This is a genomic window from Porphyrobacter sp. AAP60 (genome assembly GCF_001296025.1).
Classification (GTDB): Bacteria; Pseudomonadota; Alphaproteobacteria; order Sphingomonadales; family Sphingomonadaceae; genus Erythrobacter.
Window position 1 is genome coordinate 57,129 of record NZ_LJHV01000010.1, and the last position, 57,671, is coordinate 114,799.

Genomic DNA, 57,671 nt, shown 5'->3' on the forward strand with positions numbered 1-57,671 from the left:
TCTCGACGCAGTCGAACGCGCCAGCCGCGCTGCGTCAATGAACCGCCCCGTGCTGGTGATCGGCGAACGCGGCACCGGCAAAGAATTGATCGCCGAACGCCTGCACCGCCTGTCGTCGCGCTGGGACGAACCGCTGGTCACCATGAACTGCGCAGCGCTACCCGAAACGCTGATCGAAGCAGAACTGTTCGGCCACGAGGCCGGTGCATTTACTGGAGCAACCAAGGCACGTACGGGCCGGTTCGAGGAGGCAGACAGGGGCACCCTGTTCCTCGATGAACTTGGCACGCTGTCGATGGGCGCACAGGAACGGCTGCTGCGCGCGGTCGAATATGGCGAGATCACCCGTATCGGTGCTTCACGCCCGATCAGGGTCGATGTGCGGATTGTGGCGGCGACCAATGATGATCTTCCCGCTCTGGCCGCATCGGGTGAGTTTCGTGCCGATCTGCTCGACCGACTCAGCTTCGAGGTGATCACCTTGCCGCCACTCCGCGTGCGTGAGGGCGATATCGGGGTGCTGGCCGAATATTTCGGTAGGCGCATGGCAGCCGAGCTGGATTGGGATCGCTGGCCGGGCTTCGCGGGCCATGTGATGGATGCGCTGGAAGATCATGCCTGGCCCGGCAATGTCCGGGAATTGCGCAATGTGGTCGAACGCGCGGTCTATCGCTGGGGCGATTTCGAAACACCAATCGCTCACGTTCAGTTCGATCCGTTCGACAGCCCTTGGCGCCCGCGCCCCCCCGAACATCGCCGCAGCACGTCAGCTGCTCTATCGCCCAAACCGGCGCCCGGCGCGCCGGACGCCGCCCTTGTGCCTGCGCCGAATTTTGACGCGGTCGATGATTTGCGGATCGCAGTCGATACCCATGAGCGGGCAATTCTCCAGCATGCTCTTGGCAAGCACCGTTGGAACCAGCGCCAGACAGCCCGTGCGCTGGGCCTGACCTATGACCAGCTGCGCCACTGCATCCGCAAGCATGGCCTGATGCAGGAGCAGGACGAGAGCGCCTGAACGTTCGGCAGTCCGATACGGGCTGACTAGGTAGTTCGACCAGTGGCCCGCTTGTCTCGGGTTTCACCAAGTTGTGCGAGCTTTGGCTATTATGCCGCAGCTTGCCGCCACGACCTCGCCAGACGATCCCGCCGACAATTTCGGGCGGCGGGCCGCTGCGCGGTTACGCCTGTCGATCCCTGCGCGGATCGTGACGGTCTATGAAACCCAGACCTGCATCCTGCTTGACCTGTCGCAGACCGGCGCGCGGATCGGCATCGCCGATCCGATGGCCTTGGGGGATGGCGGGTTCCTGATGGTCGGGCCGATCGAAGCCTTTGGCGAAGCGGTGCGGCTGACGCTTGGCCATGGCGGCGGCGTCAACGGGATCGCGTTCGAAGAGCCACTGTCGCACGATGAGGTGTTGGCGGTGCGCCACCATGCCGAAACCTTCCGGCAGATCGAGCGCGAAACGCTGCGTGATCAGGTGCGGCGCTGGGTGACCGGAAGGTAACCGAGGCGAACCAGGCGCTGCACAAGCTCTAGGGTTCAGGTTCGCTCTTGCCAAATACGGTGCCACAGACTAGGTGGCAGCCCAATCCCGGCATTGTCGTGACAAGGTTTGGATGCTGGCGCCTCCGGGGGCCGGCCCCACACCGCGTTTGCGCAAGGCCGATTCGACCGCAATTCCGTCCGGAGCATGAATGGCCGATATCGCCCGCCTGACCCAGTTGATCGAACCCGAAGCGACGGCGCTCGGGTTTGAACTGGTGCGCGTGGCGATGCTGGCATCCGAAGCTGGCGATGGCGGCATGGCCTTGCAGATCATGGCAGAAGACCCGTCCACCGGGCAGTTGGTGATCGATCAATGCGCCGCCCTGTCGCGGCGGGTGTCCGATGTGATCGATGCCGCCGAAGAAGCCGGCGAGGAGCTGATTGAGGGGGCTTACCACCTCGAAGTGTCGTCTCCGGGTATCGACCGTCCGCTCACGCGCGACAAGGATTTCGCCAACTGGGCGGGGTACGAGGTGCGGGTTGTGATGGACAAGAGTTTTGAAGGCCAGCGCGTCAACAAGGGCGTGCTAGGCGGGCTCGAGGATGGTATGATCCTCGTCGCTGAAGTTAAGGCGGGCGATGTGCGTCTGCCGCTGGAACAGGTTCATACGGCCAAGCTCGTCCTCACCGACGCGCTGATTGCCGCCACCCGCCCGCTGGATACCAGCGGTGCTGACGAACTCATCGAAGACACAGAGAAGGCAGACGACTGATGAGTGCCATTTCCGCCAACAAGGCCGAACTCCTTGCGATCGCCAACGCGGTCGCCTCGGAAAAGATGATCGACAAATCGATCGTGATCGAGGCGATGGAAGAAGCGATCCAGAAATCCGCGCGTAACCGTTACGGCGCGGAAAACGACATCCGGGCCAAGCTCGATCCGCTGACCGGCGATCTGACGCTGTGGCGTGTGGTCGAGGTGGTCGAAGAGGTTGAAGATTACTTCAAGCAGGTCGATCTCAAGCAGGGCGAGAAACTTCAGCCAGGCGCCAAGGTCGGCGATTTCATCGTCGATCCGCTGCCGCCGGTCGATCTCGGCCGCATCGACGCGCAGTCGGCAAAGCAGGTGATCTTCCAGAAGGTCCGCGATGCCGAGCGTGAACGCCAGTTCGAAGAATTCAAGGATCGTCAGGGCGAAGTCATCACCGGCGTGATCAAGTCGGTCGAATTCGGCCACGTGATCGTCAACCTCGGGCGCGCCGAAGGTGTGATCCGTCGCGACCAGCAGATCCCGCGCGAAGCCGCCCGTACCGGTGAGCGCGTGCGCGCGCTGATCACCAAGGTGGAACGCAACAACCGCGGCCCGCAGATTTTCCTCAGCCGCGCGCACCCCGATTTCATGAAGAAGCTGTTCGCGCAGGAAGTGCCCGAAATCTACGACGGCATCATCGAAATCAAGGCTGCCGCCCGCGATCCCGGCAGCCGCGCCAAGATCGGCGTGATCAGCCGCGATTCCAGCATCGACCCCGTCGGCGCCTGCGTCGGCATGAAGGGCAGCCGCGTGCAGGCCGTCGTGCAGGAATTGCAGGGCGAAAAGATCGATATCATTCCGTGGTCGGAAGACACTGCGACTTTCGTGGTCAATGCGCTTCAGCCCGCCACCGTCAGCCGCGTGGTGCTTGACGAGGATGACGGCCGCATCGAAGTGGTGGTGCCTGACGATCAGCTTTCGCTGGCGATCGGTCGCCGCGGCCAGAACGTGCGTCTGGCGAGCCAGCTGACCGGTCACCAGATCGACATCATGACCGAGGAAGAAGCCTCGGAAAAGCGGTCGAAGGAATTTGCCGAACGTTCCAAGATGTTCGAGGAAGAACTCGACGTCGACGAAACCCTGTCGCAGCTGCTGGTGGCAGAAGGCTTCGCCGAACTGGTCGAAGTCGCCTATGTCGATCTGGCCGAACTCGCCACGATTGAAGGCTTCGACGAAGAACTGGCCGAAGAATTGCAGAGTCGCGCTCTGGAAGCGCTCGAACGTCAGGAAGCTGCGCACCGCGAAGTGCGCCGCGGTCTGGGCGTAGAAGATGCACTGTCCGAAATTCCGCACCTTTCCGAAGCGATGCTGGTCACGCTCGGTAAGGCAGGGATCAAGACGCTTGACGATCTGGCCGATCTTGCCACCGATGAACTGATCGCCAAGAAGCGCGAGGCGCCGCGTCGCCGCGGGCCTGCTGAAGGCCCTCCGCAGCGGCGTCCGCAGCGCGAGACCGACAAGGGCGGCGTGCTGGGCGAGTATGGTCTCTCGGAAGAGCAGGGCAACGAAATCATCATGGCCGCGCGTGCGCACTGGTTCGAAGACGAAGTCTCCGAACCGACCGAGGAGGCCGCCCATGCGGACTCCACCCAATGAGCGCCTGACGTCCGACATCGCTGAGCCGGCGCTCCCTGCAACTGCGGGGAGCGAGCGGCGCTGCATCCTGTCCGGGGAAACCACGGAGCGGGAAGGACTGGTGCGTCTGGCGATTTCGCCCGATGGCCTGGTGCTACCCGATGTCGCCGCCAAGGCACCCGGACGGGGCGCGTGGATCGGGGTTGACCGACCAGCGCTTGAAAGCGCGCTTGGCGATGGCCATCTCAGAAAGGCAATGATGCGGGCCTTCAAGGGCGCGCCGCTGACAATTCCCGAAGATCTGCCAGAACGGGTCGAGGCTGCACTGGCCCGACATTTGTGCGACCGGCTGGGGCTTGAGCTGCGATCGGGCAACATCGTGATGGGTTCGGCCCGGATTGAGGAACAAGCGCGCAGCGGGCGCATAGCTGTGCTGCTCCATGCCTCTGATAGTAGCGAGGATGGCCGCCGCAAACTCGATCAGGCTTGGCGCGTCGGAAACGATGCCGAGGGTTCGGGGATGCGCGGCGAGGTCTTGCCACTAGACCGCACTGCGCTGTCTGTGGCATTGGGCCGCGACAATGTTGTCCATCTGGGCGTCGCCGGTCATCCTGGCGACCTGCGCGCGGCCAAACGCGTGCTCCAGGCGGTTTCCCGGCTCACGCACTATGCCGAGAGCGATCGGGCGAGAACAATGAATGCAACGGGCCGGGATACTTCCGGCCACGCCGACCAGCCGCAGGGCGGGCCGACGACTATTGATGAATACGTGAAGGACTGACGAGCGATAATGAGCGACGACAACGACAACCAGCGCACCCGCAAGCCACTGGGCCTCAAACGCTCGGTTGACGCGGGCGAGGTCAAGCAGACCTTCAGCCACGGCCGCACCAACAAGGTGGTGGTCGAGGTGAAGCGTCGCCGCGTTCTCGGCAAGCCCGGCAGCGAAGCGGCAGCAACGCCGCCGCCGCCAGCCCCCGTCGAGGCCGCTCCGACACCTGCGCCCGCACCTGTACCGACGCCCACGCCCGCTCCGGCCCCGCGCCCCGCGCGACCCGCACCTGCTGGCGAAACGCCGCAAGAGCGCGTGAAGCGGCTCCAGCTCGAAGCCGAGGAAGAGCGGCTGCGGATGGCGGAAGAAGCGCGCAAGCGCGAAACCGAAGAAGCCCGCGCCCGCGAGGAAGAAGAGCGTCGCCGCGTCGAGGAAAACCGCCGCGCCGAGGAAGAGGCTGAAAAGCAGCGCACAGCTGTCGCAAGCGCCCCCCCGGTTGCCGACGAAGCACCTGCTGTAGAGGCCCCCGAGCCTGCTGCTGAAGCGCCAACCGAAGAGCCCGCCGCAAAGGCCGAAGCAGCCCCCGCCGCACGGCGTTTCACGCCTGTGGAGCGCCCCGAGGTCAAGCGGCCCGAGGTCAAGAAGAAGAAAGAAGACAAGCGCGCCGCGCCAAGCGACGAAGGCAAGGATACCCGCCGTTCAGGCAAGCTGACCGTTACCCGCGCGCTGAACGAGGATGAAGGCCGCCGTGCCCGGAGTCTTGCTGCGCTCAAGCGTGCGCGTGAAAAGGAACGCCGCGGTCAGGGCGGCCCGTCCAAGCCGCGTGAAAAGCAGGTGCGCGACGTGGTCGTGCCCGAAGCGATTACCGTTAGCGAACTCGCCAACCGCATGGCCGAAAAGGGCGCGGATCTGGTGAAGGCCTTGTTCAACCTCGGTATGATGGTCACCGTCAACCAGACCATCGATCAGGACACGGCAGAGCTGCTGGTCGAGGAGTTCGGCCACAATATCACCCGCGTCTCCGCGAGCGATGTCGACATCGTTTCGAACGAGGATTCCGATCCCGAAGAAACACTGGTGTCACGTCCGCCAGTGGTCACGATCATGGGTCACGTCGACCACGGCAAGACCAGCCTGCTCGATGCCCTGCGCGGCACGGATGTGGTGAAGGGCGAGGCCGGGGGTATCACCCAGCATATCGGCGCTTACCAGATCACCACAAAGGCGAAGGACAAGATCACCTTCCTCGACACGCCAGGCCACGCGGCCTTCACCGAAATGCGGATGCGCGGCGCGAATGTGACCGACATCGTCATTCTGGTGGTTGCAGGCGATGACGGGCTGATGCCGCAGACGATCGAGGCGATCAACCACACCAAGGCCGCTGGCGTGCCGATGATCGTGGCGATCACCAAATCGGACAAGTCCGAATTCAACCCGCAGAAGATCCGCGAACGTCTGCTCGAACACGAAATCGTGGTCGAGGCGATGTCAGGCGACGTGCAGGATGTCGAGGTTTCGGCCAAGACCGGCGCAGGGCTCGACAAGCTGATCGAAGCTATTGGCTTGCAGGCCGAACTGCTTGAACTCAAGGCGCGGCCTGATCGCGATGCCGAAGCAACGGTTATCGAAGCGCAGCTCGACAAGGGCCGCGGCCCTGTGGCGACTGTGCTGGTAACACGCGGCACGCTGAAGCGTGGCGATACCTTCGTGGTCGGCACGCAGAGCGGCAAGGTGCGGGCAATTGTCGATGACAAGGGCAAGCAGCTGAAGGAAGCTGGCCCGTCAATGCCGGTCGAAGTGCTCGGCCTTGGCGGCGTGCCTTCAGCCGGTGACAATCTCACCGTGGTCGAGAACGAACAGCGCGCCCGCGAAGTTGCCAAGTATCGTCAGGAAATGGCGACGGAAAAGCGCACCGCGCTGGCTCCGACCAATTTCGACACGATGTTCAGCACCCTGTCCTCCAACGTCATCGAATTCCCGGTGGTGGTAAAGGCCGACGTGCAAGGCAGCGTCGAGGCGATCGTCACTGCACTGCACAACCTGTCGAACGACGACATCAAGGTGCGCGTGCTCAATGGCGGTGTCGGTGCAATCACCGAAAGCGACGTGGTGCTGGCAGGCGGGTCCAAGGCGCCGATTATCGGGTTCAATGTGCGTCCGAACGCCAAGGCGCGCGAGCTGCTGAAACGCGATAATGTGCGGATGATGTATTACGATGTCATCTATCACCTGACCGATGCGATCGCCAAGGAGATGATTGGCGAGCTTGGCCCAGAACGGGTTGAACATGTGGTCGGCCGCGCGCTGGTCAAAGAAGTGTTCAAGTCGGGCAAGCGCGACAAGGCGGCTGGTCTGCTGGTGGAAGAAGGGGTCATCCGCAAGGGACTGTTCGCCCGTCTCACCCGCGCCGATGTCATCGTTTCGGCGACCAAGATCGCGTCCCTGCGGCGCTTCAAGGACGATGTCGACGAAGTGCGCACCGGCCTGGAATGCGGCGTGGTGCTGGAAGATACCAACGACATCAAGCCGGGCGACCAGCTTGAAGTCTTCTCGGTCGAGGAGCGTGAGCGGACACTGTGAGCCTGAACGACACGCACTACCCAGACGATGCCGGGCAGTCGCCACATACGGCGCTGCTCGGCTCGGAATTTGTCAGTTGGGATGCGGACACGCAGACCGCGACCATGCGTTTCACCGTGAAGCGCGAAATGACCACCTGGCGCGGCGGCGTGCAAGGGGGACTGGTTGCGGGCTATCTCGATGATGTGATGGGTTACGCCTATGTTGCGGCGACAGACGGCGAGATGGCACCGCTTAATCTCGATATTTCCATGAGCCTTATCCGTCTGATTCCGGACGGCGCGACGGTCATTGGCAAGGGGCGGGTGGTCAAGGGTGGCCGGCGGGTGGTGTTCCTCGAAGGGGAACTCTACGCGGAAGACGGCACGCTCTACGCCCGCTCCACGTCAACCGCCTTGCCGACTCCGCGTCCGACGCCCAGCAGCACGGGGATGGGCTGATGGCCAAGGCGCCCTTCACCACCGAACAGCAATCGGTTCGCGTCCTCAAGGTGGGGGAGCGGGTGCGGCATATCCTGTCCGAACTGCTCGCGCGGGGCGATGTGCATGACGATGTGGTGCGTGCGGCGCATATCTCGGTAACCGAAGTGCGCATGACCCCCGATCTGCGTCACGCCACGGCCTATGTGAAGCCGCTGATGGGGGCGGGTGAGGACGAGGTCGTGCATGCGCTGCGGCAGAATACTGCTTTCCTCCAGCGCGAAGTCGCACAGCGGCTCGGCCTCAAGTTCGCGCCGAAGCTGCGCTTCCGCAAGGATGAAAGCTTTGCCGAGGCTGACCGGATCGAAGCGCTGCTGCGTGATCCCAAGGTGGCACGGGACCTTGAGGACGGCGAGGAAGAATAACCTCGTCTCACATGGTTGCCTGCAACCGCGTGAAAGCCCGCGCGGCGCTTGTGCGTTGCCTTTGCGTTGGCGTAAGCCGTAACGCACAACGCCTTACCGTGGCACCATCCGCGCTTTCAACGTGATATCGACCTTGTTGCCAACCACCAGCTGGTAGGATTTCATCCCGTACTTGCGCCGATCAATGGTGGTGGTGCCGGTAAAGCTAACCGGCTTGCCAGCTTGTGCGAGCGGATCGGCGTCGAAAGTCACAGCCAGCGTCTGCGGCTGGGTTATGCCGCGCGCGGTCAGCTCGCCGCTTACAGTGCCGCGTGTCGGGCTGGTAAGTTTCAACGAGCGGCCCACGAACCGCACGCTAGGATATTTTTCGACCCAGAAGAACTTGTCACCCCGCAGCCGGGCTAGGGTGACATCATCGGGCGCCTCGATTGCGGTGGCATCGAAGGTTACGTCGATGACGGCACGTTCGGGCGCGCCGGGCACGATGGTTACAGCGCCCTGCATCTTGGGAAAGCGCGCGGTTTTGCTGGATAGGCCGAAGAACGGAACTTTGGCGGACACATTGCTCGCCGAAGCATCGAGCGTGTAGCGTTGAGGCGTGCCAACCGTGTTGGCCGCACCCGCTCCTGCAAGCGCGAAAACCGCCGCTAGTGGCAGCAGCACGAACCTTGCGAGGATACTACGGGTGTTTGTCATGCTGTAGATACGCTCCAACGGGGCAAAAGGTTCAACCCCGGCCTCGCCCAGTGGACAGCAAGGCGTTAGGCAGGCGCGATGGCCAAGCTCTATTTCTACTATGCCAGCATGAACGCAGGCAAAAGCTCGCACCTGTTGCAGGCCGATTTCAACTACCGCGAACGCGGCATGGCAACGATGCTGTGGACGGCGGCACTCGATATCCGGTCAGGCGGGCTGGTCAAAAGCCGGATCGGGCTGGAGAGTGACGCGCACAAGTTCCATCCCGATACCGATCTGTGGGCAGCGGTCAGCGCAAGCCACAAGGTGCAGCCGCTCGATTGCGTGCTGGTTGACGAGGCACAGTTCCTGACATCCGCGCAGGTGTGGCAGCTTGCCCGGCTTGCGGATGAAGCGGGCATTCCTGTGCTTTGCTACGGTTTGCGGACGGACTTTCAGGGTGAGCTGTTCCCTGGATCGGCAGTGCTGCTTGGCATTGCCGATGCCTTGGTGGAGCTGAAGGCGGTTTGCCACTGCGGGCGCAAGGCGACGATGAACCTGCGTGTCGATGCCAGCGGCGCTGCGGTGCGGCAGGGGCAGCAGACCGAGATCGGCGGCAATGATCGCTATGTCGCGCTGTGCCGCAAGCATTTCTCCGAGGCGATGGGGCGATGACTGCGGACCGAAACGTTCCCTTGTCAGGTTGGCTGATCCTCGACAAACCAAAGGGTATGGGCAGCACCCAGGGCGTCAGCGCGGTCAAGCGCGTGCTGCGCCAGAACGGTTATGCCAAGACCAAGGTCGGCCACGGCGGAACGCTCGATCCGCTCGCGGAAGGTGTGCTGCCGATTGCGCTGGGAGAGGCAACCAAGCTGGCCGGGCGAATGCTGGATGCGTCCAAGATCTACGAGTTCACGGTGCAATTCGGCGAGGAGACATCGACGCTCGATACGGAGGGCGATGTGGTGGCGACCAGCGATGTGCGCCCGACGCATGCGCAAGTCGAGGAGGTGCTGCCGCGGTTCACCGGTCCGATCAAGCAGGTGCCGCCAGCCTATTCGGCGCTGAAGGTTGGTGGCCAGCGCGCCTATGATCTGGCGCGGGCAGGCGAGGTGGTGGAACTGAAGTCGCGCAGCGTCACGATCCATTCGCTCGTGATGTTGCCCGGAGCGCAGGAGGGGGATTACGTCACCCTTGTCGCCCACGTTTCCAAGGGCACTTATATCCGCTCCCTTGCAAGGGACATCGCATACGCGCTGGGAACCTGCGGCCACGTCACCTATCTGCGCCGCACCAAGGCCGGGCCATTCACGCAAGAGCAGGCGATTTCGCTGGACAATCTGGAGGAAGCCGCTAAGCGCGCGAACCTTGAACACCTTCTCCTGCCGCTGGAGGCGGGGCTGGACGACATCCCGGCCCTTCACCTCGATCAGACAAGCGCGCAGGCGGTCCGACAGGGCCGGGTGCTGTCTGACATGCCCCAATCATCCGGGCTCTATCTGGCGAAACTGGGCGCTGTCCCGGTCGCGCTTATGGAAATTCTGGATGGCACGGCCACGGTCGTGCGGGGCTTCAACCTTCCCGATGTCGCTGAGTGAAAGAGAAATACCATGACGGTGACCGCCGAAAAGAAGCAGGAAATTATTGCCGACAACGCCCGCGATCAGGGCGATACCGGCAGCCCCGAAGTGCAGGTTGCGATCCTCACGCAGCGCATCCGCAACCTCACCGAGCACTTCAAGGATCACCACAAGGATAACCATTCGCGTCGTGGCCTGCTGATGATGGTCAACAAGCGCCGCACGCTGCTCGCATACCTCAAGAAGAAGGATGTCGAGCGCTACAACGCGCTGATCCAGAAGCTGGGCCTGCGTAAGTAAGAGTTTTGCGAAAGGGCGGCTCCAAGGGGCCGCCTTTTTTGCATTTGGGCATGCAGACATCCGGTCTGCTCCGCCTTGGGGCCAAAGCGCCCTGCACCGGACCGGGACGGTTGTTTCCCCGGCATATGAGGCCCCGCCCGGCAATATGGCTGAGCGGGTCAAAAGGAAAATCAATGTTCGACACGAAAACCGTATCGCTGGAGTGGGGCGGCAAGACCCTCACCCTGGAAACCGGGCGTATTGCCCGTCAGGCCGATGGCGCTGTGCTGGCTACCTATGGCGAAACCGTGGTGCTGTGCGCCGTGACCGCTGCCAAGTCGGTGAAAGAGGGCCAGGATTTCTTCCCGCTCACCGTCCACTATCAGGAAAAGTTCTCCGCCGCCGGTCGTATTCCGGGCGGCTTCTTCAAGCGTGAGCGCGGCGCGACCGAAAAGGAAACGCTGACAAGCCGCCTGATCGATCGTCCGATTCGCCCGCTGTTCCCCGAAGGTTTCTACAACGAAATCAACGTTATTTGTCAGGTGCTGTCATTCGACGGCGAGAACGAGCCGGACATGGTCGCCATGATCGCCGCTTCGGCTGCGCTGACCATCAGCGGTGTGCCGTTCATGGGCCCGATCGGCGCCTGCCGCGTCGGTTACGTTGATGGCGAATACACCCTCAACCCGAAGCAGGATCGCGCGCTGGCTGATGGCCAGCTCGATCTGGTCGTCGCCGCCACGCAAGACGCGGTGATGATGGTCGAATCCGAAGCCAAGGAACTGACCGAGGAAGTCATGCTCGGCGCAGTCATGTTCGCGCATGATGAAATCCGCAATGTGATCGGCGCGATCATCGAACTGGCAGAAGCAGCTGCCAAGGATCCGTGGAATGTCGACACGAGCGACAACACTGCGGATATGAAGGCCAAGCTCAAGGACATGATCGGCGGCGACATCGCAGCCGCTTACAAGCTGACCGACAAGTCGGCGCGTTCGAACGCGTTGAACGAAGCACGGGCCAAAGCCAAGGCAGCGTTTGCCGATGAAGGCGGTCAGACCCAGATGGTTGCTGGCAAGCTGATGAAGAAGCTCGAAGCCGAAATCGTGCGCACCGCGATCCTCAAGGATGGTCAGCGCATTGACGGCCGCAAGCTCGATCAGGTGCGCCCGATTGAAGCGATCGTCGGCTTCCTGCCGCGCACGCATGGTTCGTCGCTGTTCACTCGCGGCGAGACGCAGGCGATCTGCACCACCACGCTCGGCACCAAGGATTCCGAGCAGATGATCGATGGTCTGGAAGGCCTCAGCTATTCCAGCTTCATGCTGCACTACAACTTCCCGCCCTATTCGGTCGGTGAAGTGGGCCGCTTCGGCGCTCCGGGTCGCCGCGAAGTTGGCCACGGCAAGCTCGCCTGGCGCGCGCTCAACCCCGTGCTGCCGAGCAAGGAAGACTTCCCTTACACCATCCGCGTGTTGTCAGATATCACCGAGTCCAACGGCTCGTCGTCGATGGCGACCGTGTGCGGTGGCTGTCTTTCGATGATGGACGCCGGTGTTCCGGTGACGTCGCCCGTTTCGGGTATCGCGATGGGTCTGATCCTTGAAGGCGACGATTTCGCCGTTCTGTCCGACATTCTGGGTGATGAAGATCACCTGGGTGATATGGATTTCAAGGTCGCAGGGTCTGCCAAGGGCATCACCACGATGCAGATGGACATCAAGATTGCCGGCATCACGCAGGAAATCATGGCCAAGGCACTGGAACAGGCCAAGGCTGGCCGGATGCACATTCTGGGCGAAATGAACAAGGCGCTGGGCAATGCCCGCACCGAAGTCAGCAAGCACGCTCCGCGCATCGAGACGATTCAGATCGACAAATCGAAGATCCGTGACGTTATCGGCACCGGCGGCAAGGTGATCCGCGAGATCGTTGCTGAAACCGGCGCCAAGGTCGACATCGACGATGAAGGCGTGATCAAGATCTCGTCCAGCAACGTCGAGGAAATCGAAGCCGCCAAGAAGTGGATCCTCGGCATCACTCAGGAAGCTGAAGTGGGCAAGATCTATGACGGCAAGGTCGTGAACATCGTCGATTTCGGCGCCTTCGTGAACTTCATGGGCGGCAAGGATGGCCTCGTCCACGTTTCGGAAATGCGCAATGAGCGGGTCGAAAAGCCCACCGACGTCGTCTCCGAAGGCATGGAAGTGAAGGTCAAGGTTCTCGAAATCGATCCGCGCGGCAAGGTTCGCCTGTCGATGCGCGTCGTCGATCAGGAAACCGGTGCAGAGCTGGAAGACACCCGCCCGCCGCGCGAACCGCGCGAAGGTGGTCGGGGTGATCGTCCGGATCGCGGCGGCGGCGATCGTCGCGGCCCGCGCGGCGGCGGTGGTCGTGGCGGTGACCGTGGTGGTCGCAGCGGCGGCGGTGATCGCGGCCCGCGCGATAGCGGCCCGGCGGGTCTGCCCGACTTCCTCAAAGACTGATTGTCTAATCTGAGGTAAACAATTGGGGCCGCCCGGAGCGATCCGGGCGGCCCATTTGCTGTAACGGGACACCCGCATCATGCTCCAACGCGAACTCCTCGCCAGCGCCAAGATTGCGGATGGCGAAACACTCGATCTCTACACCCACGCTGGTCACTTCATGATCGTGATGGGCCGCAACGAGCTGATGAGCTCGCGAATGCGCTTTTCCGAAGAGCAATTGGCCGAGCTTACCATCGAACGGCTGGGTAAGGCCGATGCGCGGATGTTGATCGGCGGCTATGGCATGGGCTTCACATACCGCGCTGCCCGCGCCAAGCTGGGCGCGAAGGCACAGATCGTCATTGCCGAGATTTCCGAAGCGATCGTCGATTGGGCCAAGGGACCGATGGCACAGCTGACCGGCGATACCTTGTCAGACCCGCGTCTCGACCTCAGGATCTGCGATGTCGCGGCGCTGATCGACGATGCCAATGATGGCACTTCGGGCAAGTTCGATGCGATCCTGCTGGATGTCGACAACGGCCCCGACGGGATTGTGCGCGATGCCAATAACCGGATCTATTCGCGCACCGGCCTCGCCAAGGCGCGCGATGCGCTTGCCCCCGGCGGCATTCTTGCGGTGTGGTCAGCCGGACCGGATCCAGCGTTCCGCAAGCGGCTGCACGATACCGGTCTGGACATCGTCGAGTGGAAAACCCGATCACGCCCCAACAACAAGGGCGCGCATCATATCATCTGGTTTGCTCAGAAGTCGTAGATCAAAGTCATCCGGCTGAGCGTATCTGTCTGCACTGCGCCCGGTGCCGGGTTACTGTTATACTCAATGGCATAAGAAACCCGCGCTGACAGGCTGCTATTGAGCTTCGCGTTGAGGCCGGTGATCAAATCGATACTGGTGTTGCGCGAATCGATGATCGCGATTGCGGAGCCGCCTGTTTCGGCGACCGCATTTGTATCCTGCGTCAGCTTCAGCCGATCGGTGATGTTCCAGTCAAAGTCGACGCCAACCAACCCTGCGATACGGCTTTCATCGCGTCCGTCCACAAATTCGGTGACGCGGTAAGCCGGGCCGACTTTCATGGAAAGCTGGATGTCGTCTTTCCTTAGCGCCTGATAACCGATCCCGCCCGAAACGGCATAGCGCCCTGAAAAGCCCTGAAAGCGATCCCGTTCGTATTGGGCGAGCGCGTAAACGTAGAACCTGTCGGAGACATTGAAGTTGGGTTCATAGCGACCAAGGAACTGCTCGCGCGTGGTGACGCCATTGGCGCGCTGGTAATCGACCCTTCCGGTCAGCTTGTGTCGCCAGTCGATGCCGTTGCGCTCGGCTGTAAGGCTGGCGGTGAAACCGGTATTGTCGGTGTTGCCGGTTGCGCGGAACCCGCCGAGTTCGCCCTTGCCCTTCCACCTGTCGAACAATCCTGCCGCGCGGATCGCCTCTTCCCTCGCCTTGGCTTCGGCTGTCCTGCGCGCGGCCATTTCGCCCTCGAAGGTAGTGAGGATCGCGGTAATCTCGTCGTCGTCAGCGGGATAGGTAGCGCGCGCGATTTCGACCACGGTGCGCACTTTGCCTTCGTCACCCGTCGCAATGGCAGCGTCGAGCATGGCACGCACTGGTTCTGGCAGTTCGGCAGACGCCGGTGCGGAAAAGGCAAACGCCCCCGTCACTACGGCAAGCGCGATCATCCGCACACCTGCAATTGTGTCCATGTTAGCGCTCCCTCGTGCCTGCGCCAGCCATAGCGGGCAGGACTTAGGCAGGGCAAGGCCCGGCGCGCAACCGGGCCCTGCGTCTTATCGTACCCGTGGCCCGCCGAACGGCAAAGGCGGGGGCGGACGGCGTACGCCGCGCGGCAGTTGCGCCTGGTAGGCACGGCCGCAATGTTCGACGCAATAGGGGAAACCCGGGTTCACCTGCACACCGCAGAAATGGAAATCCGCCTCGCCCGGATGGCCCATCGGCCAGCGACACACCTTTTCCGACAGATCGAGCAGAGTGGTCTTGCCGGCGATTTCCGGACTCGGTTTGGCCGGGACAAGGCGGCGGGGCGGCGCGGGCGGGATCGGCGCCTGCTGGTCACCAGGGCCCTGCCGCAGAAATCCGCCGGGACCGACCGAAACGATCTTGGGCAAATCCGACTGCGAATTGGGCATCGGCTGCGAAGGGTTGGCGCTGGCGGTAGCATCTGCAGCTTCCGTGCGTGCTGGCGATGCTGCGGCGCGCGGGGCCGGGCGCTCGCTTGACTCGCTGCTGCGCGCAGCCGGTTCGGCCTGTGGTTCGGGCGCGGCCCGCGGGGTTGGAGCCGCTGGCTTCTTGACCGGCGCTGCTGCAGGCTTTTTCTTATCGTTCGCCTTGACCGGCGAGGGGCGGGCCTTGAGCCCGAGCCGGTGCGCTTTGCCAATCACCGCATTGCGACTGACCCCGCCGAGTTCGGTCGCGATCTCGCTGGCGGTGGAACCGCCTTCCCACATTTTCCTGAGCGTTCCGATGCGCTCGTCCGTCCAGCTCATACCTACTACCTGTTCCTGTGCCTGCGTCAGCGGCAGGAGCTTGTCATTGCAGCCCTTGCGGCCTAGGCACCCGTGCCATGGCCGAACCTGCTTCTGCAAACCCGTTGCGCAACGCCGCTCCCGTGACTGAAAAGACGCCTGATGACAAGACCGGCGGGAGCACCCGGTTCAGCGCACGCGGCGTTCCGGTCATCACCGGGATCAACCGCATAGGCCTGTTCGCCCTCTATATGAAGGAGGTGCGCCGGTTTCTCAAGGTTCAGACGCAGACAATCTGGGCACCTGCCTTCACAACGCTGCTGTTTCTGGTCATTTTCTCGGTCGCGCTGGGCCGTCAGGGACGCGAAGTGCTGGGCGTGCCCTTCGCCAGCTTCGTCGCACCGGGGCTTATTGTGATGGCGATGATGCAAAACGCCTTCGCCAATTCCTCTTTTTCACTGCTTTCGGGCAAGATGCAGGGCACCATCATCGATCTGCTGATGCCGCCGCTGTCGCCGGGCGAGTTGATGAGCGGCATTCTGGCAGCCGCCATAACCCGCGCATTTGCCGTGGGCTGCACAGTGGCGCTGGCCATGTCGTTGTGGCCGGGCGTATCGCTCGGCATGGCGCATCCCTGGGCGGTCGCCTGGTTCGGGCTGATGGGGGCGCTGCTGCTGGCAACGCTGGGGCTGGCAACGTCGATCTGGGCCGAAAAGTTTGATCACAACGCAGCGATCACCAATTTCATTATTGCCCCGCTGTCGCTGCTTTCGGGCACTTTCTATGTTATCGAGGATCTTGATCCGGCATTCCAGTGGATCAGCCGCCTGAACCCGTTCTTCTATGTGATTTCGGGCTTCCGCTATGGTTTTCTGGGAGCCACCGACATGGGCTCGGATGCAACGTTGGTTGGCGCTGCAGGGGGGTTGCTGGCAGTCAACCTGGCGTTGGCAGCGGGTGTGTACGCACTTCTTCGTTCAGGTTGGAAGCTGAAAAGCTGACGCGCGGTCAGTGAGTCAAGGACCGGCGCATCTTGTATCGCCCATCCTTGAACGCTTCGAAAAGCTGCGTCACGGTCGGATGGTCAATCGGGCCGCCATCGGCATCGCCGATCAGATTGCCCTGACTTACATAGGCCACATAGGACGAATCGTCGTTTTCCGCGAGCAGGTGGTAGAACGGCTGATCGCGGCGAGGGCGGATGTCTTCCGGGATCGATTCATACCATTCTTCCGAATTGGCGAATACCGGATCAATATCGAACACCACCCCGCGAAAGGCGAAAAGGCGGTGGCGAACCACATCGCCAATGCCGAAGCGGGCACGGGTCTCGCGCGGCGCGATGATCGTGCGCCCTGCCTGGGTGGAAAAGAACTCTGCGCGTTCCATGTCTCGCAATATGGGGCACTGCTGCGCCAAAACAAGCGCAGGTCTGGTGCAGGTGCGAGATATGCCCGCATTTTCTACCTTGTCAGGACTTGGCAAGCGCAAGGCCTTGGGCTAACGGGCGCGCTTCCTGTTGCCGGCCGCCTGACCAGCGGTCAACCAAGGCAGCAGATCTCGCGGAGAGGTGGCAGAGTGGTCGAATGCGCCGCACTCGAAATGCGGTTTACCGGCAACGGTAACGTGGGTTCGAATCCCACCCTCTCCGCCATCGGGCCTTCCAAGCCTGTCCAAGCCGACCCAAATCTTCGCGCAAGACCTTTACAATACAGGGCTTTGCCGTCCAATCCGCTCCAGCCCAATTCTACCCTAGCCAGATACATATCGGGGTAGATTGGGGGTAATGAACTCTAGCGGTTGGGGGTATCGGATGCTTACAGACAAGGCGGTTCGCGCTGCAACGCCGAGGGACAAATCTTACAAGGTGTCCGACAGCGGCGGGCTGTCCCTGCATGTATCGCCGAAGAATCACAAATCGTGGCGATTCAAGTACAGGATGGAGGGGAAGGAACAGCTCCTTACCCTAGGCACCTATCCAGAGGTATCGCTCGCCGAGGCACGGGAGAAGCGCAACGATGCTCGCAAACTGCTGCGGGAGGGCCGCGACCCCCGAATTTCTGCCAAGCGGGCCAAACTGGTTGGCGACAGCGGCACCTTCCAGACCTTTGAACAGGCAGCCCGCGAATGGCACTTGGTCCAGAAGCCGAGGTGGAAGCCGGTTCACGCCGACGATGTGATCACCAGCCTTGAGCGGGACATCTTCCCGCATCTGGGCACGATGCCGATGGACGTGATCGATAAACCGCTGCTGCTTTCGCTGCTGAAGAAGATCGAGGCGCGCGGGGCGATCGAGACGGCACGGCGGGTGAAGCAGCGGATCGCTGCCATCTATCGTTATGTGAACGCGCACGGCGCTGGGCTCGAGAATCCCGCGAACGACATTAACGATGCGCTCGCGCCACTGCCGCCCTCGAAGCGTTATCCCGCTCTGCTGGAGGTGGATGCAATAAGGCGAATGCTCGGCGACATCGACCGGGCGGGGGCGTCCCCAGTCACTCGGTTTGCCAGTCGTTTCCTTGCGCTCACAGCCCAGCGCCCAGGCATGGTCCGGCACATGGAATGGGGCGAGATCAGCGATGTCGACTGGGGTAATCCATCGGCGGATGTCAGCGAGGCGCTCTGGACAGTGCCTGCCGAGAAGATCAAGCAGGAACTGCATCTTCGCAGCGATGATGCTTTTGATCACAAAATCCCATTGTCGCGGCAGGCCGTCGAAACATTGCGGGCTGTCCGCCTACTGACCGGCAAGGCTCCTTTCGCCTTCCCCAATGCCCGTGCTGGCACTGTGGCGATGACCGAGAATGCGATCGGTTACCTCTACAATCGCGAGGGCTATAAAGGACGGCATGTGCCGCATGGCTGGCGCTCAAGCTTCTCGACCATCATGAACGAGCAGGCCGAACGTGAGTTGGGCACTGACCTGAGACTGCTTGGCGACCGGTTGATCATTGATCTAATGCTGGCCCACACCCCTGCAGGCATGAGCGCCACCGAATTGCGCTACAACCGGGCACGTTACATGGATCGCCGGCGTGAACTGGCCCAGCGCTGGGCCGATATGATCACGGAAGGCGCACTGCCGGCCACAGAGATCCTCGACAGCCCCCGCCGGAAACCGCGCTAGCTTCTCGCTCCTCGGCCTTGGGCTGCTGCTTTCTCTTCAACCCACGCCAACACTTCACTTTTGCGCCAGACTGCCCGGTTGCCAAGCAGGATGTTGTCCGGAAAGCCGTCGCTTTTGATTTTGGCGTAGATCGTGCTCCGCTTGAACTTGATCAGCGCCTCGACCTCCGGCAGCCTCAGCAATTCATCGCCGTCCGAAAGGGACTGCGACAATCTGACACTTGCATCGCCTCCAAAGCTCTGCCCCAACGGTTCGAGGGCTGCCTTCACTCGCCGGGCAGCCACCGCCCGTGCCGCGCGTAGCTGCGGGTCAAGAGCCGCTTCCAATTCGCGATTGCTGAGGCAATCGGGGGAATTCAAACCTGCGAGCCACTCGTCAAAATCAGCGCTGTCGACGAAGATGCGGTGTGTTGGTGGTGCTCCGGCATCCGCCCAGTGCTCAAGGTTGAAGGCACCGGTTGCCATCCTGGGCAGGGGATCGTCGATCTCCCACATGCTTGTCATGATCGGGACAACTTCGCCGCCGCCTAACGGCCGCGCGAAGGTCGCGACCCTTTGCCGTACGAACTGCGCGGTCAGAAATGCGGCATCCATAGTCACCAGATGGCGGCAGGCGTCGTTCTCGCCCTCGTCTTCTGGCGCGGCGAAAATCTCCGGAAGCTCGTGCGGATTGAAGCCCTGTTCGACACGGACTAGGTCGCCGAACGCCTTGACCAAGGCTATGCGACCCGCTGAAGTGGTCAAGGCTTGTTCAAGGTAGGGCGACCACGGCGTGATTTCTGTCATTCTAACCTTTGGCGATGTTGAGGATATGAGTTGCTTTATCGTCACAGATGGCGTCCGCATTCAAGAGGTTGCCATAATTGCCCTGCTAGTGGGCGCCGGCCTTGCGAGCAATATTCACCCACGCTGCGCAGCCGACGGCACGCAAAGCACACTATTAACGACTGCCTCTCGGGTGTATTCTGACCAGCGGCGAGGCCTTCGATCACGTCGCAGTCGGCTTGCTCTAAGGGAGGGGATGCCGAGCAGATCTTTCCGATTTATGATGGGTGCAAATATGTTGATGATGGTGCTCTGAAGCAAAATTGATGAGGCCTTCGTCTTGGTGCCAAGGAGCTTCGTCAACACGGAGCACGCAGTCAGTCGGCGCTTTCGAACTCAATCCTAGGCAGAACAACGACGCTCCAACAGCAGGACGCGTCGCTTCTCTCGTACTCGTCAGCGGCATCATCCTTAAACTGTTCGACGGCAGAGGATGCCTCTTCGAGCGTGTCGTGCAATGAAACTGAATAGTTACGTCCTACCTCGCCGATTACCGCATAAGCCGTACGAGGCGAAGAAGACCAAAGCAAATTGGCAGACAAGCTACTGAGATCGACGGAGGCTATTTCACAATTGATGCCGTCGCGCTCTGCGTCTCCGTGCACTGCAGTGAAAGCGTGCGAGGCATCCCACGCTGCCGAATAACTGCCGTAAATGATGGCAGTTTGGGCTCCGAAGGCGTCGACGATGAGAGCGGTCCAATCAAGCTGGTTTCTGGCCGTCTGCTCGACCGGATGACGCTTGGCGAAGCTTTTCTCACCATCGAGGATTCTAAGCAATGTTTTAAGCATGCGGCTCTCAGTAAGATACCTTTTTGACAATGCACTATCTCTGTCCTTGTAGACCACCGCAAATCTACTACGCTGCTCTTCAAGTGTAGATATTATGTCAAATATCGCATTACGATCAATAAACAACTTACAGTACTCCAAATTAAATTCATTCGATTTATAAACATGGAAGAAAATTTGGCAATAAAAACATATAAGCTAAAATGTTGCGGAACATAGAGTGAATTATCACTTGAATTTCGCTACATCCCTATTTGGCTGTTCGAATTCGAAGTTGTGCTGCCAATGTATGCGCGAAGCGAGCGCGGCGGTGTACAAACGGACAATTTCTGATTTCGCTATGCTTGGGTTTCCAGCGGTCATCTTCGCCGTGCTGGCAAGATCAAGCGAATGCATAACCACTTCAACGCCTGCGGCCTTCGGCCTGATAAACAGGTGAGATTGTGAACTCATCCCAAAGTCGCGGTGGATTTTGCCAGCCTCGCCTCCAACGCGCTGAATTACGAAGTCAGCATCAGAGGGGCTTTTGACGAAATCGAAGTCCGGGTGGCGCGTAGGCGGGCGCTGCGTAGTTCGCTTAATGTCCCTTCTGACCCAGATCTGGAATGCCGTCGGCACGTGTTTGCGTTTTCCGCAAAACCAGAACGCATTGTGCGGAACGGGCGCTTCGGCCACGAGATGTAGGTGGGGGTTCAAGCGCCGCTGGACAGACATTTTCTGGAAGGTTGCAGGCACGATGAATGCAATCAGCTCCGCTTTGAGCGCAGCCTGATTGAAGAATCGAATCGCCAGACTGCTGTTTTTACCAAACGGCGGGTTTCCAACGACTGCGAGCTTTCCGCTCTCAGGAATCTCGACCTTCAAAAAGTCTGCCTCGATAATTCCGGACGCTTTTGGATCAAGATCGTAGGCAAGGCTGCCTGGCGGAAGCAACCGCGAGAAAGACCCTGTCCCGGCGCTCGGCTCGATGAACCGATATCCGTGAAGATCGAATTCGCTCCGAAGAAAATCATATAGAGTGACTGCTACAGAAGAGTCAGTATAGAACTGATCGAGCAGGCGTTCTTTTGGCGGACGTTTGAGACGTTGGTTCATCTACAAGCTTGTAGGTAAGCTGTCGAGAAATCCCAAATCTCTTCACAAAAGATTTTTGCGGTCTAGAAAATAACGGATTAAAATGTACGAAGGCGCCGCAAGGGAATGGACGGGGTGGCTTATTGGCGATGTAGGTAAAAACGGTGCGACACGATCGTTAGAAAAATACATCAAGTCGTATGGTTGATGCGCAATCTCACGTGACAACGTCTGTGTCTAAAATTCATTACTGCATACCTATCAAAATAATTCAACAAGGGGCCCGTGTGTATAGAAAGTTCTACATGAGATCTTTCAATTTGTTCATGAAAAGTTCATATAAGATGACAATGTACATACTCATGTAAGAACAGGAGTGTAGATTGTGATTGATATTGTAAAAATCCACAAAAATGTTGATACGGATCAAGATAAATCAGTTTCATTGAGCACTGGTGAAGCTAAAAAGGGCAAATTACGTCGCCAGCTTACTGCTCGAGAGCGCGATGCTAGGTACGATAAATATCTGGCTGACAGAAACGGCAACAGCCGAATTGACCCTTGCGAGCCCAGTCTCGCCGGCTTGACTTGCGGCGCAATTGATACTGCCGTTAGGTTGATGAAGCGAAGTCAGCGGAGCGGGCAAAGGCCATCGCTAGCGCGCGTCGTGGGTAAGGTTTCAAAATTCTGTAACCTCACGACAGCTCAAAAAGAGTTGCTCCGCAAATGGCTGGCGTGGCTCATCGATCGAAGCTGGGTTCTTCGCGATCGCGGCCGCTCACCGGTGGTCGAGTGGGTACAATCACAGCCACCAGTCAGTGATATCTGGACCAATGAGCTTGCCGCATTTTGGTGCGCCAAGATCGATGGCAAAGTCAGGGTGGCCCAGAACGGTCAAAAGGCAGGTCTGCCGGTTTCATCATCATCGGGCCAGTCAGGCGTCGGGGCCGGTAAGGCCGAAAGCCAGTCTCGCCCGGAAGAGCCAAGAACGACGCCGACGGCAGCCGGTTCTGCGTTCCCGCCGGCTTGTTCCCGCCCGACCGGTGATCAACTGGGACGCTCTGCTTCATCGGTGCAGATTAGCGGCTCACCTATCGTGCCGTCGACGCCTTTGCCGGCTCTAGGCATCGATGCTGTTCGATCTGCCCAACCCGAGCCAGCTAGAGTTCCAGCAGCGCCAAGCCAAACGTCTGCGACGCAACCGCCTGCCTCACTGTCGATGGCAGATGGCTCGCTACCTTCAGGTGCCAGGCGAGAAATTTTTGAAGGGAAGACAATAATCATCCCAGAGTTGGATAACTTCTTTTTCAAGTCAGGTGCCCACAAAGCCAATTCATTCCTCAATGCGTTAAAACCGAATGGCTTCAACGAACAGACCCTTAGCGCTGCTATAAAGGCTCTCCTTCAAAATAAAGAAGAACTAAATGAGTTTCGTGGGCGCGGCGCGAAGCAGAGAGAATTTATCGATTATATCTTCACCCAGGTTGGGGTGAAGATCCCATGAAAACCACCGTAAAAGGGGGCCTAGAACTTTTGCAGGATGGGTGTGGGTATCCCACACTGGACGCCATCGTGTCGCTATCGCTTCGTGACGGCGGTTTTGTTTCAGCACCTGACTGGCTGAGATCGGGGCATTATCATGCCTTCTGATCAACGGAAGGACGCGCGTAAACGGGTGCGTGTAGCGGTGACATTCAGTCCCGAAGAAATGAGAGAATTAAAGCGTAAGGCCGGCGCTAAACCTGTCGCAGAATTTTGCCGAGAAAGGATTCTTTACAGCGATAACTTCCACGATCCATTGTTCGATGTCTGTGCGAAAATGAACGCGCAGGCGGAGCAAATGAAGGTGCTTCGCGCGCTACTTGCACGCTACTCTGGTGAGAAATGGAGGATGTTGCTCGGTGGCCCAGACGTCAGGCCGGTAGAGGTCAGCCCGCAGTTTATTAAAGATGTTCAACAAGCGATTGGGATCATCGACAAAGGTGTGAAGCTGGGCCGTGAAGCGATCCGGATCATTTCGACACGGACGATCAAATCACGTGTTATCGAGCCAATCAAGCCGGGGGCACCCCGGCGTTGATGATCAAGGTCTGGCAATATGCAGAACGCCTCAAAGGTGCCGCTGGCGGATCTACCCGCCAAAACCTTGCGTTCGGCACATCGCTCGCGACTGGGCGCTACATCTTCGGCTTCGAGACTTACCAAGATTTCACAGCGATGCGCGATCAGGTCATACGGGTTGGGGATTATGTCGCAGACACTGATCGAGCATCGGACCGCGTGGCGGGCCGGTATGCCTACAACATCGCGGCTGGCGAACCTGAAGAGCAAATCGATGAACTTGCAGTCAGCGCCGCTGCCGCAGGACTTAAACGGTTCTGGCACGTGGTCGTCAGCCACAGGCCCGGCGAGAGACTGACCGATGAACAGCTTGAAGAAACCAGACGGATCATCGCAGAGGTGCTCGGGGTCGATCAATGCCCGATGATTTGGGCAACCCATGAAGACAAAGCGCATCTCCATGAACATGGGTTGATTGTGTCCTACCTCGCTGACACCAATGAACCTGTCGCGTTTGGCGAGAGTTGGTGGAAGGAGAAGACGCAGATTGCCATAGCGATCTGCGAGCATCGCCTTGGTCTCGAGCCTGAGCCCAATCGGCGCTACGTGGCCGATGACAGCGGCGTCTATCACCTGTTGAGCGCCAGCAAGGTCGCTGACGCGGACGGTAAGCTCGTGCTCGGCCGCAAAGAGCTGCGGACCATGCAGCGCGAACATGATGCTTTCGTCGGTCAAAACAATGCCCCGGACGGGTCAGAGCCGGGCGATCCCTGGCCTTTGCAGCGGGTGGCTGAAAAACTTGCCGGACCGCTCATCTCCAAGTCGAAGTCGTGGAAGGAGGTGCATGAACGGTTGGCCTCCGTCGGCATGCGCTACCTTAAGGTTGGCGCCACAGGCGTTCTTGAGGGCGCTGATGGCGCCGGCCCATGGGCTCAAACCGAAGGTATCCGTACCGCAGCAGGTTCAGCCTACGCCCATGCTGCCCTCGGGAAACTGTCAAGGCGGCTACGGGAAGATTACTCGCCGCCGCCGCCCGATCTGCATGTTCGCGCTTTTGTCATGCCGGTTTTCAACCGGCACGCCGACAGCGCCGCAGATCAAAAGGTAGAGCGGCGGATCGAGTTGTCAGAGTTCAAGACGCTGACAGGCCACCTTGAGGCAGACTACAAGAAAGCCTTCAAGGAGTTCCAGAACAACGGGAAAGGGCAGGGAGTCAACGCGGCTCGGCAAAAGCGCAAGCAGGCGCATGTTTCGGAACTGTCAGCGGTAAAATTTGCCAAGTCCGACCTGGTGAGCCCGTCTAGCACCAGGGCCTCTGGGAAAAACGCCGCGCCGGAATTGCCACCTACCGAAATTGCAGCTTTTATTTGGGGCGCGACAGCAAGCGGCGACAACGCCAGCGCCGAGTATCGACTTCAGCAGCAAGCGATTGCCGCGGAATATCAGGTGAGGCGGAAGGATGAGCAAACCCGATACTACTATCTGGCGGGGCAACTGGCATTCATCGAACGCCAGCGAACCATCCAGATCGTCGCGGCGTGCAGAAAGGCCCGGATCGATGCGTTAAAGCTGGCGCGCGCGCTGTTCCAACAGATCCGCATCGCCGCGCGCCAAAAGGTCCGGGAGGGCCTCGCGCGGATTGCGGCTGAGCTAAAACTGAGCGTCGGGCCCGGCATTCTTGCCCGCTTTGTAGCAGATCATCTTGCAGCGGTCGAACGCGGTGATCGTCACAGCATTATGAAGCGCGCTGATATGTGGGCTCGGACGAACAAACACCGGAGTCACTGGCGAAACGAGACGTCGCGCGACCGCATCCACAGGCGGGATCGATCTGCCCGATTTACCGCCTCCGAATTGGCGCACCTGCGGGAGCGCAACTTGGAAGATCACTATGTCGGCCAGTCGCCGTCGAACACGCACGACATCAAGGTGAAGGCATCACGGACCCTGGATCATGCGATCCGCAATTCGCTGATGCTAGCGTCATCCCGGTACCACGTTGATGGCGTCCGATTCATGGACGACGCCGCGCTGCTCAGGCTGTTCCCGAAGGAGCGGTATGCCATTCAACCCAATATCCAGGCGCGCCTTCGCGCGATTGAGGCAATCCAGATCGAGGAGCGCCGCTGGATCGCTGCAGCCGTATTGAGCGGGCGTGTCAGCATTGCGCAAGGCGACCTTAAAGTCGCCCATGCGCGTGACAAGTGGGCCGAAGACTTCTGGGCAAAGCAAAAAGATGACCCGACCTTTCATCGGCTGCTGATGGTCTCTCGGATGCGGCCTGATCGGTTTCAGTTCGATCTCGACCAGCGCCCCGACATTGCAGCGTGGAAATCCGCACTGAATGAACAAGACCACCGCCTCGCAGACGGTATCGCTGACGAAATTTTTGTGGCGTCCGAACAGCATGGCCGAACTGTTGCAAACAGGAAGCTGGCCCAAGACAAAAACTCAGCGCGCAGTGCAAAGGACATCGCAGAAGAATATCGCCAACAGCTGTTTGAAACTTTGAATTATCATAGCGCTGAAGTGCTGCGTAAGACACCAGGCAGATTTGGTGAAGCGTATCGGGGTATCGCCTTCAAGCATCCGAACGCCACGAAAGGTCAGTGGGAGGATGTTAAAAGAAGCTATCGACGCATTTATGGCAAAGGGAATGGGCGGCGCGCGTGATTTTAGAATTATCTCTACGGTCTTCATTGAATGGATTGATTATAGCTCACATGCTGGGCGAGTGATGATTGACAAGGTCCAACATGTTTCCTAAATGTTCCAAACCGAGACAAGATAATACTTCCAACTTTTACTATGCAGCGTTTGTAAGTAGAGCGAATTCAGCGAACAAAGCGAAGTCAGCGAATGTCGCTGAATTCGCTGCTGAAGGAGGAGCATGGCAATGTCGAACAAAATACTACAAGGAGATGTCGACAATGCTGCTGATGCAGAGTTGAGGGCTGGCGGCAACGACGTCACAAAGGTCGTTGCAAACAAAGTCGCCCGCAGTCTCGGTCTGCCAAAAGCCAATGAGGCGTTTTACGCAAAGTTCGAGTCGTGGAAAGAGCGCCGCATTGCCGCAGGGATAAATCATGTTTCTTCTGCCCCACCGCAGCTTGCGCCGGAAATTGATCGTGTCTGGGATAGCCTCAAGCAAACTATCCTTGGCGTGGCCGGAAAGCTGATCGCCGAAAAAATTGAGCAGCACGACCGGGAGCGAGGTATTCTCCTTGAGGAAATCGCCAAAGGCGAGCTGCGCGAGCAGGAGCTTGCATCACAGAACAAAAACCTTCGCAGCGAAAAAGCTGCTACCGAACAGGCGCTAGCCGACAAGCAAGCCGAACTTGATGCATCACGCCATAATGCTCAGCGTGTTCAGGCGCAGCTCGATGAATCACGCAAAAATCTTGATAGCCTTGTGAGCGGACTTCGGGGCGGCCAAGCTGCAAAGCAGGGTGGCTTCAAGGGTTCAGCCCTGCCATCTGATCTGTTCGAGCAGGCGAGCGGCAACACCGAGCAAAGCGCGGCACCCAAGCCGAAGAGGGGACGTGGTCGCCCGCGCAAGACCCCTGCAAACCCTGCGGATTGACAGGCGGCATGGCTCTTGGTCGCAAACCGTCTGCCTGCCACGCAATTTTCTGCACTTCATCGGTTCGAAATTATGAGCTGCCTTGCAGGTCGCCATCGCGCGGGCTTGGGGCGGCACTTTTTTTGTCGCTACATTTGGAAAAGGCGATTGCCTGCCTCCCCCTGGTCGCAGCCCGTCGCGCTCAGCGACAAAATATGGCGCGCCGTACGCGGGCGCCTGTGATGCCGTCGAACAGAAAGAAAGATAGGAAGAAAGGATGCCGGTTTGAAACCGGCAGAGGGAAGGAAAAAAAGTAGGGCAGAATTGCTCGGCTTTGCCTTCGCCGGTTTCACCAACACCATTGGAGAAACCAATACCATGGATATCAATATCAGATCTCATCTGGATCCAGCCTGCGAGGCTTATGCCGAACAGCTGGAACCCAATCCCGAATACCGCGTGCTGCGAGCGCTACCGCAGCCATTTGCCGCAATGCCAAGCGATGGCGCGCCGCCAGAGGGACGATGTATCGCCCTGCTGGACGTCGAAACCACCTCGCTTGATGCGGCCAGCGGCAGCATCATCGAGATCGCAATCAAGCTTCTTTGGACTGATGGCGAGGGCAATTTGCTGGCCCACTTCCCCATCTTTTGTTGGCTGGAAGACCCTGGCCATGCCCTCGATCCAGCCATCGCAAAGCTGACCGGACTTTCTGATCGGCAGCTTGCTGGCAAGGTGATCGACGATGAAGCGGTGGGACGTCTGCTTGATAGGGCCGACTTGATCGTTGCCCATAATTCCCGCTTCGACCTTCAGTGGATCCTCCAACGCTGGCCCGATCTTTGGGAGAAGCCTTGGGCCTGTTCCTACAACGAAATCCAGTGGCAGGCGCTTTGTTTTGAAGGCCGCAGCCAACCATTCTTGTTGCAGCAACATGGTTGGTTTTCCCGCGCCCACCGGGCTCCGGACGATGTTTGGGCGTTATTCTGGCTGCTTATGCAATCGCGCCGCGATCCGGAAAACGATGACGGCGATGGTGTCGGTCCTGTCTGCGGCGCGGAGCGCACACACCTTCAGCGTTTGCTTTCTGCAAGCGACCGGGAGACAGTGCGGGTCGAAGCAGTCGGCGCGCCCTTCTCCAAGAAGGATGCGCTGCGAGCCCGCGGGTATAGCTGGGATGCCCACCCGCTACGAAAACTGTGGTCGTGCGAACTGCCGACCGAAGCGGTCGAAGCCGAACAGCTGTGGTTCCAGCGTGAAGGCCTGCCGCCCCCGCGCCTCGTGCCGATCACCGCACGCGAGCGCCATCGCTGATTCCCAGCCCCACAATCCGTTCATCATTACCACCCCCAGCAGGCCCGCCATTGTGCGGGCCTGCTGCGTTTCAAGGAACAGGAAAAATGAGCATTACCGATACTACCTTCACCACAAACACCAACACTGGCCTGCCTGATGCCGAGGCGTTGCCGATCACCCCCGTCTCTTCGGCATACGAGACTGCCCTGGAGCTTGAAGCCCGCCAGTTCGCTGCGCGGTCACATGCAAGCGATAGCAAGAAGCAGCGCCCGTTGCGCATCATCGTAGCTGATCTCGAGTTTAGCTATGATCGCACGCGCAATGGCGGATACCGAACCGCTGAAGGCAAGGATGCGGAGAACGATATCCGCTGGCCGTTTCATCGGATCGCATCCGCGTGCTGGTTCGTGTTGCGGTTTGATCCCGGATGCGACGTGCCTGACGTGGAGTCGGTTACTGTTTTGGCGAATGACGAGGCGAGCGAACTGAAGATTACCGAGCGGTTTTTCGCTGCCCTCGAATTGTACCCCGATGCAGTGCTGTCAACCTGGGCGGGGGAGGGCAAGGATCTGCCTGTCCTTCGCCGGGTCGCCAGCGAACACGGCTTGTTGCTGCCGCCGCAGCTATTGGATCTCAGCCCCTATGCCCGCGCGAGACTGGATCTGTGCCGCGCGGTCGCCGGGCGCGCAGCCTTCCCACATCTCCCGGAATATGCCGCAGCGGTGGGTATCCCGTGCAAGCCATCGCCATCCAAGCATATCGGCCAGCTTGTCGAATGCGAGGTGTGGGACAAGGTGCGCGATCAGTGCCTCGCCGATGTGCTGACGACATCGGTCATCGGCTTGCGGCATCTGACTGCCCATGGCGTTACCGCCGTTCATCCGCAGCGCAGCCTTCTCGTGCTTGCGGAAGCAGCAGCCAAGGCTTCGCCCGCAAGCAAGTTCGTGTCGAACACGTTCAGCTCCTGGGCGCGGGGGCAGGTGGCAGGCGCACGGCTCAAAGGAACGGTCTACCGCGCGCCATAAACAGCAGACCTGCACTTCACTGGTCGACTGCCAGTCCAGCCAACCATCTACCAAGGAGAACAGCATGGCTTGATCACCATCCGCCGCCGGCCGGGCGCGCTGCGCGGCCTCCGGTGCCGTGTCACAATGCGCAGGCCCAATCGCTCTCCTCACCAAGGAGCACATTCACCGCAGGTCCAGCCCGGACACTGCGGTTTTTCTTTACCTACAGGAAACATACAATGCCAAAAAGAACAACGCCAACTAACCGCAGCGGCCGCCGTGGCAAATCCGTCCCGGACCTTTCATCCGAACCGACTGAGCTGTCACTGCCGCGCACCTATGCCATCGGCAACACCGAGATCGTGCCCGAACAGATGTGGCGCATCCCCAGGCATCATCCCGCTGCAAGCGGGCCGTGGAGTGGCGAGCCCGACCGGATAGGCTGGACTGATGCCGTGACCGGATATGCCTGCCTGATCATTAGACAGCGCAACGGGACACTGTCGGGCTACGCGGCCGTGCCGTGCACGCATCCGCTGTGGGGTTTTGATCATGGCGCGGTGCCACGCTCAATCGGCATCCGTCCCCACGCCGGTTTGAATTACTCACAATCTTGTGACGAACAAAGCCCAGCGCCGTTCCGGGTCTGTCACATCCACCACACCGACCCGATCGACTTGATGCGCGAACCCGATCGCGCAGTTGATGACGATGGCAGCAGGTATCGTCACGCCCCCAGTGATGAACCCAGTATGTCGCCGGCCGGCGATGCGTGGTGGCTAGGGTTCTCGACCGACCAAGACGGCGACTTCCTGCCTACTTACGGTGATAGGCAGCGCCCCAGCGTCGAACCACCGGTCTACCGCGACCTTGCTTACGTCTATTCGCAGGTCGTTGGCCTCGCCCATCAGCTCAGGAGCCTCGAGGTTGATGGCACAGGCGCGCCACTGCCAATTGCCGGTCCGCACAGTGCAGCGGAACCACCAATTGCCTTGCCCAAACCGCGAAAGCCTCGGGCAGGCAAGGGAGGCGCGCATGACTGAGGCACAGTATGGCCGCCATCGCGATGAAAGCCTGCCATGGGGCTATTGGTTACGGCATGAGCCGGGGTTCCAATCATTGCGTGATGAGGAAGGACGGACATGGGAAAGTATCCATCACTACCTCTGGCAGCATCGGCTTCGAATGAAGCTGGTCTACCCTGTCGAACTGGAACGGGGCATGGCGCAGATGCTGGTGCTGCTGCTTGCCGTCCATCGCCGTAATCCCGGATTTGAAGCGATCGCGGTTGAGGTGTTTGATGGCGACCGCAGACTTGCTCGCCATTTCCGGCATCTGCTGGAAAGTGAGCGGCTGATTGATCGCGGGATGCTGACGCCAGAGGGGAGGGCCGTGCTGCGGATGCTAGAACTGACCCAGTCGCCCGATGCCGCACCAATCCCGGTCGATGTCGCCAGCTTCCCGGGCTTTGATCCCGAAGATCCAGCGATCAGCTCCGGGGAGCGTGACCGCATCGTTGCAGCGCACGAAGCATTTGCCCGCGGACTGCGATTCCGGTTCATCCGTGAACCGGTCGTCCACGATTCTGCCATTAAGCTGGTGGGCCTGACGTTGGGAGGACCAATCCCATTCACCCGGGTAATCTGGTCGATGGAGTTCAAGAGCGATCAGATGCGTGATCGGATGTTCCGATGGCTGTGCCTCTATGTCGACCGATGGGAGGCATGGGCCAATCTGGTAATTGAGGAAGGCGCCACTGACTTTACCGAGCACCTGCTAAAGCTCCGGATTGCGGAGGAGTCGATCGACCTCGGGTAATCGGCGGCGATGTTGCCGGCCGAGCAGCATCATCGTCATACGTTTCACGAAACCACATCAGGCAGGCGGCGCTCCCATCCGGAAGTGCCGCCTGTTTGCGTTTAAAGTTCAGGACATACAGACACCATGACCCACACTCGCCAACCCAATGTCCTTGCGGCACTATCTGTCATCCGCAGCAAGCCGGAAGGCCGAACGCGTGGTCATCATGCTGGGGGGACAACTCCATAACCTTCAGGACTTGCTGGCGGTACAGGACGAGGTCGATTCCAGCGAGCCTGGAATAGGAGGGCCAATCAATGCTTGAATTTCTGCTCGGGCGCGGAAAAGACTTATCACAAGGAGAGTATCATGGGTCGCACTTTCATTCGTTCGCTTCGGGTTGTGTCCTCTATTGCCATCGCGGCGGGGCTGGCTTCTGCCCTGCCACCTGCATTGATGGCCCAGGAGGCAGCCCAACAGCCGGCGGCGGTGCCGGCCGCCGAGGTTGGCGGCGTGTCCGCCTGGGGCATATCCAGTACCGATTTCCCGGCCGATCCGGAAATTACCTTCGGCCTCCTGCCCAACGGGATGCGCTACGCTCTGATGCGCAATGGCAATCCCAAAAGCGAGGCGGCCATCCGCTTTACCGTCGAGGTCGGATCACGCGAGGAGACTGACGAGGAGAACGGTGCAGCGCATTTCGTTGAGCACATGGCGTTCAACGGCTCCAAGGGTATTCCCGAAGGGCAGTTGCTGCCCATGCTGGAGCGGCTCGGCCTTTCCTTCGGAGCCGACACCAACGCCGAAACCGGGCTGGATTATACTACCTACAAGCTACAACTGCCGCGCACCGACGATGAGACCGTGGGCACGGCGCTCAAAGTTATCCGCGAGATGGCGGGCGAACTGACCCTGGATCAGGCAGCTGTCGACCGCGAGCGCGGTATCATCCTCAATGAGGCACAGGTGCGCAATGATCCGGGCCGCCGCCGCATCGCCGATTACCTGCAGGCTGCGCTGCCGGGATCGCGCATGGGCGAAAGGGTTCGGGCCGACGAGGAGCGCATCCGCAACATCACGCCCGCCCAATTGCGCGCCTTCTATAACGCCTACTATCGGCCCGAACGTGCCACGCTGGCGATTGTCGGCGACTTTGACGTCGCCGCAATGGAGGCGCGGATCAAATCTATGTTCTCGGACTGGCGCGGCGAGGGTGCAGCACGGGATACATACCAGAGTCCTGTAACGTCGAGCACACAAGTGCCCACGATCGGAAGCTTCGTGGATTCGGCGATCCCCGAAATCGTCGAATTGCAGCGCATTTCGGCTTGGGAGCCTGCGGCCAACACTGTCATTGCATCGCGCGATGAGCTGCTCCGCGCCGTTGCTGCAGCAGCCCTGTCCAATCGCATCAACGCACTGGCCCGCACGGCAGAATCGCCTACTCTCGGTGCGCAGGCGGCGGATCAACCGTTGTTCCGTAGTGCCCGCTCTTTCGGGCTGCTCGCGGTGGCCAAGGATGGACAATGGGCCGAGACGCTCGCATTGGCTGAACGCGAACTGCGCCGAGCTGAGCAGTTCGGCTTTACCGCTTCTGAAATTGCCGAAGCCAAGGCCAACATCCAGACTGCTCTCGCCAATGCCGTCGCGCAGGCATCAGGGCGCAACAGTGCGGAGATCGCGGAGGCCCTGATCGCCAGCAGCTTGCAGAATGCCGTTCCCACTTCGCCTGCTTTTGATCTTGCATTCTATCAGGCCATCGAGGCCTCACTGACGCCCGAAGCGGTCAGCGAAGCCTTCAAGCAAGCCTGGCAAGGCGGCCCCACTGTTGTCCATCTTTCAACCAAGCAGTCGATCGCCGGAGAGAGCGAAGCCATCGCTGCTGTGCTCGCCGAGAGCGCCGCGGTCGCAGTGACTCCGCCCGCCGAGGAAGCCGAAGTGCAATGGGCCTATGGCGCATGGGGCGAGCCGGGCGAGGTGGTCGCAGACGAGACGATCGCCGATCTCGGCATCCGCACCGTCCGTTTTGCCAACGGGCTCCATCTCAATCTGAAGGTCACCGATTTCGAGCCTGGCAAGATTGGCTTCAGACTGCGTATCGGATCGGGCCTTGCGGGGTTCCCGTCCGACCGCCAAGGCCTGCGCGAGATGCTGCCGATCATTGCCAGCATCGACGGGTTCGAAGCCCATAGCATCGACGACCTACGCCGCGTGCTCGCAGGCAAGGCTGTGGGCCTTGGCTTCGACGGTGAAGAAGATGCGCTGATTGCCTATGGCGAAACCACGTCTGCCGATCTCAAGCTGCAGCTCGATCTTCTCGGCGCCCGCCTGACCGCGAGCGGGTGGCGTCCGGAGACACAGGCGCAGTGGGCTGGGATTGCGCCGATCGTTGAGCAGAACGTTCGGGCGAACCCCGCTCAGCTTCTGTCACTTGCCCTTGGCGCAGTGCTGGCGGGCAACGACGCTCGGTTTGGATTGAACGACCCCGGTAAGCTTGCGCAGCTATCGATCGATGATCTGCGTACTATCGTCGCGCCTCAACTCGCAGATGGCCCGCTCGCACTTGGCCTCGTCGGCGATTTCAACGCCGAGGAAGCGATTTCGGCTGTTGCTGCAACGCTTGGTGCCCTGCCCGCACGCTCCGAACGCCGCGAGGATGTCGGGGCGGCCGCTCCGGCGCGCTTTGTAATGGATCGTTCAGTCAAGGTGCTGACCCATATTGGTGCTGCCGATCAGGGTGCGATCACGGTCAACTGGCAGGGCACAGACGGGCGAGATCTCAAGGATGACATCACCCGCGATCTGCTCGCCGACGTCTTGACGCTGCGGCTGACCGAGAAGCTGCGCGAGGAGTTGGGGGCAACCTATTCTCCGAGCGCCTTCAGCTATGCTCCGCTTGCTTTCCAAGGCTTCGGCCACATTACAGCCTTCGCCACCGTTCCGTCCGAGGCCATGGACGAAACCGCTGCTGCCGTCCGCGCCATCGCTGACGAACTGGCCGCTCAGCCCCCTTCCGCCGACTTGTTGGAGCGAGCACGAGCTCCGATGCGTGCCAACTACGAGCGGGCCGAGACGCAGAATGCGGTCTGGCTGGGGCTGATTGCCGAGGCGCAAAGCAACCCATCGCTGCTCGATCGCAGGCGTCAGCGGCGAGCGGTGCTGGACGCGATCACGCTCGCCGATCTGCAAGCAGCGGCCAGGCGCTACTTGACCAGTGAGGACCCGGTCGAGATCAGGGTCGTGCCCGAGACTACGGCTCAGAAATGACGCCGCCAATAAGGGGTAGTGGGGAGACTGGTCAATGTTCGCGAAATTGACCCGACAATTCGTTATGGTGGTTTGCGGAGTGGGCCTTGGCCTCTCCGCGACCACGTCATTTGCACAAGCCTCGTTAGCCAAACAAGCGACACCAAAGGATGCAAGGATTTGGGCCGGAAAGATTCATCAGAATTATCCCTTCGCCGCCTTGCGCGACAACGCGCAAGGCTCAGTCAGGTTGGTCGTGTCGGTTGACCCCGAAGGCCGGGTCTCAAAGTGCTTTGTGACCCAATCCAGCGGCCACGAGGCCCTCGATAAAGCCGCGTGCGATGGAATGGTTCAGTTTGCGATGTTCGATCCGGCGCGTGACGAAATGGGCCGGCCGGTGGCTGGAAGCTATGCAACGGTCATTACCTACAGGTTCAAAACGCAGCCGCCTGTTCCCGCTGGGCCTACTCCTCCGGCCATCACCATCTGAGCGGATGGCCAGTACACCTTGCGGCCTTCGGGTAGGCAGTGCTCTCGTTATGTCCGTCAAATCGTTATCTGGCGAACAAACCTTGAGGTGATGCCAGCAACGGCCATAAGCGGAGCTGCTGGGCGATCCCGAAAGCCGCATGGCGCCTTTCCTTGGCTTACGAAGAATTCCTTCCTGTATGGAAATGACCCCAAAGGAGACGTTAGAAAGCATTGCCTTCGATCCTCTCTAGTATCAGCGCGGCCCGTTGCTCCGCCAAAGCCTTTTTTTCTCCGGGATGACAGCTTTGGGTTGGGCGGCCAGCTCAAGAAAGCGGCCAGAACATCCATGCCGCGCGAAGTAGGAGAGCGTCTCTGTAGGTTTGCTTCTCGTCCGCTCGGGTGCGCGAATAGAAGACATTCAGGCAAAGAATAACTGATGGCCAGCAAGTTACGATCAAGAAACAAAGATTCACATAAGCAACTGTAGCGCCGCCATGGTTTTGAGGTGTCCCCGCTCCGTCAGTGCTACCTTTAGTTCGGGCGCGTCTCCCTCACCAAATTTTTCAACAAGTTGCATCGATACAAGAACGTTGATCCAGCGCCCAGCGACGGAGGCTGGACAATTTACGCTTTGACACAATGCGCCATGTGCGATCGTTCCACCTCTGGTTCGCGCTTGAAATAACTCAAGAAGCAAACTGCATGCCGGGGTAAAGACAAAGCCGTCGAATTCGAATACTTCGTCAATTTTTCGGAGCGTCCCCTGTAGCACTACGGCGAGCATACCGAGCGTCTCTCCGCTTGCAAAGATTCCGGCATTTGTGGTCCCTGTGGCCCGAACCTCTAGCGCAACAGCCTCCAGCCGCTGGGCAAGCACATCACTTACGGCTGATTGGAATGCCGTCTGAGGGCTGCCGGATAAACCGTGAGGCTTAGATCCATCATGCATAATAAGAATGCCCCTTTTTTCAAGAAGTTGAGACTCTTATACCATGTTAGAATGCGCCGTTGGTAATGGCTGGTCAAGATAACAATTGTGTGGGTGCGACTGAAAAGTTAGGTAAGCGACGTGTCGGTGGGAAACGCTTGGAGCACGATTTGTAGAGGTGAGCATCATGGACGCCCAGCAAGTTCAGTTAAATGATCAATTGAATGCCGCCCTTTACCTGACCGAGCAAGCTCTGGAGATTTGTGATTCTGCAGGATTCACACTCGCGGCAATTCATCTTTGCGGAGCCGCCGAGATACTGCAAACGCTCCAGAAAGCAGCGTCACCATCCTATTAGACTGTTTTGCTTTAGCTGCTTCGCTCTGCACTGCTACCCAACACTGGGGCAATCAGGCTGTTGCCATCTTCTGGCAATAGCGTGCGGTTAGTCCCTTGCCAGCATGTTTCGCAGCGTAAAGAGCGTCGTCGGCGTAAACCCTCAGTTTGAGAACGGATTGGGCGTCTTCCGGTAAGCAGGCGTAGCCCACGCTGATGCCGATATTGACCGAAAATCCGTTATGCAATTGAAACGACTTGTTGCGGATGGCTGATAAGATTTCTTCCGCGTTCGCCTTTACCTCTTGGGGTGTCTGGTCCACGAGCACGGCCATGAATTCGTCTCCGCCCAATCGCGCCAATGCGTAAAGCCCCGAGACCTGCTTTCGCATGCGAGCAGCGGCCTGTTCGAGAATGTCGTCGCCAGCGGCATGGCCATAAGTGTCGTTTATTTCCTTGAAGCCATCGAGATCCATCGCAATGATCGCCACCGGTCGCGTAGGAGCAAGGATCTGAAGCTGCGAGTCCAGCCCGCCCCGGTTCAACAGACCGGTAAGCGGATCGCGGCGCGAGAGTTCTAGGTTTCGATGCTCTGCTGTCAGCGCACGGACCATAGCCGAGTTGTAGTTTGTGACGATCTGGATTGCGCCAAGCAGAAACATCGGTGTTATTCCCACGAGAATGTAAAACCATGGGTTACCAGTTGAGACGGCGCCCGCTACGAACGGAAAGTCACAAAGGGCGACCAGCAGCAACGCCAGCCGGGGCGCTGCGTAATTTCTGGCGCACAGCGGACCGATTAAGGCCATTACCATCGTCGCAGTAAGGACCATCAAGATCGTGTCGCCTGTGCGCATGGCGAAGAACGCTGTAGCCCCCTGAAGCCCGCACCATAAAATCGACAGCCATATTGGTTGGTCGACGCGGGTTATGCGAACGGCGTTTGACGCTTTGGCAATACTGCGCAGCGATAGGAGCCGAACCGACAGAAGAATGATTTCCAGCACCACGAGAATGATAAAGACCGCCGATCCGTGGCGTGCTGCACTGGCAACGCCGACGATCAACCCTGATATAGATCCCATCACGATCGCGAGCTGCGAAGACAGAAGCTGAGCAAGAAGTTGCCCACGAATGTTATGCGGTGTCGATAGCCCGGGACTGGTAAGCCACCGCAAGACGGCGCTTTGCACGCAGGCCTTTTGCAGGGGTTCAATCATGAGCGGGCTTTCATGGGCCGCACCCTGCACCAAATTGAGCTAACGCATCGATGGACGCTAGTCAGGTTCACCCCGTAGGGTCGCGTTTCTTGTGTTTGTCTATCAAATTCGCTTTGCGCACCATTCACGCGATGACCGGGAGGGGCGAGATCGTCAGTTGGGCCGCATGCCAAATTCGATCAACTGCACAAAGGCACCTGCAGCTGCCGACCTTGGGAACGGCTTGGTTTTCTTTACGTTGTTGGTTTTTACCGTTGCTTCATGAGCAGTCGTTCAAATGCCGAGTATCATGACTTGAAACGCGCTTTTCGCCTATCTCGGCGCGCTGTACTGGCTGGCGCAAGCGCAGCTGCAGTCGCTCCGCTCAGTGCAGCTGCGGCGCGTTCGGGTGAGGGTACGAGCGAGTATCTGATCCGGGGCGCTACGATATTGACAATGGTGCCGGAGTCCGCTGCACTTAATGGCCAAGATATTCATGTCCGCAATGGTCTGATTGTCGCTATTGGGGAGAATATCTCCGCGCCAGCATCCACGCTGATTGACGGGCATCGTTCGGTCGTGTTGCCCGGGCTGGTCGATACGCACTGGCATCTCTGGACGACGTTGCTGCGGAACTTGGCCGACAATAGCGCAGGCAACGGCTATTTCGAGATGACCGGTCGCTTGGGAAAGCGTTTCGATCCCAATGACATGCGGCTTGCGGCGATGCTCGCCGCTGCCGATGCGATCGATCACGGGATTACAACGGTCCACGACTGGTGCCACAACATCCGCAGCCCGGCCCACGCACGCGCCGCGTTGGCGGGGTTGAGCGCAAGCGGCCTTCGAGCGCGATTTTCATATGGCGCGACCCGCGAGACAGCGTTCGACCAACCACTCGACGTAGGAGACTTTGCAGGGCTGCACGATGGCTGGAGCGCTTGGTCCGCCGGCGGTCGCCTTACTCTGGGAATTGGCTGGCGCGGGGTAATTGCTACGGTGGATGGCCGTCCGGCGGCGGTACCCGATTCAGTATGGCGCGCAGATCTGGCGCTGGCCCGCGATCGGGGCCTGCCGGTGAGCGTCCACGCGAACAATAGCGTCACCAATCGCGGGCATATCCGGCGCCTCGCGGAACTCGGCCTGCTTGGCACCGACATGCAGATCGTCCATGCGGTCAACGCTGAAAGCGATGAGATCGCAGCGATCGCGCGCAGCGGCGCGACCGTATCGCTTGCGCCTTCGTCTGAACTTACTGTCGGTTTCGGAATACCGCCGGTCGCGGCGCTGCGGCGTGCAAGTGTTCTGATCGGTGCTTCCATCGACACGCCTGCTTTGGTTGGGGCGTCGGACCTGTTGCACGAACTGCGAACCATCCAAGGCCTGGCCAATGCGCAGGAGGGTGACGAAATTGCCATGACGCCGCTGGATGCGCTAGCGATCGGTACGCGCGATGGTGCGGCGTCCTTGGGTCTGGGCAACGTGTCGGGAACGCTGAGTCCCGGCAAGCGCGCCGATCTTATCATTGTTCGACTTGATGCGCTGTCGTTGCAGCCCCAAGTCGACCCGGCAACGATGATTCTGCGTTCGGTTCGGCCGTCGGATATCACGTTGGTCATGGTCGACGGCATCATCCTGAAAAAGGATGACCAATTAACGCAGATCGATCGGGCAGCACTATTGCATGAGGTAGAAGAGGCAACTGCCCGGTTGATGCGTAATGCCCGCTGAACGCCCGGTCCTCCTTAACAGTCAGACCGCAAACGTCAGGTGCCCGTGCTCATCGATATGCCAAACTGGGCTCCAAGCGAGCTCCCAGCAGTTTCCCCCCAGGGTCGGCAACATAACCCCGAAGCCCGCGATGAAGAGGGGCGTCGCCCCTGCGACGTAACATACCTCCGACGGCCACCAGCTGATCAATTAGTGGCTGAACCTCGCTTGCGTCGGATACATTGTCCACCAGTGCAAAGGACACTGACCCGCCGGCATTCTTTCGCTGCATGTCGTCATCCAGTTTGCCGGCCAGCCAGGTCCCGAGGACGAAACCGTTCATCTGATAGAATATAATTTCATCATTCTCGAGCACCGGCGCCCAGCCGAAGACTTCAGGGTGTTGTCAGTCCAATCGCAACTCGTCTCCGATTGGCTGAGCTATCCCTTAACCGCGGTCGGCTCAGGCCATGAGCTGCCCCGCCTGTGGTCTCAATAGTAGACGAAGTCTTGCCCGGTGAAGACGTTCACAAGTTGGCCGGGTATCATGACGGCCGAGCGGCCAGAGATTACCATCGAGCCTAGCAGGGCACCGACGCTGTTGCCGCGCCCCTCTTGGCGGTGCATCCCGTTCAACGCGATCCTGCGACCGCTCACGCTCACGCTGTCGAACGTGACTTCGAACTTGCCGGATTTGCCGCCGATTGCGCGACCCGTCTTCCACGTAATTGTTCCACTTACGGGCGAACCACGGCGGATGACGACCTTGTTCCCTTCGACCACATCCTCAACGACACGGAACATAACCTGCTGTCCCTCCTCGATGTGCTTGCTGCTGATCTCTTGAGCAGGCGTAATGACGAGCATGGTCCCGGAAGGCAGAAGGAAGCTGCCGGGCTGCGGGCCGGCCGAAGCGGCAGGAGCGTTTACCGCAGGCTGCGCGACATTGGCAGCTTGCGCCATGGCGATCTGCGGAGCGGCGAGAAGCGAAGCAGTAAGGAGAAGTTTGAGCATTGGCATCTTTCATCACGAGTTGATGGTTTTCGGTTTAGCTTCAGGCTGTTGATAAAAAGTAACGGGCGATCAGCAAGCTTTATGGCGGAGAGCCTATCTTCGCTTCATCAGCGCCATGAAGGGCGACAATAAACTCAAGAATCTTCGTCACTTAGCGATTTTGCGCTGGGATTGTATTTTTATGGAAAGTTAGCGGTTTTTGGTGCTTAGGTGTTGATCGGCTACGCGCGTGTAAGCACCTCCGAGCAGGTTTACGGACTGGAAGCGCAGGTCCGCAATTTCTGTGCAGCCGGGTGCACGAAGCTGTTCTCAGAACCGGTCAGTTCGATTGCACAGCGAAAGCAACTAGAAGCAGCGTTGGAGTGGGTCTCTTCCGCAACACATTAAGCGGGGATCACCTCTGATCGCTGTTGGCAACACCGTCGCAATCTTTGGCCTCGATGCAGGTTTGTTTGCTGATCCGATGGGGTAATATCTGCCCGTCGTTCGAGCGAAATGCAGTGTGCCCCGATCATCGAGGGCCTAGAGATGACCACATTGCGGTCCCACTGGCGACCAGCATTCACCACGCTGGCAGTTATCGCGACATCCCGTTTGGAGTTGCCGGACCCCGTGCTGAGGAAAAGCACGATATTGCGCCTACAGCGCAGTCATGAACCGGCGTGTCCGGCACGTACCAGCTCCTCGTTGATGGCCAGTTCGCGCAGCGGCCCTGCCTGGTTCGAATGCCCGCCGCAATGTCACAGGTTGGGTGCGGCGCAAGCCCGACTAGGCAGCCTGGGCAGCAAGACCCATCATCGCATCAACTTTCACGCGAACAACCTCAGCCGGATGGCGGACCCCCAGCTTTGTCATCATGTTGGCGCGATGGATTTCCACAGTGCGCGGACTGATAGAGAGGTCGCGTGCGATTGCCTTGTTAGAGCTTCCGCCTGCCAAGCCTTCTAGGACCTCCATTTCACGGTTCGACAAAGTTGACAAACGGTTCCGCGCCTCGACTGTCCGCTGCCGCGCTGCGCTTACAGCCAAGGCTTCCTTGCTAATCCTCGCAATTGAGATGGCGAGGCGTTCAGGCTGGACCGGAAACGACAGATAGTCGATGGCGCCACCCTTAATGGCCTGCACAACCTTTGCCGGGCTGGGTTGAATGTCGAACGCGACCACCGGGAGCCAAATGCCTAGAGCGAGAAGGCGCTCTAGGACCAATGAGACACTCTCCCCGTCAATCGGATCTCGGACGATGATGATGCCTTCACGTGGAGCGTGTGCCGCAATTTCGGCAAGCTCAGCGTAAGGCTCGCAGTGATGCCCGATTTTGGCGCTTGCATTGGCTATCTCGCATCGGATCCGTGCGTCGGCTTCAACAAGATGCAGTGGCAGCTTGGGTGCCGCAGAATTTTGGTTTTCCATGCTCATTCCCCTTTGATGTCAACCGGAGAATGCCACCTGAGTCATGGTAAATAGCCAATTAGCAGATCCGTAGTTCCCACTAAGGAAGGCGCGCACTCGCTGTCGTTGACAGGTCTCAGCGCGATAGGACAAGTAGCGCGGCCATTAGGGCTTTTTTTGGGTTCGCCCGAAACTGCTCGACTCGACAGTCGGGCCGGGAAATGAGACTACCATCCAAATTGGATTATATCGGGCATGATGACCAGAAAAGAACTGGCTCTGTTGCACTCTTTGCAGAGTACGCTAGCGCTGAAGCGCGATTGGGTGGCTGTTGGCCATGTCCAAGCGTTAATCGATCGTATTTCGAATGAGCATGGCGGGCTTGTCGAGTTGCCGGGCCTTGTTGGGCAGGAACCGGTAATCCATTAGCAGGGCATACGGCCCGTGTTTTCTGTGTCACTCGCCTGGCTAATCACGCAACCAGCTTTCCGAGTTTCCGTGAATCCCGGCACCGACAAGAGCGCAGCTGGGACAACACTGATAGCGCGAACCGACGGGCAAGACCGCATCTGCTGCGGCATGCGTCGACTTTAGATCAACCATCTGCAGAGACAGGCGACAGAATGTGACGCGCAATCGAACGTCCGTTCTCGGCCAATTTCAAGGTTACGTCGTGACCCTTGAGCCTGCTCGACTGGCGCGAGATGAGGCCGCATCCAATCATGGCCGCGATATGACTGGCCGCGGCCGCCTCCGAAAGGTCCCCCGTTTGCCGATTTGGTCCAAATGGATCGACCTTGGCACAGCGCCGAATGCAAACAGGTTAGGTAGCACACGCCACCCACTGTCAGACAGGATATGCCCCGATACGGCGTCTTGGTTCGATATCTTGTAAGGATAGATCGCAAGCGCAGAAGGGAGTAATATGATCCTATTTGCCTGGAGCTTGGTCCTTAATCAATTTGAGCTTGTCCAGCGCCGAAGAGATATCGATTGCGGCAAAAATGAAGCCTTGCCTGTCACATACCTCGAGGGCAGCCTCTGCAAAGGCGATTGCCTGTTCGACAGCGTCTTTTTGCTTTTGAAAATGCGAATCAGCCATGCAGTTTTTTCAATCCCCGCGCACTGTTAGTGCGCAAAATTGTATACAAGCAAGCGGGTAAAACGGTTGATGCTGCAGGCTCAGCCAAACATCCTTACAAATTCAGAGCTCGATGCAACCAGTGTCCCTCTTTGTGACAGGGGCGCCTTGCAGATGGGTGATATCGAAACGGAATAATGCTCTAACAGTGGACTCCGGCTAACTCGGCGTTTGCATCCAAGGTAAAGATCGCAAGTTAAACCGCGTCCGCACTCCGCTACAAAGCCCCAATGGTTTCAGAGTGCACAAACGCCAGCTATCTTTTTTCACAAAATTCAATGAAGCCTGCATGAAGCGGAGAGGACATTGAGCCTCCGTGAGCAGGCTGACCGCTTGTGTCTCACGCGCGAAGCAAGATGTGTCCTACCCTTAAGCGTTTTTACGAATACGCCCCGAATCGCTCATCAACTAAGGATGTGCAGGGATCAGGGCAAAGCTACGGCAGTCGTGTTAGGCAACGTGACTGATGAGAGGCGAAAATGGAGGTGTCATTGGAATCATCCCTTGAGCATGCAGCCCGTCCCGCGGCATTTTTGTCTCCAATGGTTGGGCAGCATGAGAACCGCCAGACGATTGCAGATCGTATGGAAGCTCTGGCGATCGAGTTGAGGTCGATCTCAGATGATGAAATCGAAACCGTGCCGACGGATAGCACCTTGGTGGCACTGGCGAGCAAGATTTATTCGGCACGACGCGACGTCGATAAAATTTTTGGCATGCACGGCTTTTCGGTCAGCCCAGCTTGGGACATCATCCTCGATCTGTATAAAGCAAATGCCTTGGGGCAGGATATTTCAGTTTCGAGCGCCTGCATCGGAGCGGCCTGTCCTGCCACCACTGGTCTGAGGTGGATACAGGCTCTTGAAAACATGAAATTGATCGAGCGAAGACCTGACCCGGAAGATAGGCGCCGTTTTGTCGTCAGCCTTACAGAGGTTGGAAAAATTAAAGCGGTTAAGGCTCTGTCATCCCATTTGTGATGCGAGGGGCGCAGATATCATCACCCGGTACGCGGGCAACCTTCCCGGCCTGACGTGTCGGGTGCCGTCAGCTGATCCATGACCATCCGGATGTGTGCAGCACAGATTGCTTCGTCAGCAAAAATCAGCAGATCTCAGCCTGTGCCAAGCTGAAGGAGGATGGTATTTGACATTATCGTCTCCTTTGTCCGGATGGCATTGGATCTGATGCATGGGCCTAGATTTGTTGGTGAATCACGGTGTCCCCAGCCTGCCAAATCCCACGTTCACTGATGCTCTGCAATGCGTAGTACATGCAGGATCTGGAGAAGGACGCGCCTCCACACTTAAGCGATAATGAGTATGACCGCTGGCTATCAGGGGCGATGACCAAAAAAGCACCCCGCGACCTAAGGGCTAGAGTCTCGCTTTCCGACTGAACTTGCTTCTCTCGCGATGCTTTCCTTTGCTGGGCCCATCATGTCAGCTGCATCAAAGGCGGCAAGCCAATCCCCATCGTGCTCAAAGGAACGATACTCCTTCACGCTCGCTCAGGCACGCCCTTCCTCGATTGTCCTGTGCTCAGGGCGATCAGTGAAGGAGCTCCGGTCACAGAAACGGTCGCCGGCTCGCGGGTTTCCGCTCCGGGGACGATCTGTTGTTGACTTGAGCGGCCGAGCCCGGTGTGAACCTGAAATGGCCTTACACTGCCGTCAACTTTGTTTCTGGCCGCATAAGCAATGTTATCAGGCTTTTAGCATCATCGCAGCCCGACTTTAACGCCTTACAGATGGGTTGGAGGCGTTCGGCAAATCCGTATCAGTGGACCATTCGGAACAGCCTTAACGCCTCCACACACTGCAATACGAGGAAACATCTAAATTAATCTTAACCATAACGGGATAAGCTCTGCGACATGTGACTTGGCCTGAAATTCCTTTCAATTGGCACTCGTGAAACACTGTTTCTGACATGTATCTGCGGGCTTGGGTTCGGCTGCCAGTATTGCCCGCAACTGGCCCACGATTTCCAATCGTTTCAGGAACGATAAAGGAAAGGCGCCGTGCCAGACCGGGATGCTGGGCGGCGTCCAAACAGTCATCCCTTACAAGCAGAAGGTCTATCCGGCTGATGTTGCGATGACCTTCCCGATCGCTGGCCGCGGACGACCATGTAGGAACCATGGCCCTACGTCGCCTCGCGTCCTGCTCAGGAGTCGCGAGAAAGGGCCACGTGGCAGGCCGTAAGCTGGCATCGCGGCACTGAGGGCAAATTTTCGGCGCCCTTTGCTGCGATGCGCGGGGGAGGCTGACGGACCGCCGCAGCGCATCGGTCCCTATGGGCAGCAGCATCTTCCTGGCGAGGAGGTCTGGTTGGTCGGCGGGCAGGTTCCACTGCCTTTTCGCGGACAAGGGCCGCGCCAAAAGGCCCTCTTTAGAGCCTGATCCGAAATTAAGTTGTTTGATGCCAGTGGGTTAGCTTGACGCGAGCACAAGTCGTTGATTTTGTGGTTTTGCAACGAACCAAGGAAATCAGCGATGTGGATCGACACCAAGCGTCACATCGTGACCGACACTGATGGTAATCTGGTTCATGCCGTCGTTCACCTCGCTGACGTGCAGGACCGCGATGGCGCGCCGCTCGTGCTGGCCGAGATTATCCGTCGGCATCCCTGGCTGAGACACATCTTCGCCGTTGGTGGCTATGCCGGCGACAAGCTGCGCCAGGCGCTGCGCAAGATCGGGAAATGGACGGGCGAGATCATCAAGCGGTCCGACCACGCCAAGGGCTTCAAGGTTTTGCCCAGACGCTGGGTGGTTGAGCGGACCTTTGCGTGGCTCGGTCGCAACCGGCGTCATGCCAAGGACTTCGAGCAAACCATCGCCTCAGCGACCGCATGGCTGTTCATCGCCTCAATCCAGCTCTTCGCCCGCCGCATCGCAAGAGCATGAAATCTATCGTGATAGTTTCGAATCAGACTCTTAGATGACAGTTTGCCTTCGGATTGCCGCTGACCTTGGTCAGGCCGCTAGCTGCTAGTCTGCCGCAGACCGCTTCTGCCGCGCGCGCGACAGCTGCTCAAGCGATTGCACAACTGTTCCAATGGCATTGGACGACCAAATAGATAGCCTTGCATTGCATGACAACCAAGGTCGCGCAGGATGTTCGCCTGCGCGGGGGTCTCGACCCCTTCTGCAATAATCTGCATTCCCAGCACGGACGCTAGACTGACTGCGCTAGAAACCAGCATTCTCGACATGCTTTCTGGTTCAAGGCCCATAATCAGCGATTTGTCGATCTTGATGTGGCTGAAGCCGTAGGAATGAAGGTAGTCAAGGCTTGTGTAGCCAGTCCCGAAGTCATCGAGTGCGAAGGTTATCCCCTTGGCCCGGAGCGCTGACACAACGCGGATCGCGCGGTTGGGGTCGGTCACCAAAAAGCTTTCCGTTATTTCCAGTTTCAGCCTCTCGGGGGGGAACCCCGTTTTTTCGAGGATTTCCATAACGCTGACACCGAAGCTTGGGTGGCGAAATTGTGATGGAGTCACATTCACACTCAGAATCAGACCGGGCAGAGGTCGTAGCTCGCGGCAAGCCCGCTCAAGTGCAAACAATCCAAGAGAATGAATTTGGCCAGTAGCTTCTGCAATGCTGATGAACTCGGATGGCCATAACTCGCCCCGCGAGCGTCGGGGCCATCGCAGCAACGCCTCTGCTGCAACAATGGCACCGCTATGGGTGTCAACAATGGGCTGATAGGCAACATCGAATTCCCCGTGTCGAAGTCCGCTTGCAATCTGCTTTTCGACATCAAGCCGCCGGAGGCGCCCTTTGTCGAGCTCGTCTGAGTATATGGCGATCTTTCCCTTCCCTTGCGTCTTGGCATGGTACATCGCCAGATCCGCCCGGCGGAGCAGCTCGCGAGGCGATGCCGACGCATCGATGTTGGCGGTGACGCCGATAGAGCCACCGACTTGCATAACATGGCTGTCGACAGTGACCGGCAGGGCAATTTCCTCAAGCAACCGCATGGCCAGAGTAACTGCCATCGGCTGCGCTGACTCTTGTGTCTTGGAGGTATCGAGCAAGATCGTGAACTCGTCGCCGCCAACCCGCGCCAGTACACCTTGTTCTGGGCATTGCTGGCGTAACCGGTCCGCTATGGTGCGGATCAGTTCGTCGCCAGCCTGGTGCCCGTGCTCGTCATTGATCTCTTTGAAGCTATCGAGGTCGATAAACATCACCGCTAACGTGCTGAGGCAATGGTGCTCATCGGCCTCGATCGCGTCGAGACGAGCCAGAAACTCTCGACGGTTCGGCAAACCCGTGAGCGGGTCACTGAAGGCAATGCGGCGATTTTCGTCACTCAGACGTTCGGTTTCCAGTTGTCGAAGACGCAGGGCCTCTCGCGATTTCACCAGTTCGGAAAAAGAGCGATTGAAGCTGAGGGTTACCATTACCATGCCGGCGCAAACACATGCGAGCACCAGCGCTTGGGGAAGAAGCTGCCAGTCATCAACCCATGCAAAATACAGAGCGAAGGATACGGTGCTGATCAATGCTACCAGCATGGCCGCAGCCCGCAGTGTCATCAGGCAAAAGACTGTGCTGACCTGACTTAGTGCCAGAAAAAAGGTCAGATTGCTGCGTGAAACGACATCGGCATCCTGAAACACCCAGATAACCCAAGCATTGTAAGTGATCGTCATTACGATTGCTGCTGAGCACGTGCGCTTGAGATGAGCCGTAATCTGGGCGTCCGACAGGTGACGGGTCTCGCTTTGCCTTGACCACCAGCGCGCCCGGACGAGTGCGACTGTGCAGATCGCGATCGGTGCGATCAAAGTCTGCAGGATCTGGCTCGGTTCAAACGAATAGAAAACGATCGCTAGGGTGTTGCACACCAAAATGGCGTACAACAGAGGGATATGGCCACAGAACGATTGAAATTGCGCACGCGTCAAATCTGCGTCGCTCGTATCGAGCCTAAAGATTTGCAGCAATGCGGACATGATTGGCTATTTTGCTCCCAATACGACGTTTAATCCGTATTAAAGTCTAGACTCTTTTCAAGAAGTAAGCGCGTCGTCAAACATAGGTATGAACCTTGCCTGTTTGGTGAACACATTCACTAGATACTAATCGCTGTTTTTTACGTAGATCAACCACGGTGTTCTTAAACGACGGCAAAAGCGGGCTTTTTTGCGCGTCTCCTGCGAAGCCATGGTTCCCTAACTGAGCACAACCGGATCGAATGACGATGTGCCGGGTAGAATGCCGAAATGAACGCACATTAGCGCCTTCTTTTGACTTGGCTTGGATTAGCCGCGACTGCCTTGACGAAGTCATATTGCCGCGCGCCAGCAGCAACCGGTGTGAACAGATTCAAGCTCGCCATCGATCCTGCTGAACACGTGTATCTGAGCTCCCGTGCTTTCTGCCAGAAGGTTAACTCCAGTTTATGCAGAAACTCTTAACTTGCGCGTCTGTCATCAAGGCTGACGGGTTTCAAAAGCTTGGCAGCGCAATGATCTGGTGTCCGCTTGGGGGCGCTGTCTCGCAAGCGGGTGCACCAGGTCTGGTGGCTGAGTCACCGGCGCAATCCTTCCCGCCTCCTGCTTAAACTCATGGGAATGCTTCATAATTTCGTCGGTCTAATATCGCGATCTTTAAGCGTACAGCTGACCGGTGCAAAACCGTTCCAAGTCCTGGTGTTTGCGACCGCGAAAATGTTACAAGCTGCCCCCTCCAGAGAGCGCGCGAGGATTATTTCAATCGATTCCCAAGCGATGTCGGGCGGATAACAAGCGGGAAAGCGCGACCTGAACGTCAACTGGTGTGCTACACGCAACGAAGCCAACATCTAGCTGCCCGATATCCCGAAGTTGTTTCAGATAATCTAGGATACCGAAGGGGGAAGAATCTTCCATGGCCGGGCAGTGCTACCATCCGTTTTGACACACCCTAGAGTGGCGTACGCGACAACAGCCGCGCGGTTTTCAAACTCGGGACGGGAAACGGGCTCGATATCATCATTGCCGGTCCCCTCCGTGTGGCTGTGGGAATCCTTGCGTCCCGCCGGTTGGCAGCTATAGCGGCCGCGAGATCACACCTTGGCTAGGCACGTCCGTAATTTCTAGGCTAACGTTGGCAGTATATTTCACCGCCGTTTCGAAGTTTCCCATTTTGTGTGTACAAGTAGCGAGAACAGCGAATGAAAACTGCGATTATTACCGGGGTGACGGGTCAGGACGGTGCCTATCTGGCCAGGCTATTGCTCGAGAAGGGCTATCAAGTTCACGGTATCAAGCGCCGTTCGTCCTCATTCAACACCGGGCGGATCGAGGACATCTACCAAGATCCACACGAGGAGCATCAGCGCTTCGTTCTTCACTATGGCGATCTAACCGATTCCACCAACCTGATCCGGATCATCCAGGAAGTTCGTCCCGACGAGATCTATAATCTGGCCGCTCAGAGCCATGTGGCAGTGAGTTTCGAAACACCGGAATATACTGCCAATTCCGACGCAATCGGCACCCTACGCCTGCTTGAGGCGATTCGCATCCTGGGCCTGGAAAAGACCTGTCGGTTCTACCAAGCCTCGACTTCCGAGCTCTACGGGCTTGTGCAGGAAGTGCCCCAGCGCGAGACCACGCCGTTCTATCCGCGCAGCCCCTATGCTGCGGCAAAGCTATATGCCTACTGGATTACGGTGAACTACCGCGAGGCTTATGGCTTGCACGCCTCAAACGGAATTCTCTTCAACCACGAGAGCCCGCTGCGCGGCGAGACCTTTGTGACACGCAAGATCACCCGGGCCGCTGCTGCCATTTCGGCGGGGCAGCAAGACAAACTCTACCTTGGCAACCTAGATGCCAAGCGCGATTGGGGGCATGCCAAGGAATATGTCGAGGGCATGTGGCTGATGCTCCAGCAAGAGGAGCCGGACGACTACGTGCTGGCTACAGGCGAAACGACTGAGGTGCGCGAATTTGTGCGCTGGGCATTCGAGGATGCGGGCATACCGGTGGAGTTTCGCGGAACAGGAATCGAAGAGAAAGGCTACTCGCTCGCGGACGGTCGATGCCTGATCGAGGTCGATTCGGCTTATTTTCGGCCGACCGAAGTCGATCTTCTCTTGGGCGACCCGTCTAAGGCGCACCGCAAGCTCGGATGGCGGCATGAAACCAGCGTACGCGACCTCGCCCGAGAAATGGTGCTCGCCGATCTCGAGGTGATGCGCATGCAGGCTGCGATCCGGGATCAGTAGAAGATCATGACCACTAGCTATTCACTTTCCGGCAAGCGGGTTTTTGTCGCAGGACATAAGGGGATGGCCGGGTCGGCGATCGTTAGGCGACTTGAGCGCGAAGGCTGTGTGCTTTTGACCGCAGAGCGTCCCGAACTGGATCTCATGGACCAAGCCCAGACCCGGGCCTGGTTTGCGGACCATCAGCCTCAGGCGGTCTTCGTTGCCGCCGCTAAAGTCGGGGGGATCCTGGCCAATGACAGCTTTCCAGCGGACTTCCTCTACGACAACCTGATGATCGAAGCGAACATCATTGAGGCTGCGCATCGCAGCGATGTCGAAAAGCTCCTTTTTCTTGGCTCGTCTTGCATTTATCCTAAGCTGGCGGAACAACCGATGGCGGAGGGCGCGCTCCTCACAGGCCCGCTTGAGCCAACCAACGAATGGTATGCGATCGCAAAGATTGCCGGGATAAAACTGGGTCAGGCTTTTCGCAGACAGCATGGCCGAGATTTCATCTCGGCCATGCCGACCAACCTCTATGGGCCGGGGGACAACTTTTCACTGACGACTTCGCATGTTCTGCCGGCTTTGATCCGCAAGACGCATGAGGCAAAGCTGGAAGGTGCTGAGAGCATCGTGGTCTGGGGGACTGGAACCCCCCTCCGCGAGTTTCTACACGTCGATGACCTTGCGGATGCATGTGTCTTTCTGATGAGGCATTATTCCGACCCTATGCATGTGAACGTGGGTTTCGGCGAAGATGTCTCGATCCTCGATCTGACTCGGATGGTGTGCGAGGTGATCGGATTTGCCGGAACAATCAGCCATGATTTGACCAAGCCCGATGGAACACCGCGCAAGCTGCTCGATTCGCGTAAGCTTCAAGCTATGGGCTGGCGGCCATCGATCAGCCTGCGTGAAGGGGTTCTGGCAACTTATCAATGGTATCTAGCGCATTTGGATGCGCACTAGTGGATACGCACAAAAATTATGAGGGTCACACCTGACTGACGCGCAAGAATGCGAGATACAGCGGGCTTTTTAGTCGGCGGAATCTTCATTGTGCAAGAGGTGCCCGGCAGACAAAATGTGAAAAATGCGCGCATTATCCCACAGTTTGTGTTGAAATCCGCTTCCCGCACTTGGCAAGGGCTTGTCGAGATTGCCTAACCTGATGAATATTATAGATATAAAGTGACCATCAGCTAAGGGGCGCCGCGCCCCAAAATGGTGCCTTTTGGGGGTGGTCACCGAAAGCCTTTTTTGATATTGCAGTTCTGAAGGAGATTTTTCATGCGCCTAGCATCTGTTGCCCTTGTTGGCTTGGTTCTCAGTACAACTCCCGCATTCGCCAGTCCTGCAGACTCGGCTCGCACTTCCGAAGCAAAGTGCGTTTCAAGCCTTGAGAAGGCGAAGGGCGCTTCGGGTTACAAAGTGGTTCGGGAGTGCCCCAAGGCAAAGGTTGTCAATCAGTCTGGTGCAGTAGCCATGGCGCGGCAGCCGGTTGAAGGCGAATCCAGCCTTAGTTCCGACGGTACTTCGGTGATCCTTTCGCTGTTTGCAGCGGCTGCAATTTTTGGTGGCATTTATGTTGCTGTTGATTCCGCTGACGGAAATCCGGCTTCGCCTTAATCTTATCAGTGGTCATGTCTTGCATGGTCCCTGTAAGTAAAGTGCAATCGGCCTGTTTACACGCGGTAGGGTCACGTAGTGATGTTTGCTGCCAAGCTGCTCCGAGGGGCAATCAGATCGTGAGCTGATTGCCCCCGTGCAGAGGGGCGATGCTAGAGATTGGCGGGTTGTGCAGAAGAATCTTTTATTTTTGATGGTTTCGCTAGGCGCGCTTTGTGGCTGTTCTACGTCGCGCTCTGACGAGGTGGTGTACAATCCGGAAGGGTTTGTGGCGCCTGATGCGCCGTTGATCGAAGCGTTGGCCAGCGACTACCGGATCGCCCCGCTTGACAAGCTCGCGGTGAATGTCTTTCAGGTCGAGAGGCTCTCGGGCGAATATCAGGTTGATTTAACAGGGCGGATCGTGATGCCGTTGGTCGGTGCTGTCGATGCTGTGAATCTAACAACCGATGAATTGCAAGAACGTTTGAAGCAGCGCTTGTCTGTCGACTATCTGAAGAATCCTGACGTGACTGTTGGTGTAGTCGCGGCCACGGGCAGCAACATAACGGTCGAAGGCGCTGTCCGGCGACCTGGCCTTTACCCGAATTTCGGCACGATGACCTTGATCCAGGCGGTTGCAGTGAGCGGCGGGATGGACCCGACCGCAAACCCAAAGCGTGTTTTTGTATTTCGTCAGGTTGACGGCCGGAGAATGATTGCCGGGTTCGACCTGACCACGATCCGCAACGGACAAGAGCCTGACCCCGAAATATACCGCGGTGATATCATAATCGTACAGGGTTCGAAGTCGAAGGAGACTTGGCAGCAGGTCTTTCAGGGCGTTCAGACATTTGGCATATTTCGGCCAATCTGACAGGATAATTCGTGACAAGCCAAGAACAGTTTCCCCTGCGTGATTCGCGCGGATCCTTGGTCGAGCATGGCGCTCATGGCCTAGCACCCTACGCCGCGGGATATCCGACTGACGACGATGCAGAAACTGAGTTCTCGATTAGCGAAATTCTTTCCGTTCTTTGGGAGAGAAAGTGGTGGATTGGGCTGGCCGCGCTAATCGGATTGGTCCTCGCTTTAGGATACTCACTGGCTAAGAGCCCGATGTACCGGGCGACAGCGACCATCGAACTCAACCCTCCGACCGTACCAGTTCTTTCGAATGGCGGCGAAAGCGGCGAGAATCTCGTCGTACCCACGACTGACCGCCAGTTTCAGGAAACGCAGCTCGGTATTCTTCGGAGCCGGGCATTGGCGGAGCGGGTGGTCCAGGACCTTAGCTTGGCTGGAGCAGTGCGACAGGAGGGGGCCAAAACGAGCGAGCAGAGCGTGAGTGATCTAGCGGCTTTAATTGCAGCTGATCTGACCGTGAGGCCATCGCCGGACAGTCGCTTGGTCGAATTAACCTATGTTTCGGACGACCCGCGCGAGGCGGCTAAGCTGGTAAACGGATTTGCCGCCTCGTTCATTGACCTCACGCTGGATCGTAAATATGAGGCAACCACATCCGCGCGCAAATTTCTTGAAGGCCGTATCGCGGTTGTGCGCGATGAGGTCAACGATGCCGAGCGGCGGCTGGTGGCCTATGCCAAGCAAAACGGGATCATTGTGGTGCCGGGCAGTGATGGAAGCGGCAGCACTACCACGCTGACAGGAGAATCACTGGGCGCATTGAACGCCGCTCTCGCGAATGCACAGCAAAAACGTATCACAGCAGAGCAACGTTTTCGTCAGGCTGGCTCCCTGACCGATGGCGCAGCCAACGCAGCGGGACTTCGCCAAGAGAAAGCCGGTCTTGAGGCTGAATACCGCGAAAAATCGACTTACCTTCAAGATTCTTTTCCTGAGATGGCGCGCCTGAAAAGTAGGATTGATGAGCTTGATCGGCAAATCAGTCTCGAAAATTCGCGGGCAGCGGGAGCACTTGGCGCCGAATATCGTGCAGCGCTTGCCGAAGAGCAGGCGCTCCAAGCGAGGGTTTCGCAATTGAGTGGAAGTGCGCTGAGCGAGCGCGAAGATTCAGTCCAGTACAACATCCTTCAGCGCGAACTTGACACAAGCCGGTCGCTCTACGACGCTTTACTCGAGCGTTACAACGAAGTTGGCGTTGTTGAAGGCGTGGGCAGCGCGCAGGCCGCAATGGTCGACCAGGCCCAGGTGCCCTCGGTGCCGTTTGAGCCTTCGATCCTGCGCAATGTGCTTCTTGGGGTCCTGCTGGGGCTGGCACTAGGAAGCGGACTTTCCCTTCTCTATGACCGCTTGACCAATACCGTAAAAACGAAGGATGATCTTCGGGAAAAGCTTGGGATCGCAGCGCTTGGAGCCATTCCTCTGGCAGAAAAGGGGGCTTTTCTCGAAGAGGTGCGCGATCCCTATTCGCAGGTCTACGATGCCTATGCGAGCCTGCGTACGGGGTTGCAACTGTCAACCCTGACCGGCTTTCCTCGGGTGCTTCTGGTCACGAGTTCGCGTCCGGAGGAAGGCAAGTCGAGTACGAGTTATTCGCTCGGGGTCCAGCTTTCCGATACTGGCAAGCGGGTGCTCCTGATTGATGCCGATATGCGCCGTCCATCCTTTTTGACGAGGCAGAGCGAGTTCGGCCTATCAACGCTTTTGACCACCCCATCGCGACTGTCGGAGCATCTAGTTGGAACGACCAGCGAAAACCTGTCTTTGCTCCCGAGTGGTCCGACCCCGCCCAACCCGGCCAATATCATCGTGGCCGTGCGGCTCGAAGCGATCCTCGCAGAGGCGCGTGAACTTTTCGATCACATCATCATCGACGCACCGCCGGTGGCAAATTTTGCCGATGCTATCCTTCTGGCCATGAGCAGTGACGGAGTGCTGTTTGCGATTGAAAGCGGAAAGACACGCACGACCGTGGCACGTGCGGCGTTGTCGCAGCTTCGTATGGCGAAAGCCAACCTGCTCGGAGGGACTCTGACCAAAGCCAGCGGGCGCGCCGTCGACTACGGCTATGGCTATGGCACCTATTACAGCGGCACGCAGCGCAGCAGCGAAACGAGTATCCAAATCGCCGAATATCTCGACGAACCTGCTCAGCGGCACCAAACCTGACGATGAGAGCGTTCCGGCTTGCCGTTCTCGGTCCGGTTATATGCGGACTGTTTTTGCTTTCGGGACTGTCTTTCGTCTGGTCACCTTCCGGTTCCTGGCCCACCGCTTCAGGTGAAACCAAGCTGATCCATCCTTCGCGCCAGCTGCGGCAAGTTACTTCGCGTCTATCCGAGTCGGGAGCCGCGGAACTCTCCGGGATTGTTGACGAAGCGACCTCTGTGCTTCGCAAGGCTCCGCTAGAAGCGGACCCCTTCATCATTGCTGCATTAGCGCGCTATAACGAGCAGCAATACGCTGAATCCCAGGCGCTGCTCGAAATTGCTCGCAGACGCAATGCCCGCTCGCGCGAGGCGCGATACCTAGCTGTCGACGCCGCGATCGCCCTCGGCGACATTGATGCTGCCGTCAGGGATTTGGAGGCGCTTCAGCAGCTTGCGCCTCAAAACCGCGAACTGTCTTCGGAGATACTGGTTCTGCTTGCCGGTCATCCTGAAACCAGCAAGTCGGCAATGGGCGCCTTGCAGTCAGACAAAACCAAGGGGATGGTCCTCGCCGAGTTAGCGCGTTCAGGCGCGGAACCATCCGTGCTGCTAGACGCGATCAGGGTTGCAAAGGCGGCAGATGCCCTCGCGGGAGATCCGGCGACTATTGGAGCGATTGTGCGTCCATTGGTCCAAGCAGGAAACGTCGATGCAGCCTATCAGGTGTGGTCGGCATTGACCGCAAATGCAGCGGCCCGACCGCGTTTGCTACGGGATGGCGCATTCGAACAGGATCTTCCGCCCCCTTTTGGCTGGGAATTGCCATCCGGCCGCGATGCCTATGCTGCCCGGCAATCGCCCGGCCTTGCCGGCGAGACCTATGGCCGCCGTAATGCGCCGCTCGCGCGTCAGCTCCTCACGCTTCCGGCAGGTGCCTATCGGCTCGTTGTAACTGCTTCTCGGGCCAATGACCTAGTGCAGGCGAATGTGCGTTGCTTCCCCGCCGAGGAGATTGCGCGGCTGGGCATCGAACGCACGGGGACCAATGAGACTAGCTTTGTCGTATCGGGTAACTGTCGTGCGCAGTGGCTCGAAGTGAATGCCCGCGCAAGCGATCCTCCCCGAAGCGGGGCATTCCGGATCGAAACAATCATGATCGTCGAGAGCGGAGCATGACGAACCGAGTTCGAGAAGGGCTTTTCACTGCCTTTTTGATTGCATGCCTCGCAATCGGGGGTGCGAGCCGAGAGGGCGACCTTGGCAACTTCGCTCTGCAAGTGTGCGGGATCGGATTTCTGGGCTGGGGCTTTTATCGTTTCGATTGGGCGGGACTTAAGGCCCCCGAACGCTTGCTGCTGGGGTTTGGCGCGCTTGGTCTTTTAACCCTAGTAGCGCAATTCGTTCCGCTCTCACCCGAGGCGTGGGCGCAGCTTCCTGGACGCAGCGCGATCGCAGCCGAATTGGCGTTGCTCAACGCACTGCCCGATCCGGGATTTGTGACACTCTCATTCCACGACAGTTTGCGCTCGGCGATGTGGCTGCTTCCCGCACTCGGCGCCGGGATCGCGCTGCTGGCTGCGCGGACCGTTCCGACGGTGGTTGTGGCACTCGCATTGGTTGGCATGGCGCTTTTGTCCCTATTTCTGGGGCTTTTGCAGGTGTTGGGAGGGGCAGAGACGGACTGGTATCTCTACGACTTCACCAACCGCGGCTACATGGTCGGGTTCTTCGCTAATGCCAATCACATGGCCACACTGCTGCTTGTCTCGCTGCCGTTCCTCGGTGCGTTGGTGCGCGAGAGCAGAACCCGCTTGCCTGAGCGCAAGGTTGAGCTGACCCTCTTCGGGGCCGCGGTGTTTGGCCTATTGGCGATCGGGATCGGTCTGGTGGGCTCATTAACAGGATATGCGTTGCTGGCGCCGGCCGCGCTCGCCAGTGTGCTGATCGTCTGGACGCCGCGCAAGCGTCTGCTCGGATTGCTAACAGTTCCGGCGCTCGCGTTCGCTGCACTGTTGCTTGGAATTATGGGGACCGGGCAGAACGCCTTCTCGCCAGATGCAAACTCCTCACTGGCCGGGCGCGAACAAATTCGGATGAACGCAGTTCCTGCGGCAGTCGATTTTTTCCCTGTTGGTTCAGGGCTCGGTACTTTCGAGGACGTATACCGCCGCTACGAGGACCAGGAGCGTGTAACCACCACGTTCATCAACCATGCGCATAACGACTACCTTGAACTGGTCATTGATTTGGGCGCTCTTGGGTTACTATTGATTGCGGTGTTCTTCGCCTGGTGGCTTTACTGCCTGCGGTGTCTCTGGGGCGTTTCCGCGTCCCCTTTTGCCTGGGCGGGATGGGTCGCGATCGGTATCCTCCTGACACATTCAGGGTGGGATTATCCGCTACGCACCGCTGCTCTCAGCACTGTATTTGGTATTTGTTGTGTCCTCGTAGCCCGCATGGTGCCCGCCCGTGACGCCGATCGTGGAGCATCAATCACCTAGCGGCGACACGGCCCGTCCTGCGTCGCTTCGAAACCGTGAGACGCGTTACCTCGCCTCGGTAACACTTTTTAAGATGGCGACGAAAGAATGAATCGCGAGCCGAGGCGTCAGCATTAATGGGGTTTACGCACTGTGCCCCACTCCGTCGCTTACAACCGCTCAGATTGCATTTTTTGGATCATCTCGCGCCATTCGCGCAGGCGTTTTGTTCGGGAAAGCTCTGCGAGGCAGTATGTCCTCGCGTTGGCTCCGAGACGCGAACGAAGCGCTGGGTCACGTTCCAATGTCAAAACAAAGTCTGCGACTCCGCGCGCATCACCCTTTGCGAAGCTCGCTCCGCAGTCTGCCGCGCGAATCAGGCGGGCCACTTCACCGTTCTCATCGCCAATGAAGATAATCGGCTTACCGACCGCGGCGGCGCCATAGAATTTGCTCGGAACAATCAATCCTTCGAGCACAGGCTCAAGCGAGAGCCAGTGAATGTCGGGCACGTTAAGGCTTTGCGGAAGTTCGCTGCGTGGGCGATAGGGCCGCCGATCAATCGTGCCAGCAAGGCGGTTGGCGCCCATGGCCGCTTCCACCAAGGCGTGCTTGGCGCCGCCCCCAATAAACAAAAGCTTGAAGGAATCAGCGAGCTCTTGCTTCATGAGACTGGCCGCCTCGAGCATGGTGTTGGCATCATGCGCTCTGCCAAGGTTACCTGAA

The 57,671-nt window shown here is 58.6% G+C and carries 50 protein-coding genes, 1 tRNA gene and 1 pseudogene (2 of these 52 cut by a window edge); 38 read left to right on the top strand and 14 right to left on the bottom strand.

Translation table 11 applies throughout. The annotated features are described in order from the left end of the window. The 8 genes from pspF to rbfA all read left to right on the top strand — a co-directional run. Positions 1–1,018, top strand: the 3' portion of a protein-coding gene (pspF, locus tag IP79_RS10040; RefSeq protein ID WP_054119169.1) for a phage shock protein operon transcriptional activator. The gene continues 41 nt to the left of window position 1, outside the view; the window shows 1,018 of its 1,059 coding nt (coding positions 42–1,059); its start codon lies beyond the left edge, outside the window; the stop codon is at positions 1,016–1,018. 91 nt (positions 1,019–1,109) lie between these two features. After that, positions 1,110–1,511 (top strand): PilZ domain-containing protein, encoded by a 402-nt coding sequence (locus IP79_RS10045; protein WP_054119170.1) that lies wholly within the window; start codon positions 1,110–1,112, stop codon positions 1,509–1,511. Between the two features lie 190 nt (positions 1,512–1,701). Beyond that, positions 1,702–2,265, top strand: a complete 564-nt coding sequence (gene rimP / locus IP79_RS10050) for a ribosome maturation protein RimP (protein WP_054119171.1) — start codon at positions 1,702–1,704, stop codon at positions 2,263–2,265. Next, positions 2,262–3,899: a transcription termination factor NusA gene (nusA, locus tag IP79_RS10055; RefSeq protein WP_054119172.1), complete on the top strand. Its 1,638-nt coding sequence runs from the start codon at positions 2,262–2,264 to the stop codon at positions 3,897–3,899. Before rimP ends, nusA begins: the two co-directional genes overlap by 4 nt. Beyond that, positions 3,880–4,659 carry a DUF448 domain-containing protein gene (locus IP79_RS10060; protein WP_082337155.1) on the top strand — a complete coding sequence of 260 codons (780 nt, stop codon included), beginning with the start codon at positions 3,880–3,882 and terminating at the stop codon, positions 4,657–4,659. The genes nusA and IP79_RS10060 overlap by 20 nt, the downstream gene beginning before the upstream one ends. Before the next feature lie 9 nt (positions 4,660–4,668). Continuing rightward, the gene (infB, locus tag IP79_RS10065) at positions 4,669–7,233 is read left to right on the top strand and encodes a translation initiation factor IF-2 (protein ID WP_054119174.1); all 2,565 of its coding nucleotides are present in this window, start codon (positions 4,669–4,671) and stop codon (positions 7,231–7,233) included. After that, positions 7,230–7,673, top strand: a complete 444-nt coding sequence (locus IP79_RS10070) for a PaaI family thioesterase (RefSeq protein ID WP_054119175.1) — start codon at positions 7,230–7,232, stop codon at positions 7,671–7,673. The genes infB and IP79_RS10070 overlap by 4 nt, the downstream gene beginning before the upstream one ends. After that, positions 7,673–8,077 carry a 30S ribosome-binding factor RbfA gene (rbfA, locus tag IP79_RS10075; protein ID WP_054119176.1) on the top strand — a complete coding sequence of 135 codons (405 nt, stop codon included), beginning with the start codon at positions 7,673–7,675 and terminating at the stop codon, positions 8,075–8,077. The genes IP79_RS10070 and rbfA overlap by 1 nt, the downstream gene beginning before the upstream one ends. A 93-nt stretch (positions 8,078–8,170) precedes the next feature. Here the strand turns inward: rbfA and IP79_RS10080 are convergent, their stop codons facing one another. Further along, the gene (locus IP79_RS10080) at positions 8,171–8,773 is read right to left on the bottom strand and encodes a YceI family protein (RefSeq protein WP_054119177.1); all 603 of its coding nucleotides are present in this window, start codon (positions 8,771–8,773) and stop codon (positions 8,171–8,173) included. 78 nt (positions 8,774–8,851) lie between these two features. Between IP79_RS10080 and IP79_RS10085 the strand changes: the two genes are divergently transcribed. The 5 genes from IP79_RS10085 to IP79_RS10105 all read left to right on the top strand — a co-directional run bounded on the left by IP79_RS10085 (position 8,852) and on the right by IP79_RS10105 (position 13,857). Then, positions 8,852–9,427: a thymidine kinase gene (locus IP79_RS10085; RefSeq protein WP_054119178.1), complete on the top strand. Its 576-nt coding sequence runs from the start codon at positions 8,852–8,854 to the stop codon at positions 9,425–9,427. Further along, positions 9,424–10,350, top strand: coding sequence for a tRNA pseudouridine(55) synthase TruB (gene truB / locus IP79_RS10090; protein ID WP_054119179.1), 927 nt, complete (start codon positions 9,424–9,426; stop codon positions 10,348–10,350). Before IP79_RS10085 ends, truB begins: the two co-directional genes overlap by 4 nt. A gap of 12 nt (positions 10,351–10,362) precedes the next feature. Continuing rightward, the gene (gene rpsO / locus IP79_RS10095) at positions 10,363–10,632 is read left to right on the top strand and encodes a 30S ribosomal protein S15 (RefSeq protein WP_054119180.1); all 270 of its coding nucleotides are present in this window, start codon (positions 10,363–10,365) and stop codon (positions 10,630–10,632) included. Positions 10,633–10,805: 173 nt separating this feature from the next. Beyond that, the gene (gene pnp, locus IP79_RS10100) at positions 10,806–13,097 is read left to right on the top strand and encodes a polyribonucleotide nucleotidyltransferase (RefSeq protein ID WP_054119181.1); all 2,292 of its coding nucleotides are present in this window, start codon (positions 10,806–10,808) and stop codon (positions 13,095–13,097) included. 79 nt (positions 13,098–13,176) lie between these two features. Then, positions 13,177–13,857, top strand: coding sequence for a spermidine synthase (locus tag IP79_RS10105; RefSeq protein WP_054119182.1), 681 nt, complete (start codon positions 13,177–13,179; stop codon positions 13,855–13,857). Here IP79_RS10105 and IP79_RS10110 read toward each other — a convergent pair. Further along, the gene (locus tag IP79_RS10110; RefSeq protein ID WP_233994170.1) at positions 13,845–14,810 is read right to left on the bottom strand and encodes a DUF481 domain-containing protein; all 966 of its coding nucleotides are present in this window, start codon (positions 14,808–14,810) and stop codon (positions 13,845–13,847) included. The genes IP79_RS10105 and IP79_RS10110 overlap by 13 nt on opposite strands. 84 nt (positions 14,811–14,894) lie before the next feature. Then, positions 14,895–15,611: a GcrA family cell cycle regulator gene (locus IP79_RS10115; RefSeq protein WP_054119183.1), complete on the bottom strand. Its 717-nt coding sequence runs from the start codon at positions 15,609–15,611 to the stop codon at positions 14,895–14,897. Between the two features lie 77 nt (positions 15,612–15,688). Here IP79_RS10115 and IP79_RS10120 point away from each other — a divergent pair, with 77 nt between their 5' ends. Then, on the top strand, positions 15,689–16,591 hold the full coding sequence (locus IP79_RS10120) for an ABC transporter permease (protein WP_082337156.1): 903 nt from the start codon (positions 15,689–15,691) through the stop codon (positions 16,589–16,591). Positions 16,592–16,598: 7 nt separating this feature from the next. On the opposite strand, the gene hspQ is transcribed toward IP79_RS10120, so the two are convergent. Next, on the bottom strand, positions 16,599–16,979 hold the full coding sequence (gene hspQ, locus IP79_RS10125; RefSeq protein WP_054119184.1) for a heat shock protein HspQ: 381 nt from the start codon (positions 16,977–16,979) through the stop codon (positions 16,599–16,601). Between the two features lie 175 nt (positions 16,980–17,154). Here hspQ and IP79_RS10130 point away from each other — a divergent pair. Both IP79_RS10130 and IP79_RS10135 read left to right on the top strand, forming a co-directional pair. After that, positions 17,155–17,244: transfer RNA gene (locus IP79_RS10130), tRNA-Ser, on the top strand. Between the two features lie 159 nt (positions 17,245–17,403). Beyond that, positions 17,404–18,717 (top strand): tyrosine-type recombinase/integrase, encoded by a 1,314-nt coding sequence (locus tag IP79_RS10135; protein ID WP_054119185.1) that lies wholly within the window; start codon positions 17,404–17,406, stop codon positions 18,715–18,717. On the opposite strand, the gene IP79_RS15700 is transcribed toward IP79_RS10135, so the two are convergent. The 3 genes from IP79_RS15700 to IP79_RS10150 form a co-directional block, all read right to left on the bottom strand. After that, positions 18,714–19,502, bottom strand: a complete 789-nt coding sequence (locus IP79_RS15700) for a helix-turn-helix transcriptional regulator (protein ID WP_197273797.1) — start codon at positions 19,500–19,502, stop codon at positions 18,714–18,716. The two genes, IP79_RS10135 and IP79_RS15700, sit on opposite strands and share 4 nt — an antisense overlap. Positions 19,503–19,858: 356 nt before the next feature. Beyond that, on the bottom strand, positions 19,859–20,332 hold the full coding sequence (locus IP79_RS10145) for a hypothetical protein (protein WP_054119186.1): 474 nt from the start codon (positions 20,330–20,332) through the stop codon (positions 19,859–19,861). A 228-nt stretch (positions 20,333–20,560) separates the two neighbouring features. After that, on the bottom strand, positions 20,561–21,427 hold the full coding sequence (locus tag IP79_RS10150) for a hypothetical protein (RefSeq protein WP_054119187.1): 867 nt from the start codon (positions 21,425–21,427) through the stop codon (positions 20,561–20,563). Between the two features lie 364 nt (positions 21,428–21,791). Between IP79_RS10150 and IP79_RS15490 the strand changes: the two genes are divergently transcribed. The 10 genes from IP79_RS15490 (at position 21,792) to IP79_RS10200 (ending at position 34,868) form a co-directional block, all read left to right on the top strand. Beyond that, positions 21,792–22,910, top strand: coding sequence for a hypothetical protein (locus IP79_RS15490; RefSeq protein WP_156318249.1), 1,119 nt, complete (start codon positions 21,792–21,794; stop codon positions 22,908–22,910). A 135-nt stretch (positions 22,911–23,045) separates the two neighbouring features. Further along, positions 23,046–23,486, top strand: a complete 441-nt coding sequence (locus IP79_RS10160; protein WP_156318252.1) for a hypothetical protein — start codon at positions 23,046–23,048, stop codon at positions 23,484–23,486. After that, positions 23,486–26,140 carry a relaxase/mobilization nuclease domain-containing protein gene (locus tag IP79_RS10165; RefSeq protein WP_054119190.1) on the top strand — a complete coding sequence of 885 codons (2,655 nt, stop codon included), beginning with the start codon at positions 23,486–23,488 and terminating at the stop codon, positions 26,138–26,140. The genes IP79_RS10160 and IP79_RS10165 overlap by 1 nt, the downstream gene beginning before the upstream one ends. A gap of 217 nt (positions 26,141–26,357) precedes the next feature. Further along, a complete protein-coding gene (locus tag IP79_RS10170; RefSeq protein ID WP_156318254.1) occupies positions 26,358–27,050 on the top strand; it encodes a hypothetical protein in 693 nt (230 codons plus the stop codon). A gap of 264 nt (positions 27,051–27,314) precedes the next feature. Further along, positions 27,315–28,343, top strand: a complete 1,029-nt coding sequence (locus IP79_RS10175; protein WP_156318256.1) for a 3'-5' exonuclease — start codon at positions 27,315–27,317, stop codon at positions 28,341–28,343. Positions 28,344–28,429: 86 nt separating this feature from the next. After that, positions 28,430–29,350 carry a hypothetical protein gene (locus tag IP79_RS10180; RefSeq protein WP_054119193.1) on the top strand — a complete coding sequence of 307 codons (921 nt, stop codon included), beginning with the start codon at positions 28,430–28,432 and terminating at the stop codon, positions 29,348–29,350. A gap of 221 nt (positions 29,351–29,571) precedes the next feature. Next, complete coding sequence (locus IP79_RS15495) at positions 29,572–30,375, top strand: hypothetical protein (protein ID WP_156318258.1); 804 nt, start codon at positions 29,572–29,574, stop codon at positions 30,373–30,375. Then, on the top strand, positions 30,368–31,150 hold the full coding sequence (locus tag IP79_RS10190) for a hypothetical protein (RefSeq protein ID WP_156318260.1): 783 nt from the start codon (positions 30,368–30,370) through the stop codon (positions 31,148–31,150). The genes IP79_RS15495 and IP79_RS10190 overlap by 8 nt, the downstream gene beginning before the upstream one ends. Positions 31,151–31,501: 351 nt before the next feature. Continuing rightward, positions 31,502–34,399: a M16 family metallopeptidase gene (locus IP79_RS10195; protein ID WP_156318262.1), complete on the top strand. Its 2,898-nt coding sequence runs from the start codon at positions 31,502–31,504 to the stop codon at positions 34,397–34,399. A gap of 34 nt (positions 34,400–34,433) precedes the next feature. Beyond that, positions 34,434–34,868 carry an energy transducer TonB gene (locus IP79_RS10200; RefSeq protein ID WP_082337158.1) on the top strand — a complete coding sequence of 145 codons (435 nt, stop codon included), beginning with the start codon at positions 34,434–34,436 and terminating at the stop codon, positions 34,866–34,868. Between the two features lie 450 nt (positions 34,869–35,318). Here the strand turns inward: IP79_RS10200 and IP79_RS10205 are convergent, their stop codons facing one another. Then, positions 35,319–35,798 (bottom strand): hypothetical protein, encoded by a 480-nt coding sequence (locus IP79_RS10205; protein ID WP_233994171.1) that lies wholly within the window; start codon positions 35,796–35,798, stop codon positions 35,319–35,321. Between the two features lie 166 nt (positions 35,799–35,964). Between IP79_RS10205 and IP79_RS15500 the strand changes: the two genes are divergently transcribed. Then, positions 35,965–36,135 (top strand): hypothetical protein, encoded by a 171-nt coding sequence (locus IP79_RS15500; protein ID WP_156318266.1) that lies wholly within the window; start codon positions 35,965–35,967, stop codon positions 36,133–36,135. A gap of 52 nt (positions 36,136–36,187) precedes the next feature. Here IP79_RS15500 and IP79_RS10210 read toward each other — a convergent pair whose 3' ends face one another. Further along, on the bottom strand, positions 36,188–37,333 hold the full coding sequence (locus IP79_RS10210) for a sensor domain-containing diguanylate cyclase (RefSeq protein ID WP_054119199.1): 1,146 nt from the start codon (positions 37,331–37,333) through the stop codon (positions 36,188–36,190). A gap of 435 nt (positions 37,334–37,768) precedes the next feature. Between IP79_RS10210 and IP79_RS10215 the strand changes: the two genes are divergently transcribed. Beyond that, the gene (locus IP79_RS10215) at positions 37,769–39,043 is read left to right on the top strand and encodes an amidohydrolase family protein (protein ID WP_054119200.1); all 1,275 of its coding nucleotides are present in this window, start codon (positions 37,769–37,771) and stop codon (positions 39,041–39,043) included. Between the two features lie 471 nt (positions 39,044–39,514). Here the strand turns inward: IP79_RS10215 and IP79_RS10225 are convergent, their stop codons facing one another. Next, positions 39,515–40,036, bottom strand: coding sequence for a hypothetical protein (locus IP79_RS10225; protein WP_156318268.1), 522 nt, complete (start codon positions 40,034–40,036; stop codon positions 39,515–39,517). A gap of 210 nt (positions 40,037–40,246) precedes the next feature. Here IP79_RS10225 and IP79_RS15235 point away from each other — a divergent pair, with 210 nt between their 5' ends. Then, positions 40,247–40,423 carry a recombinase family protein gene (locus IP79_RS15235; RefSeq protein ID WP_082337160.1) on the top strand — a complete coding sequence of 59 codons (177 nt, stop codon included), beginning with the start codon at positions 40,247–40,249 and terminating at the stop codon, positions 40,421–40,423. A gap of 381 nt (positions 40,424–40,804) precedes the next feature. On the opposite strand, the gene IP79_RS10230 is transcribed toward IP79_RS15235, so the two are convergent. Both IP79_RS10230 and IP79_RS15505 read right to left on the bottom strand, forming a co-directional pair. After that, positions 40,805–41,446 carry a response regulator transcription factor gene (locus IP79_RS10230; protein ID WP_054119245.1) on the bottom strand — a complete coding sequence of 214 codons (642 nt, stop codon included), beginning with the start codon at positions 41,444–41,446 and terminating at the stop codon, positions 40,805–40,807. 910 nt (positions 41,447–42,356) lie between these two features. Continuing rightward, positions 42,357–42,527: a hypothetical protein gene (locus IP79_RS15505; RefSeq protein ID WP_156318270.1), complete on the bottom strand. Its 171-nt coding sequence runs from the start codon at positions 42,525–42,527 to the stop codon at positions 42,357–42,359. 530 nt (positions 42,528–43,057) lie between these two features. Between IP79_RS15505 and IP79_RS10235 the strand changes: the two genes are divergently transcribed. Then, positions 43,058–43,546 carry a winged helix DNA-binding protein gene (locus IP79_RS10235; RefSeq protein ID WP_156318271.1) on the top strand — a complete coding sequence of 163 codons (489 nt, stop codon included), beginning with the start codon at positions 43,058–43,060 and terminating at the stop codon, positions 43,544–43,546. 1,532 nt (positions 43,547–45,078) lie between these two features. Further along, positions 45,079–45,477, top strand: a pseudogene (locus IP79_RS10240) (transposase); the annotation flags it as partial. Between the two features lie 77 nt (positions 45,478–45,554). Here the strand turns inward: IP79_RS10240 and IP79_RS10245 are convergent. After that, positions 45,555–47,537, bottom strand: coding sequence for a putative bifunctional diguanylate cyclase/phosphodiesterase (locus IP79_RS10245; RefSeq protein ID WP_054119204.1), 1,983 nt, complete (start codon positions 47,535–47,537; stop codon positions 45,555–45,557). A gap of 1,202 nt (positions 47,538–48,739) precedes the next feature. Between IP79_RS10245 and gmd the strand changes: the two genes are divergently transcribed. From gmd to IP79_RS10275, 7 genes are all read left to right on the top strand, one after another. Beyond that, on the top strand, positions 48,740–49,798 hold the full coding sequence (gene gmd / locus IP79_RS10250) for a GDP-mannose 4,6-dehydratase (protein WP_054119205.1): 1,059 nt from the start codon (positions 48,740–48,742) through the stop codon (positions 49,796–49,798). Positions 49,799–49,804: 6 nt separating this feature from the next. Then, positions 49,805–50,752: a GDP-L-fucose synthase gene (gene fcl / locus IP79_RS10255; protein WP_054119206.1), complete on the top strand. Its 948-nt coding sequence runs from the start codon at positions 49,805–49,807 to the stop codon at positions 50,750–50,752. A 321-nt stretch (positions 50,753–51,073) separates the two neighbouring features. Next, positions 51,074–51,412, top strand: coding sequence for a hypothetical protein (locus tag IP79_RS15510; RefSeq protein WP_156318273.1), 339 nt, complete (start codon positions 51,074–51,076; stop codon positions 51,410–51,412). 169 nt (positions 51,413–51,581) lie between these two features. Next, complete coding sequence (locus IP79_RS10260) at positions 51,582–52,268, top strand: polysaccharide biosynthesis/export family protein (RefSeq protein ID WP_156318275.1); 687 nt, start codon at positions 51,582–51,584, stop codon at positions 52,266–52,268. 11 nt (positions 52,269–52,279) lie between these two features. After that, entirely contained in the window at positions 52,280–54,484 is a 2,205-nt protein-coding gene (locus IP79_RS10265; RefSeq protein ID WP_082337162.1) for a GumC family protein, read from the top strand. A 2-nt stretch (positions 54,485–54,486) separates the two neighbouring features. Further along, entirely contained in the window at positions 54,487–55,641 is a 1,155-nt protein-coding gene (locus tag IP79_RS10270) for a tetratricopeptide repeat protein (RefSeq protein ID WP_054119209.1), read from the top strand. Continuing rightward, positions 55,638–56,966 (top strand): O-antigen ligase family protein, encoded by a 1,329-nt coding sequence (locus IP79_RS10275; RefSeq protein ID WP_054119210.1) that lies wholly within the window; start codon positions 55,638–55,640, stop codon positions 56,964–56,966. Before IP79_RS10270 ends, IP79_RS10275 begins: the two co-directional genes overlap by 4 nt. A gap of 149 nt (positions 56,967–57,115) precedes the next feature. On the opposite strand, the gene IP79_RS10280 is transcribed toward IP79_RS10275, so the two are convergent. Further along, a protein-coding gene (locus tag IP79_RS10280) for a glycosyltransferase family 4 protein (protein WP_054119211.1) crosses the window boundary here: on the bottom strand, positions 57,116–57,671 show its final stretch. It continues 677 nt past the right edge of the window; the window shows 556 of its 1,233 coding nt (coding positions 678–1,233); its start codon lies off the right edge, out of view; it ends in the stop codon at positions 57,116–57,118.

Excerpts from the sequence above, each read along its gene's own strand:
- IP79_RS10045 (WP_054119170.1), top strand. The coding sequence starts at position 1,110 with ATGCCGCAGCTTGCCGCCACGACCTCGCCAGACGATCCCGCCGACAAT.
- rimP (WP_054119171.1), top strand. The coding sequence starts at position 1,702 with ATGGCCGATATCGCCCGCCTGACCCAGTTGATCGAACCCGAAGCGACG.
- IP79_RS10060 (WP_082337155.1), top strand. The coding sequence starts at position 3,880 with ATGCGGACTCCACCCAATGAGCGCCTGACGTCCGACATCGCTGAGCCG.
- infB (WP_054119174.1), top strand. The coding sequence starts at position 4,669 with ATGAGCGACGACAACGACAACCAGCGCACCCGCAAGCCACTGGGCCTC.
- rbfA (WP_054119176.1), top strand. The coding sequence starts at position 7,673 with ATGGCCAAGGCGCCCTTCACCACCGAACAGCAATCGGTTCGCGTCCTC.
- IP79_RS10080 (WP_054119177.1), bottom strand. The coding sequence starts at position 8,773 with ATGACAAACACCCGTAGTATCCTCGCAAGGTTCGTGCTGCTGCCACTA.
- IP79_RS10085 (WP_054119178.1), top strand. The coding sequence starts at position 8,852 with ATGGCCAAGCTCTATTTCTACTATGCCAGCATGAACGCAGGCAAAAGC.
- truB (WP_054119179.1), top strand. The coding sequence starts at position 9,424 with ATGACTGCGGACCGAAACGTTCCCTTGTCAGGTTGGCTGATCCTCGAC.
- rpsO (WP_054119180.1), top strand. The coding sequence starts at position 10,363 with ATGACGGTGACCGCCGAAAAGAAGCAGGAAATTATTGCCGACAACGCC.
- pnp (WP_054119181.1), top strand. The coding sequence starts at position 10,806 with ATGTTCGACACGAAAACCGTATCGCTGGAGTGGGGCGGCAAGACCCTC.
- IP79_RS10105 (WP_054119182.1), top strand. The coding sequence starts at position 13,177 with ATGCTCCAACGCGAACTCCTCGCCAGCGCCAAGATTGCGGATGGCGAA.
- IP79_RS10110 (WP_233994170.1), bottom strand. The coding sequence starts at position 14,810 with ATGGACACAATTGCAGGTGTGCGGATGATCGCGCTTGCCGTAGTGACG.
- IP79_RS10115 (WP_054119183.1), bottom strand. The coding sequence starts at position 15,611 with ATGAGCTGGACGGACGAGCGCATCGGAACGCTCAGGAAAATGTGGGAA.
- IP79_RS10120 (WP_082337156.1), top strand. The coding sequence starts at position 15,689 with ATGGCCGAACCTGCTTCTGCAAACCCGTTGCGCAACGCCGCTCCCGTG.
- hspQ (WP_054119184.1), bottom strand. The coding sequence starts at position 16,979 with ATGGAACGCGCAGAGTTCTTTTCCACCCAGGCAGGGCGCACGATCATC.
- IP79_RS10135 (WP_054119185.1), top strand. The coding sequence starts at position 17,404 with ATGCTTACAGACAAGGCGGTTCGCGCTGCAACGCCGAGGGACAAATCT.
- IP79_RS15700 (WP_197273797.1), bottom strand. The coding sequence starts at position 19,502 with ATGACAGAAATCACGCCGTGGTCGCCCTACCTTGAACAAGCCTTGACC.
- IP79_RS10145 (WP_054119186.1), bottom strand. The coding sequence starts at position 20,332 with ATGCTTAAAACATTGCTTAGAATCCTCGATGGTGAGAAAAGCTTCGCC.
- IP79_RS10150 (WP_054119187.1), bottom strand. The coding sequence starts at position 21,427 with ATGAACCAACGTCTCAAACGTCCGCCAAAAGAACGCCTGCTCGATCAG.
- IP79_RS10160 (WP_156318252.1), top strand. The coding sequence starts at position 23,046 with ATGCCTTCTGATCAACGGAAGGACGCGCGTAAACGGGTGCGTGTAGCG.
- IP79_RS10165 (WP_054119190.1), top strand. The coding sequence starts at position 23,486 with ATGATCAAGGTCTGGCAATATGCAGAACGCCTCAAAGGTGCCGCTGGC.
- IP79_RS10170 (WP_156318254.1), top strand. The coding sequence starts at position 26,358 with ATGGCAATGTCGAACAAAATACTACAAGGAGATGTCGACAATGCTGCT.
- IP79_RS10180 (WP_054119193.1), top strand. The coding sequence starts at position 28,430 with ATGAGCATTACCGATACTACCTTCACCACAAACACCAACACTGGCCTG.
- IP79_RS15495 (WP_156318258.1), top strand. The coding sequence starts at position 29,572 with ATGCCAAAAAGAACAACGCCAACTAACCGCAGCGGCCGCCGTGGCAAA.
- IP79_RS10190 (WP_156318260.1), top strand. The coding sequence starts at position 30,368 with ATGACTGAGGCACAGTATGGCCGCCATCGCGATGAAAGCCTGCCATGG.
- IP79_RS10195 (WP_156318262.1), top strand. The coding sequence starts at position 31,502 with ATGGGTCGCACTTTCATTCGTTCGCTTCGGGTTGTGTCCTCTATTGCC.
- IP79_RS10200 (WP_082337158.1), top strand. The coding sequence starts at position 34,434 with ATGTTCGCGAAATTGACCCGACAATTCGTTATGGTGGTTTGCGGAGTG.
- IP79_RS10205 (WP_233994171.1), bottom strand. The coding sequence starts at position 35,798 with ATGCATGATGGATCTAAGCCTCACGGTTTATCCGGCAGCCCTCAGACG.
- IP79_RS15500 (WP_156318266.1), top strand. The coding sequence starts at position 35,965 with ATGGACGCCCAGCAAGTTCAGTTAAATGATCAATTGAATGCCGCCCTT.
- IP79_RS10210 (WP_054119199.1), bottom strand. The coding sequence starts at position 37,333 with ATGATTGAACCCCTGCAAAAGGCCTGCGTGCAAAGCGCCGTCTTGCGG.
- IP79_RS10215 (WP_054119200.1), top strand. The coding sequence starts at position 37,769 with ATGGTGCCGGAGTCCGCTGCACTTAATGGCCAAGATATTCATGTCCGC.
- IP79_RS10225 (WP_156318268.1), bottom strand. The coding sequence starts at position 40,036 with ATGCTCAAACTTCTCCTTACTGCTTCGCTTCTCGCCGCTCCGCAGATC.
- IP79_RS10230 (WP_054119245.1), bottom strand. The coding sequence starts at position 41,446 with ATGGAAAACCAAAATTCTGCGGCACCCAAGCTGCCACTGCATCTTGTT.
- IP79_RS15505 (WP_156318270.1), bottom strand. The coding sequence starts at position 42,527 with ATGGCTGATTCGCATTTTCAAAAGCAAAAAGACGCTGTCGAACAGGCA.
- IP79_RS10245 (WP_054119204.1), bottom strand. The coding sequence starts at position 47,537 with ATGTCCGCATTGCTGCAAATCTTTAGGCTCGATACGAGCGACGCAGAT.
- gmd (WP_054119205.1), top strand. The coding sequence starts at position 48,740 with ATGAAAACTGCGATTATTACCGGGGTGACGGGTCAGGACGGTGCCTAT.
- fcl (WP_054119206.1), top strand. The coding sequence starts at position 49,805 with ATGACCACTAGCTATTCACTTTCCGGCAAGCGGGTTTTTGTCGCAGGA.
- IP79_RS15510 (WP_156318273.1), top strand. The coding sequence starts at position 51,074 with ATGCGCCTAGCATCTGTTGCCCTTGTTGGCTTGGTTCTCAGTACAACT.
- IP79_RS10270 (WP_054119209.1), top strand. The coding sequence starts at position 54,487 with ATGAGAGCGTTCCGGCTTGCCGTTCTCGGTCCGGTTATATGCGGACTG.
- IP79_RS10275 (WP_054119210.1), top strand. The coding sequence starts at position 55,638 with ATGACGAACCGAGTTCGAGAAGGGCTTTTCACTGCCTTTTTGATTGCA.